The following is a 57,671-nucleotide window of genomic DNA, read 5'->3' on the forward strand; positions in this document are numbered from 1 at the left end:
CCCGTACCCAAGCGGAACATAAAATCAGACCCGAAACCCGCAGCAGCCGTTCGGTCGCATCGCGATCGATGCCCAAAACCCAAACATCGAACCAATGCACCCCCGTTTGAAACGGTTCGAGCGTTGGACTAACTAGGCTTTGCAAAAATGCGAGGAGAAACCCAAATCCAAATCCCTCAAACGCGGCTGAACCAAGTGCAAACAAAATAGCAGCAATCGCGATGTTGGGAAAGTGACGAAATTCTCGGATAAAAAACTCATTTTCTTGCCAAAACCGAGTCGCCCCAAACCATTGTCTTGCGCCTCGTCTGAGATAATGCGGAACCCAAGGCATTCAGGATAAGCCTCATAAAAGATCTAACATGGGTCAGAAAACTTGCGATACAGTGCAAACAGCCTCTAAAAAGCTCCGAATCCAGACAATACCTTCGGAAGTGTCCGCAATAAGATTTGAATATCACCGCGAAATGACCAATTGTGCAGATAGTCTAAGTCCTGTTGGCTCACGGTTTCTAGATCTAATTGAGTCGATCGCCCACTCACTTGCCAAGCTCCAGTCATTCCAGGGAGAGCATTCAAACGCAATTGCATATCAGCACTGAGCCGCACTGCATCATAAAGCGCCCAAGGTCTTGGTCCAACTAAACTCATCTCACCCCGGAGTACATTGATCAACTGAGGTAACTCATCAAGGCTATAGCGTCTCAGCCATTTCCCGATCGCGGTAATTCTCGGATCGTCTTCTCGCTTGTGCAGACAGTGAATCGATTGATCTGCCATGACTCGATGGTGCTGCTGATCTGCATTCATCGTCATGGTACGGAATTTCAGCACTCGAAATAACTTGCCTCGCTTTCCGACTCGCCACTGGCTAAAGAAAATCGAGCCGGGAGAGGTCAGCGCGATCGCGAGTGCAATGACAAGCAAGATCGGACTGAGCACTATCAGACCCACTCCTGCTAATATCCAATCTGCAACGCGCTTACAACCCCAACGCCAGCCTCTGTGTTTGTGGGGAAGATACGCAGCACTCGGAAGTCGCAAATACAGGGCTTTGCCAGAAGATTCACAGGCTTCTGCCCAAGATTTAAGAGCAGGCTCTCCCAGGTCGAGATCAGCTCGCACAAGTTGTACGGTTGATCGCTTGAGGCATTCTGAAAGCCAGTTTGGATCACGAAGTGGGCGAATTGAGGAAGCGCGCTGAGTGCGATCGCTGCTCTGTCCAGCTTTTGATACAGGAGGCTGCAAGACTAAAAGTTGCTGTTGCCGCCAGTACAGAGAACACCGCAGGGTTTCTAGCTCTGACTTTTCCCAAGTCGAGCTTTGCGTTTCTTGCAAAAATAGCGGATCAAAAGTTGTCATGAGCCATCCGGTAAACTCGCGATATGCAGATCAAATCTTTGAAAGCCAATCTAGTATCAATTCGATTAATCTCTCAGAAACGTTCAGAATTTCTCTGCCATTTCCTCTACTACTCAGATAATTAATCACATTATATCTTAGTAGGTTTTGGGAGAGTTTTATCTACTTTAGGGATGATTCATTATGTTTTCTGATTCCTAAAAATTACCAGTCTAAATTCATCTTATTTATGCAGATTTCTCTCAGCAACTTTTGAATTTGCTCTATCAGCTTATTAGTGATTTTCTATACCTGAATTGACTAAAATGCTTTTTCCGATTGGCTTCTCAGAGATGAATTGATGCATTAATTACATTTTTATCTCTGTATTTATTGATTGTTCTGAATGCCATTTATTCAGAACAAATTAACTGATTTCGGGCTATGACCAAAGGCATATTCCAATTGGACTGTCACAAAATCAAGATTAAAAAAAGAACATTGAGCACTTCAAAAAATACTCAATGTTCTTAGTTTTTTACGTCTCATTAGACTGAAGCTGTGCTCGATCGATAATAGTAACTATTGCCACTTTCTGCACAATTTGCGACGACCCCTACAAGATTGAGACGATTTAACATTCCGACAGCTTGTGCAATTTCAGATTTCTGAACATGCCCCATGCGCCCGACCAGCAGTACTCCGTCACTACAAGAAGAGGCAAGGAGTGCATCGACAATGCCGAGAACAGGCGGCGCATCTAAGATCACTAAATCGTAATGTTGCTCAAACAGAGTCATTAAGTCACGCATCCGCTTAGAACTCAGTAACTTGACGGAATCTGAAGGCGATGATCCCGCCGTGAGCACTGAAATCGGCAAATCACTATAAGTACTTGCAGGCTGAATCGCACCTTGAGTGATTGCGCGATCGCTTGTCAATAAAGTGGATAATCCATGATCGTTCGGCAACTGCAACTGTTTATGCAATCCGGGGCGACGCAAATCTGCATCGATCAGCAATACTCGCTGATGCAAACGTGCTGCACTAATCGCTAAACCCAATGCCACCGTTGACTTTCCTTCACCCGCTAACGCTGAAGTAACCACCAAAGACTTGAGCGGATCGCCATCAGTCATCAATTGCAGATTCTTGTAAATTAAATCTAATGATTCTCTAAACGGTGCCCAATGCAGAACTTGCAGCATTGAAGAATTCTCTTCAAACGCATTGCGACTAAAGGCAAAATTGGGGGTCGTCGGCATCAGTTCAGACATAGGTAGCTCTGGAACCATGCCAATTAATGGAATCGAAGCTTCTTTGGTGAGATCCTCAGAAGTCCGAATCGACTTATCAGCTGACTCGCGTAAGAAGGCTGCGACACAGCCGAGCATCAAGCCCCCCGCCGCGCCAATCAGTAGATTTCTCATCCAGCTTGGACCGACTTGCCTGCCCAACTTCGGTTGTTCGACCATTTGCCAATCAAAACCACCTCGCGCGATCTCCAAGCTCAAGTCCTGGCGCGCTTTTTGTAATTCATCCAAGGTGTCGCGATTCAAGGTCACAAGCGGCTGCAAGCGATTGTATTCAGCAAGCAAGGATGGGAATCGCTGAAGCTGTCCTCGAAGCTGCTGCTCGGTTCGCGCCAGTTCTTGATCGCGCGCTCGGGCGCCAAAAAATTCAACCTGAGCATCGGTTAAGTCACTGGCGAACTTCAAATCGTTCTCGCCTAACTGCCCGGTTGCAAACAGGCTTTCACTCGATGCTGCGCCTGCTTCTGAACCTAAAATTCGTTGGGCTTCTTGTTGCAGCAAAGACACTTGTCGCTGTCGCTGTTCGGCAAGTTGCTGTACTTGTGGAGTATTGCTAGTAAACTTGGTTTGCATCTGAGCTAATTCCACTTCAGTCTTCTGAATCTCAGCCAGAAGTGCTTGATACTGCTTCGATTGACTCAGTCGGGCAGCAACGGTTGCTTGTCCGGGCGATCGCTGTAACTGCTGCTGTAATGCAATAAATTTCGCCCGTGAACTCGCAAGCAGACCTCGATTTTCTTGCTGATTTTGCTGGAGTTCTTTCAACGAATCAACGAGCGACTTTGCTTGCACTTCGGGATCAACTAAATTCGAGGTGCTGCGGAATCGTTCGAGATTTGACTCTGCTTGGTTGACTTTGGCTTGAACCTCTGGAATCTGGCGATCGATGAAAGACAACCCCTTGGTCAATCGATTGCGCTGCTGTTCAAGGTTGTAGTCTTGATAAACCTTCTCTAAAGCTTTGAGAACTTCGCGCGTCTTAATGCGATCGTGGTCGATGTAAGTGACTTCAACCAAATTTGTCGTCACACGCTCATTTCCGCGTAGTTCCTGAACTTGGGCAATGTTGAGACGTTTTCGTAACCGATCGACATCAATATCGCTGTACCGAGGTTTCAACTGATCGACTGCGCGCTGTAAAAGTTGACCGCTCCGCATCAAGTTCACTTGAGTTGCGGCATCGGTTTCCACGTTGGGATCTGCAAAAGAAGGACGAGTATCATTAGGCGATCGCCGCTCGCGATAGTTCGACTCCACCATCAATTGCATCGTGCTGCGGTACGTCGGCGGTAAGACGGCAGTCACGCCTGCTGCCAATGCTAAAGTTCCAGCTAATGCACCGAGAAACCAAAGTTTTCGCCGGAGCAGTACGCCAAACAGCTGTCCATACCCCGGATCAGGTTCTTGAGCGTGCGGAGAAGCATTGAAGAGGGTGATATTGCTTTGCGCCACGATTACGGTACTCCATTAAATTCAAAAACTCAGGAAACTCCAAACTCTAGAAAAACCGCTCAGATCCGACTTACCCAGTGCCACAGACGTCTAAGATGAGTTGATCGACCGATTGAAAGAAAACATCTTCTGAGAACCGACTCACAGCATGGTCTCGGATCGTTTGATAGTTCCATTCCATCGATCGAGCTTGCAAAAGCGCTCGATGCAACGCGTGAGGAGTCTGTGAATTGAAAAAGACTCCGGTGATCCCAGGGATTTGGGTATCGAGCACACCGCCCTCCCCGTAAGCAATGACGGGAGTTCCACTCGCATTGGCTTCGACGGGAACGAGTCCGTAGTCTTCCAATGCCATGACAATCACCGATCGAGATTTAGATAAAAGCCGCCTGCGTTCTGCATCACTGACATGCCCCAAAAATTGAACATTCTGCATTGCACGTGCTTCTAGCGTATCGCGTTCAGGTCCATCTCCCGTAATCAATAAATTCCACCCCAACCAGTTAAAAGCTTCAACGACAACATCTAGGCGTTTGTAGCTGACTAATCGTGCCGAAGCGAGGTAAAAGTCTTCTTTCTGACTAGAAAACGCAAACTTTTGTGTATCGATCGGGCAATTGATCACTTGCGCTGGCTTCTGATAGATTTGCTCGATGCGCTGTGCCACAGTTCGAGAGTTGGCAATGTAAACATCCGGCTCTTGTGCATAGGTCAAGTCGGTCTTGCGCATTGCCCGAAAGATTTGTTCAATGACGGGCATAAAGCGGCGATAAGCGGTGTATTCGCGGAGATAGGTCTTCGTGTCCCAGAGAAATCGCGTGATGTTATGACAAAAACAAATGTGCTTTGCATCGGGGCGCTTTCTGACACCTTTTGCAAAGCTGGTTGTGCTGCTGATAATTAAGTCATATTCGCGCAGATCGAGTGCTCGAAATGCAGAGTAATAAAGGGGGGCAAGCAGTTTGAAGTAGCGAGAGGCTTGGGGGATTTTTTGCAAATAGGTGGTGAAAACTTCGCGATCGCCAAAGTCGATCGACGCTTCCGGCTCATATAGCGATGTAAAGATATCTGCATCCGGATAGCGCTTGCACAGCATCTCAAAGACCCGCTCTGCACCACCTTTTTGCGTTAGATAGTCATGAACTAGGGCTACTTTCATTACACGCCAGATAAGACAACAAGCAATCTGAGGAGCCAGCGCATTCAGAAGTTCAAAGTGTTGATCGTGGAACAATATTGCCAAGCGGAGACGAGCGAACATCTCTACTTAGCATGAATGCGCGATCGTCACGAAATGAACTAGCACGGCAAAGTTACGGGCTGAAGCCAACTGTAAATTTATCATGAAGCTTGATTCATCCTTCCTGTGATAGAGATCACTTTTCGTCAAAACCTAGGTCTAAAGTCATGGTTGCGTTAATCTTCTTCCAGCAAATCATCTCTAAGATCGCCGGGTTCATTCAACATTTCCGGCGTGACAGCGGGGTTTTCAACGAGTTCTCTGGGATCGGCATCTGTGCCACCTCGGTAAACGAGATCATCGGGATTGACAATCTTCTGTTTCTTTGGAGGGGTGTCGTTCGTTGGACTGGGCAGACGTTCAGTGGGTTCGGTCATGTTCGATGACGGGGATGAAGAACCTCCGCATCGTATAAAGTTCGAGTCGGTTTCATCCCCTATCAAAAGAGCGACTTATTCCTTGATTCCACTCGGTTCTAACCATCCGGGGACATAGTGACTCGAGCGTCGGAGTTCTTGGTCGATCGCTTTATAGGTGGGATCTTTTTCCTGTACAAGTGCCCAGAATCGCGGCGAGTGATTGAGATGGATGGTGTGACATAGCTCATGCACAAAGACATATCGCACAAGTGCCGGGGGCAAAAATAATAGTTTGTAGTTCAAGCTGATGTTGTATTGTTGCGAGCAGCTTGCCCAAAGAGTTTTTTGTCCGCGAATCGAGGCTTTGTGAAACGGAAGTTCTAGCTCTTGGCTGACTGACCAGAGCCAGGGCACGAGCCGCTGATACGCTTTATGAGCGAGCCACTGTTGGAGTAGTGCTTTGCAGAGGTCTTCGTTGTGAGTACTGCCGCGCAAGATCAGGCGGGATTTGCCCTTTTCAGTCAGAGTGACCCGCGAGAAGCCAGTTGGCTGATAGTCAATCTCCCAAGTTTGGTCGATCGCTCTGAGGATCATTTGCTCTGGCAAAGGCGGGCAGGGGTCGATCGACAATTGCTGCCGTTGGGCTTCGAGCCGTCCAATCGTGCGCTCGATCCAACTTTGTTTGGTATGCAAAATTTCCGGGATACGGCTTTGGTCAAATCCGCGAGGAATGATGACTTCTAAGCCGCCCTGCACCGTCATTTTTAGGCTGACGTGTTTTGCTTTAATGCTTTCTCGAACTCGATACTTGGGGAGTTCCACAAGCTGACCAGTAATCAGTCTTGACTCAACCATTGGTAGGCGTGATAGCGATTCCGAATCTGTCACTTATCTTACTGGATTCTCACGGATTTGAATCAGTAAGTTGGCGGGTTTTATTCGTAGGTCGATCGATTCGAGACCGCAAGATTCAAGAACTTAGTAAATTGTGGCTCAAAGAGCAGTTTGATCGTTCCAGTGGGTCCGTTGCGATGTTTAGTAATCAGCACTTCTGCAATGCCGCGATCGGGGGTGTCTGGGTTGTAATATTCGTCGCGGTAAAGCATCATCACAAGGTCGGCATCTTGCTCGATCGAACCACTTTCGCGCAGATCTGACATCATTGGGCGTTTATCAGCGCGAGCTTCTACACTTCTACTTAATTGCGAGAGCGCAATGACGGGCACGTTCAACTCACGAGCAAGACCTTTTAAGGCGCGTGTAATTCGAGACAGTTCTTGAACGCGATTTTCACTGCCATTCCCTTCCATCAGTTGCAGGTAGTCAATGAGAATCATTCCGAGTGCGCCGCCTTGCTCAGCTTGCAGTTTACGAGCGCGCGATCGCATTTCGACAACGCTGATATTTGGGGTATCGTCAATGAAAATTCTTAAATTGGAAAGTTGCCCGATCGCATTGCTCAAAGGCTCCCAATCGTGTTGAGCAATTCTTCCCGATCTCAATCTTCCACTCTCAATTCTTGCCTCACTTGCGAGTAAGCGCTGCACGATCTGCTCTTTCGACATTTCTAAGCTAAAGACAGCGACAGGAAGCTTGTATTGAGCCGCAATATTCCGCCCTAAACCGAGACAAAAGGCAGTGTTATGCACACAGATGTCATTTGCGACAAAGTTATGGGTTGTTGGAATCGTCAAATCGTAGACTTGCTTTTCGCCAACTGATTCAATTGAGACAATCTCATCCCAATAAACATCACTGTCGGCAAGTTCTTGAAGTTGAGGATGCTGAAGCGCAGTCGCTAAAGTCATGAGGCGATCGCGCGTCGGGGCGCGTTTTCCAACATGAATATTGGAAGATCCTGCGATTCCTGCCCGTTGTGCAAGCTGGCTCCAAGGTTCGCCCTGCCGCGCGACTTCAAGCTGTTGCCAAACTTCGATCGGAATTAAGTCACGATTTGTTTGGTATTTCCGAACCGCGATCGCAGCTTCAACCTGAAGTAATGCCGCTTCTTTGCCAAAAATGCCGATCTCTGTGATGAATGTTTGAATCGATCGAGCATCGGTAATATCAAGTTGCCAAGCTAACCGCCGCTCGCCCTGATATTTCACCCTTCTCAATTTCAGTCTTGCAATAATGCCAAATCGCAGCAGTAAGTGTTGAATCTGGCGAGCTAATTTCTCGCTGACTGTTGCGTAGCCGAGTTGAGACTGCCCGCTCGCTAAAACACTTGCCCAACCGTCTGTTGCAAAAAGCCGATTCAGGAAAAGTGCAATGTGCGATCGCGTTAATTGGAAAATTGGCTCTGGGATCGTTTTTTCGTGTGCTGATTTGCCGTAAAGATTCAGTGTTCTCAGCCAGCTCGTGAGGGCATTACTTCCATGACCGCCACCTGATGCTGAAGCAATTCGGAAAGACGGGGTTCGTGTGCCATTAGAATCGGTTTGCTGAACGCGTAGATCACCAAATTCAGATACCGCTTCAACGAAATCAGCTTGAATCAATGGATTGATGTTGGTAAACTCTGGCGAACCTTTCGTCAGACACCCATCTCCAATTAAGTAGCCCAACAGCTTAATTTCACAAGCTCGAAGGGTTTGTGTCCCAAAAACGTCAATGATGCGTGGAACTGCTATGCGATCGCCCACTTTCACATGAGCTAAAGGCAACCATCCATCTAAAGTCAAATAGGGGTGACTTAGCGTTGTTTCGACGGTTCTACCTAAGCGAGTTGTGACTCGGAAAACAGGCTTAATTCCGTCATCGACAAAGGCAGAAGGTTCAGTGATCGAAAACTTCCAATTGTCATTGAGGGTGAGTAATTGGGCTTGGCGATTTTGATAGATTTCTGCGATCGTTGAGATAGAGCCATCTGCTAACACTAATTCTGCGTCGTGAGCAAGGCATTTTCCCATTGACGGGCGACCTGCAACGATGATCAAATCCGATCGCTGAAATCCTTGGGTTTTGCCATCGAGATCATAGAAACCAGAAGCGAGTCCTGGTAACGCCATGCCTGCCGATCGTTCTTCAATTTCTGAGAATGTCTTTGTCAAAATATCCGAAGTCGGAACTAACCCTTGATTCGGTCTGACTTGGGTAATGCTAAACACCTTTTGTTCAGCTTCATCGAGAATTTTTTCTAACTCTTTCGAGGTTTCATGCCCTAAATGTGAAATCTGATGTCCAGCACTGATCAGCCGCCGCCGCAAATATTTATCAATCACTAACTGTGCATATTGATCGATATTGACGGCACTCACGGTGCGATCGACGAGTTGCACCAGTTTTGACTGCCCGCCCACTTTGTCTAAAAATTCTCGATCGATTAGCCAAGTCGTCACACTCATCAAATCGGTCGGCGATCCCTGCTGATGCAGTGCGACACATGCTCGATAAATCTCCTGATGCGCACTACTGTAAAACATCTCGGTTTTCAGAATATCCAGCACGCGCGTAATCGCTTCAGGATCAAGCAAAATTCCGCCTAAAATTGACTCTTCAGCTTCTAAATTTTGGGGCGGAATCCGATCGTTTGCAGGTTGAAAACTAAACTCTTGAACCATGATGCGGGGGCGGGTAGAAGGAGCGCGAATGTATTGAGGGGTTGAATCCAATCAAAAACTGCGGATTCAACCCCCCAATATACAGGCATTTCTAATCTTAGCAAGTTTTTAGTATTTAAGTACTAGCTTGCAACAACTCGAATCACGACTGCAGAAGTCACGTCGGGGTGCAATTTCACGTGAGCGGTGTATTCTCCAATCTTGTGAATTTCCGGCAGTGTAATCGTGCGGCGATCGACCTCTTGATTGGTCTTTGCTTGGATTGCATCTGCGACATCTTGGTTCGTTACGGTTCCGAAGATCGCATCGTTTTCACCGACTTGTTTCGCAATATCAAATCCGCCAGCAGCTTCGATCGCTGCCGAGATTTTGAGCGCTTGCTGTTTCAATTCAGCCAAACGTTGTTCTTCCAACTCACGACGACGTGCGACCTGCTTGAGAATTCCAGGGTTGACGTTCGTTGCTTTTCCTTGGGGTACGAGATAGTTTCTTGCATATCCCGGCGCGACTTCGACTAAGTCTCCCATCCGTCCTAATTTGCTTACGTCCTGCGTCAGGACGAGCTGAATCCGCTTCGCCATAATAATTTGTTCTCAGTTTTCAACTGTTTCCGCACAAATATTCCATTGTACCGGAGAGCAGGCAAATTGGATCATACAGCTTTTGGGGGCGGCAGCAGATGAGCAATTTTTTTGACGAGTTGCGCGATCGCAGATCTGTCGATGCAGGTGACATGATCTCCCGGCAAAATATGTACCGTTAATTTGTCTTCTGCCAGCATTCGCCAACTGACCCAACGATCGGGCGGATCAAGCTCATCTTCCGACAGAAATAATTGCACGGGAAATGCACTGGGGCGGGGACGGTAGCGCTGAGCGATGCGATCATACTGGGGATAGCGCGGGTCAATGCTTTGTGTCACCGTTTCCAGTATCCCAAACAGAATTCTTCTCAAGACTAATTTGATGCTCCAACTCGCTTTTTTGAAGAAAAGCCAAGCTCGATCGACAAAATTTAGCGATCGTATCTCTATCCCATAAGCATTCCAGCGTGTCAGGAGTTCAAGCAGCAACTGCAATTGGGGAAAGTTGTGGAGCACAGACAACCACTTGGGCAGCGTCACTAAATTGCCAGGTCCAATCAAGCCGAGTAGGGCAACTGATTGCCCTTGAGCATGAAGTTGTTGAGCAATTTCATAGGCGACGATCGCGCCCATCGAGTAGCCCAAAAGGTAATAGGGACCTTCGGGTTGTAATGTCTGCATTTCTCGAATCGCATGGCTTGCCATCTGTTCGAGTGTTGTTTTTCGAGTCATGGCTATTTCTTGAATGCCATAAATGGGCACGCGCGGATCGAGATGTGCCCGTAAGCCCTCACATACTCGAAAGGTTCCCAGTGCTCCTGGAATGCAAAATAATGGCGATCGCTCGGGTTCTCCTGCCTGAAATCGAATCAAATCGGTTGACAAATCAGGAGGTTCACCTGCGATCGCGGTTGCTAATTGTCGAATCGTCGGTGCTTGATAGAGCAGTGACATTGATACGGATTTGCCTACAACCTGCTCGATTTTTGCTGCCAACCGCAGCATCAAGAGCGAATGTCCGCCTAGATCAAAGAAGTCATCATCTAATCCAATCGGTTCAACCTGCAACGCCTCTTGCCAAATTTGAGCCAGTTGACGCTCTAGTTTCGTTTCTGGTAGAGCAATCTCTCTGGTCGGCACTGACGGTGCAATTTTTAGCAGTGCTTTGCGATCGACTTTCCCGTTTGGGGTCATTGGAAAAGTTTCTAATTCCACAAACGCACTCGGAATCATGTAGCTCGGAAGTCTTTGCTTTAAAAACTGCTGCAATTGCGTAGGTTCAACACAGGCTTGAGGAATCACATAAGCGATGAGTTGCTGATTTTGGGCAAGCACGATCGCAGTGGTGATTGCAGGATGTTGCGTGAGTTGAAATTCGACTTCTCCTAGCTCAATCCGAAATCCTCGAATCTTGATCTGATCATCATTTCTGCCTAAATATTCAAGCTTGCCGTCTTCGCGGTATCGAACTAAGTCGCCTGTTCGATACAGTCGAGTTTTTGGAAGTCCGGGAAACTGATGTTCGATGAATCTTTCTCTGGTCTGTTCAGGACGACGCAGATAGCCACGCCCAACGCCCAATCCTCCAATCCACAGTTCTCCAGTGACTCCGATGGGAACGGGCTGCATCTGCGCATCTAAAACATAAGTTTGAGTATTCGCGATCGCACTGCCGATCGAGAGTTCCGCTTGATCAAATCCGGATCGAATCGGATCGTAAAGCGTCGCAATCACCGTTGCTTCAGTCGGACCATAGGTATTGATCCAGCGGGGATGCTGCCCAACTTTTTCTAGCCAAGTCAGATACGTCGATCGTGAGGCTTTCTCTCCACCGACAACGACTAATCGAACGGTAGACGTTAAGTGCAAATTCAGTTCTGCCAGCGCATAGACAATTTGATGCCACAGTGCGGTCGGTAGATTGAGGACTGTAATTTGATAGGTTTCAATGAATTGTAGAAACTGCTGAGTGGAGAGCAGACAATCAGGAGACCTTAGAACTAACCTTGCACCGCACATTAAGGTGGGAAAGATTTCTTCGATCGCAATATCAAAACTCAACGCAGAAGCTTGTAAAACGCGATCGCTTGCTTGCAATTCATATTCCTGGATCACCGCAAAATGATGATTCACCATACTCTGATGCTCAATCATGACGCCTTTCGGTCTTCCGGTTGAGCCTGATGTGTAAATGACATACGCTAAATCGCTAGGCTTAACGTTGCTATAAATTGCTGCTGAACTGAACGATCGAATTTCGTCCTGTGCAATCTCGACATCAATGACAGGCGAATCGATTTCAGTCATTGAATTTTGCTGCGTTAAGAGCAGTGTCACCTGAGCATCTGAAATCAGTAAGGCTAAACGCTCTTTCGGATAGGTTGGATCAAGCGGAACAAACGCCCCGCCTGCTTTGAGAATGGCGAGAATTCCCACAATAAAGTCAATCGATCGCGGCATACAAATGCCAACTAAACTTTCAGACTGAACCCCTTTTGCTTGTAAGTAACGGGCAAGCTGATTCGATCGCTGTTCGAGTTCCTGATAAGTTATCTGTTCTTGATCAAACTCGATCGCGATCGCATTCGGTGTCTTTGCAGCCTGAACTGAGATGAATTCATGCACACAACCTGATGGAAAAGACTGTGCGGTTGCATTCCACTCTACAAGCAGCCGATGCCGTTCCTGAACGGGCAAGATTGCAAGGTGAGAAATCCGTTCTTGGGGATTGTGAATGATGCTTTCGAGCAATGTCTCAAACTGCTGAGCCATGCGCGCGATCGTGCTGTCCTCAAACCGATTGGCATTGTATTGCCAAACAACATTAAAGCGATCGCCTGCCTCGACCACTTGCAAATCGAGATCAAAGGTTGCTCCACCTTGATGCTCTAGTAAATACGGTTCGAGATTCAACCCCTCACCGAGTTGATTCAACCAACGATGCTTCTGCCAAGTAAACGTCACCGAGAACAACTCTTCCCGCTGCTGTTTGACGAGCTCTTGAAACGGCATATCCTGATGAGCTTGTACCTCGGTGACACGTTGATGAACCTGCTGCAAAAGCCTGTCAAATGATAGTTCTCCTTGTATGGGCACTCTCAAAGGAAGCATATTTGAGAAGTACCCGATCATCTCGCGAAATTGCTCCTCGCCCCAACGTCCTGCCATCGCAGTCCCGATCGTTAAATCAGTTAGCTCTGTATAGCGATAAAGCAGCACTAGAAAAGCAGTCAATACAACTCGATAGAGGCTATACCCTTGAGCCTGAGCCAGAGATTTCAGGGCTTGAACGAGTTGCTGAGGCATCGGAAACGACTGAATGCCGCTTTGCTCAGTCTGTAGAATACGGGGCTTACTCGGCAGATCAAGTTGAGGTCGATCGCCTGCAAGTTGATGTTGCCAGAAGTCAAGTAAGTCTTTTGCGTGATCGCTTCTCAGCAGTTCCGTCTGCCACTGAACATAGTCAGCATAATCAAACTGTTGCTTCTGCAAAGGTTGCGCATGATAAAGTTGCTGCCATTCCTGAATCAACAGATCAAATGTCCACATGTCTCCTGCAATGTGGTGCATCGTGATCACTTGAATCTGTTCTTGCGGGCTGCATTCAAACAGGCTGACTCGAATCGCGGGTTCTGTTTCGAGTCGAAAGGGTTTTGTAGTTTCAGCTAAGATCTGGCGCTTTAAGGTGGACGCTCTCCAGTCAGAAGCCTGGATGTACCGTAGAGGAATTCTGCCTGGAGCAATGATACGTAGGGGTTGCCCTTTAAGGTCGAGGTAGCGCGATCGCAAAATTGCATGTGCCTCAAAAAGCTGCTGCCAAGCCTGTTGCCAAGCATTGAAATCAAACTCGCCTCGAATGCGAACGGTTTGATAAATGTTGTAAGCACTGCTTTCAGGAGCGAGTTGGTACAGAAACCAGAGTCCTTGTTGCTGCTGCGAGAGCGGATACCCAGATGAAACTTGGGTCGATGAATCGGCTACAGTCAAACTTTGCATATCTTATGTGGGCAGGTCAATTCAAGGATGATTTCCAGGCTGCACTGCACACTGCACTCCCACAAATCTATAAAAATGCACAAACTAAACTGCCCCTCATCCAAAAGATTGAGAGCCTTCTTTCTGAATGTGAATTGTTCAAAGACTTATGTATGCCTTAGCTGCGAATGCTTGCCCCTGGTAGATTGGCATACCCTAGTGATGTGAAACCTCAATCTGTTGATAGCGAAACACAAGAGGTGAGGAATTGAGTTACCAAAATCTTAACAAAATTGTTATTTCTTCGTCCATAGTATTATGAAAGTATCGGTTTCTACTAGATTCAGTCTTCGTGCGGTTGAGTTTTTGACTCAGTGAAACCGATTAAGCCCATCAGGTTACCATCTGGGCGAATCCCTCAACCTCTTTGATGGAAAGGGGAATCGCCAGTGGCGTCTTAATCCATTACGAATTGCTTATAGGGTTGCAAGTCTAGACTCAATGCGTTGCAATATACTGCTGGGTGAGAAATGTGATTCGTTGAGCAAGAAATTTCAGAAGTTTGAAAAGATTGTTGTTGAAATCGCTAAGAAAGATGTTATTGTAATTGAGCGCTGAAACGCGCGGGCATAGTTTAGTGGTAAAACACCTGCCTTCCAAGCAGGATATCCGGGTTCGATTCCCGGTGCCCGCTTTTGAAAATTAGGGGTTCCTTAGTGACTAAGGAATCTCTTTTGCGTTTAAATTATTTCTCGTCACGTTTTGTAATGATAATCATTCTAATTTTCTGTGTTAGAATCGCCTAGCTCTTAGCGAAAGGAGAAAATAGATGTCGCTAGATGTGAGTGCAGAATTGGTGCGGCAGGCAGAAATGGATACGATCAACGAATCTGCCTTTGTTGAAACCATCCGTCAATCATTGCCCTATGCCTGGGGAATCGTTGAAAAACTGGTCAATGAGATCGAAGTAGAAAACTTAGGCTGGTCAAATCATGCGATCGCGCCGCCCAACGAGCAGGCGCGAGGACAATTGTTACGCATGGTCGGAGGGGATGCAATTCGGGGCGCAGTCGAATCGCATTTCAATATCAAGCTTGCCTTTCAAAACTGTCACAACTTGGCTGTGTTTCGCCGCGATCGCGATACAGCGACTGCCTATGCAGAATTCACCTCAATTCGCAGTCAGATTTTGAATCAAACTCCTGAACTGAAGGATTGCTAAACCACATGCTAAACCTGAAAAAGCAAGGAATGCCCGTCACGATGATTACGGAATTCCTAGGCAGCAGTAAAACAACTTTGCTAAATCAAAATTTCAGGCATTCCTAGACGAGCAGCAAATTCAGCAAAACCTGACACAATGCTGCTATGAATTGCAGATTGCAACGTGACTAATTGCGCTGATTGTCTTCCATTACGAATCCTGCACCACTGCCTGGAACGCGCCAGTCTTCATTCTCTCCACCGACAATCACTCGATCGAGGGTGACGAAATCCTTGCCCAGTTGGCGGAGGGAATTGAGCAAAATGTCTATCGCGATCGCATCACTAGTTCCGAGATCAAACCAGCAGCGTCCCCAATTGCCCTCATATTCAAAATCGCTCATATTGTGCATGACTGCCATCATGCTGTTATCTGCAATACTTTCGTCGTAGGGCATATAGCTGACTTCTAGCCCGACATCTTGGACTTGCAGATTTTCCGCATTAAAACCGCCCAGTTTTCCGAGGAAAAACCAGGAACTAAACGTCTCTTCTACATACTGCTTCTCCATTTCAGAAGGCACAGTATTAAACTCAATCCAGATCCAGACGTTAAACGGATCAAATTCTCGAAACTCAACACGCATAAAAGATTCAGAATTCAGGCAGGGTAAAAGTTGAACTGCCTGAATGCCAAAATTCATTCTAGCGTCCGCTCAGGCGTTGTTGAACTCGGTTGAATTCTCGCTGAATCTGGTTTGCCGTGGCTGGCGGAAGCTGAGCCTTTTTATTCAAGGCTTTCTGGAATAAAGGCACGCTTTCATTTAAGCGCTCCTGCCGCACAAAAATTTGCGCTTTCAGATAGCTCAATTCAGGATTATCCGGAGCCGCTGCGATCGCACGATCGATCGCCTGCATTGCCTTATCAAACTGCTTGAGATCTCGATATCCCACTGCTAAACCGCGATCGGCAACATAACGCGGTTGGGCAGTTTGTTCGAGTCGAGCGATCGCATCTTTTGGACTGGATAACGGCAAACTCAAATTCGTTGCTAGTGCCAAATCGATCATGCCTTTGACCAGATTTAACTCAGGATCTTTGGCATCAATGCGTTCTGCTGCGTCTAAATACCCAAATGCCTGCTGAAGACTACCCAAAATTCTCGGAACACCGTTGACTGTGCCTTCTGTTGCAGCAATATAACCGCCATCTAGAATTGTGCCTGCTGCCATGTAGAGATTGCCTCGCAGCGGGTCAGATTTCAGTAATGCCTGTGCAACGGTGCGAGTTTGATCTGCATTTGCCTTAAATTCACTGAGCAAAGCTTGTTTACGTCCCGCATTCGATTCGCCTTGAAAATTCATGTACGCAATCATCGCTTTCATTGCGAAAGCAAGCGGCTCATTTGCATCTGCCTGACTGAGAATTTTCTGTGCTTCGGTGTAATTGCCTTTCTCAAACATTGCCCGAAACGCCGATTCTGTTTGCGTGCTAATGGCGCGGGGATTGGTTGTTCTAAACGGATCTTTCGCGAGCGACGGACTCGCTAACATTCCCATCATTAATGCTGCTGCACTTAGACTTTGAGCCAGCCGACTCGATACCCACTTCACCATAACCATATGTTTGATTTCTCGATGCAATCAGAGCTTTAACTGACGATCTTATGCGATCGCAAGTTCCACAGGTAGCATTCCACAACTGCGTAGTTTAGGCGCTTGTCCTTTCACTGATTTGCCACAATAGAGACAGCCATCCGGAAAACCCTGAACTTGGGTAAACTATGCGGAGAGCCTTGCCCCTTAACTGTCTGAATTCATGCTTTATCTGCGCGACTTGTCTTATCATCCGACGGCTACTCCCGAACCGATTTTGAAATCGATCAATCTAGAAGTTGCGCCTCAGCAATGCAGTTTGATTGTTGGTCCAAGCGGTTCTGGAAAAAGTACGCTGCTAGAGATTTTGGCAGGATTGGCAGAGCATACGAGCGGAGAAATTGTCTGGCGAGAACAAGAATTAAATTTTTTGAATATGCAACAACTCTGTGGACTGGTGTTTCAGTTTCCAGAGCGCCATTTTTGCGGCGGCACGATTTTAGAAGAATTGCGGTTGGGACATCCGGAATTGAGTTCCGATCGCATTCACGAAGCTCTGCAAGAAGTCAGTTTAGATCATCTTCCCCTTTCGACGGCTCCTCATGCGTTGAGCGGTGGACAACAGCGCAGGCTTGCCTTGGCGGTACAACTGATTCGTCAGCCGAGTATTTTGTTACTCGACGAACCGACTGCGGGACTCGATTGGTCGATTCGGCGACAGTTGGTGCGATTATTAGCAAAGCTCAAAACGCATTGGAGTTTGCTTGTGGTTTCGCATGATGCTGGCGATATGTTAGAAATTGCCGATCGCTGTTGGACGTTGAAGCACGGGGAACTGAAAGAAGTTTCGCCGCAGGATCTCGTTGATCAGAAATTGGAGCGGGTGGGATGTTAGTTGCAACGCTGCCCGAGTTTGATGAACTGTGGCAATCGACTCTGAATTGGTGTCCGAGTGAGCAGGAGCGATCGCAGTTCCAAGCCTTTTATGAATTAATTCTTCAGGGCAATCAACAACAGAACCTGACTCGAATCACAGAGCCGTCTGACTTTTGGGAAAAGCATCTTTGGGATTCGCTAAGAGGTGTTTTTCCGAAAGTGACTCAATCGCGGTTAAGCGCGATCGATATTGGTACAGGAGCCGGATTTCCAGGCATTCCGATGGCGATCGCTCGTCCGAGTTGGAATGTTACCTTGCTTGATTCCACCCGCAAAAAGATCAATTTTCTCCAGGATGCGACTCGATCCTTGGGATTAACCAATGTGCGATTGCTCAGCGATCGCGTTGAACAAATTGGACAATCTGCTGGACATCGGGAAGCTTACCAACTCGCAACCATTCGCGCAGTGGCAGCCGCTCCTGTCTGTGCAGAATATGCGTTGCCTCTGTTAAAAGTCGGTGGCTTGGCAGTGCTTTATCGAGGTCAATGGACAGAAGAAGAAGCGATCGCGCTCGATCAGGCGGTGCAGCAATTGGGTGGAGCAGTGGAAGAGTGTGATCGCTTTGAAACACCTTTGACTCAAGGCGTTCGACATTGTCTATATATTCGCAAAACCGAGCCAACTCCGAGAGAATTTCCAAGAGCGATCGGGATTCCGACTCAAACACCGCTCTAACGCAAGACCTGAAGAATATGATCAAGCGTTATCTCCGAAGCCTCCTGTGATAACGCTTGAATTGCAGCAGCTTTGGCGATGGCTTGAATCTCTCCGCCCGTCAAACGATGCTGCTTTGCTAAAGTTTGCCAATCGAATTCTGACAGCGGCGTTTCTGCCGGAAATGCTTGTTTCCACAATTGCACACGAGCCATCGCATCAGGTTTCGGCAATTCGATCGTGAATTGAAAGCGCGATCGCAATGCAATTGGCACCGCGATCCGATGCCTGACACTAAAGCAGGTAAAAGTTCGACGAGAATTGATTAATTCAATTACTTTCTCGATTGGAGCAGAGCGCTTCAGCCAACGCTCAGCCGATTTAATTAATAACACCATCGGTGGTTCAGCGATTAAATCCTCAATCAGCGCAGCAGGGTGATCCACGATCGCTAAATCAATTTCAGTGAGTGGCATTTCTAATTGCTGAGCGATCCACTGTACCGAGAGCGTTTTACCCGTTCCAGGTGCACCAATGAATAAAGCATTGACACCCGGCAATTGTCGAAATCCCCAAGCCTTTAACTGCGGCGTGAACTGAATTTGATTACAGATTTGCTGCAACTGTTCTAAAACTGGATCGGGAAGCACTAAATCGATCGGCGTGCGAGGCACGGATCGCGCAAAGACATCAGAGACTTGAGGCTCTAATAACTCTTCTAATTCCATAAAATCTGCTGCGTCTGACAGCAAGTAATTGACGCACGCTTCTGAGAGCTTCAGCGATCGCATTAAAAAAAGTTGATCGGGTTCTTCGACCGTCATCAATCCTGATTGCATCAGCCGACTGGAACTGAGAAAGCTCGATCGCGCAATTCGCCACTCGGCATCCGTTCGACAGAGCAGACGCAACACTAAATCGATCGTTGGTCGTTCGGGAGTATCTTCTCCTGTCTGCAAATACCCATACATTTGCGCGTATCGACGATGCACTTCCGGCGCGAGCGCGATCAAAATCGCATTCTTTTCAAACACATTGAGTTCTAAGCGATCGCATAATATCGGTAAAGCTAACCCGATTCCTTTTTGCCAACTCGCTTGAATTCTCGCGTCTAATTGTTGTTGATAGCTTGCAGTGGGTGCAGATTTGCGTCGGTCTGCTGGAGAGTCAGAAGCAATCACTTCCTCAAAATTTACAACTCCTTTCCACCAATGACTCGTGACGCGATCTGCTTTTGTCTGCGAGATGCGCTCAATCGTTTTTGTGTCTTTGCGTTGTCGTGCGACTGCGGTTAAAAGCAATCGTTCTAGCCAATTTAATTCAACTTTGAGATACGCCCAATTATCAAGAAAAGGTTCAGCACGCATGAAACATCACAGCCATCGAGTGCCGTGATCGTACTCTACTTCACTTGAGGCGATGCAAAAATTCGATCGCGAGTCCATCCGCATCAGAAATAAATGCCACTTCGTAAACGCGATCACCAATCATTTGCTGAGTCGGCTCCAAGAGCACATTCAATGCTTGATCTTGCGCGGCTAACTTTTCTGTTAACGCCTCAATCCACTGCGGCAGATCATCTGCCAGTTCAGTCACTTCAAATGACAGATGATAATATCCCGTGTAATGCTCGTCATGAAACGCATCAGGCGCAGGTTTCGGCTCTGGAATTTGCAGTAGCTCAATCCGTCCACCCAAACCTTCCATCCAACACGCCAACGTGAAGCCGGTCTGGAACCGTTCAGCAACAGTGAATCCAAGCTGCTCATAAAACGCGATCGCGCGAAAAATGTCAGCCGTTCTAATCGAAACGTGATGCATGAGACAAAGTGTTACTCATGATGTTACTCATGAGACAAAGTGTTATTCAAACAGGCGGAAATAAGGATACCGGACAGGTGCGCCAGGTTCTTTTTCCAAATCAAAGTTAATCACGTCCCAACAGGGATCATCTTTTGGATCAGGACTAAATTCGACTGGAAGCCCATAGAGTCGAGGTTTTGGCGAATCAGCTTGTCCCCGCCAAGGTGTACTGCGTTCTAGATAGGTGCTAATCAATTCTTTGTATCGCTGAGCAATAATCACGCGAGTCGCGCGATAGCCCTGCGTATAGAGTCGATCGAGCGCTTCGTGAATCTCAAACCGGATGCCATCGGGATGCGTATGCTGGCGATACCATTCTTCGTTCCAAAGTCGCCAATGCCGCCCGGACTGCAAATGGATTAACTCACCCGTCTTCGGATTTGCTTCAAATGCGCCATGTCGCGGACACAGGTAGGTATCAGTCAGTGTCAGAGCCGGAATCGTTTGGCGGCAGTGGGGACACTGAATTTCAGGGCCGAAAATTGGATATTGAAAACTGGGATTAATCATGAAGTACGGGCACTCAAATCATTTCGTATTTGCGAGGCGCGATCGTGAAATTATTATAACTGGCGTTGATTGCACGTTGTTTGCACGTTTATAGAATCATTATCACCGTGAATTCGCTGGAAATGTCATTTCTTTTTACCCCAAATTTCTGGAATCCCCCCGATCTGTCGCTTGCTGCGTTTGTGGCTCCCAATGCGACGGTGTTGGGCAATGTCGAAATCGCTACAGGCGTAAGCATTTGGTATAACGCAGTTGTGCGTGCGGATATCGAACGGATCAGCCTGGGCGAAAGTACAAATATTCAAGATGGCGCGATTTTGCATGGTGATCCCGGTCAGATCACGCTTTTAGAAGAGTTTGTCACTGTTGGACATCGGGCAGTGATTCACAGTGCCCACATTGAGCGAGGCTGTTTGATCGGCATTGGCGCGATCGTACTTGATGGCGTTCGAGTTGGAGCAGGAAGCATTATCGGAGCGGGATCAGTTGTAACCAAGGATATTCCACCGCGATCGCTTGTAGTAGGCGTGCCCGGAAAACCGATTCGGGAACTGAGCGATCAAGAAGTCGAACACCTAATCGAACATGCTCAGAAGTACGAAAAACTCGCCTATGTTCACGCAAATCGGGGCACAGATCTCGGTTTTTATGAACAAATGTAAATTACCTGAGAGAACTGCTTTGAAAGCTGGACTAAATGCGCTAAAAATTTACATATAACAATATTGAAACATTTGATTACGCGAGAGCAATACTATGGACCTTCGCATCCTGATCGTGTTATTTCCGATTATCTTGGCTGGCGGTTGGGCAGTAACGCGGATTCTTCCGTATGCTTTACAACAAGTGAAAGGTTTCTTGGCTAAGTAGACTGAATTTTTGCCCACAGTTTGCAGCCGACCCTTCTTTTACTAGGAGGGTCGGTTTTGTTATGCGTTCCTTGCTAAGCTTATCGATCGATGAAATCAACGGTGATTGAATGCTCGACGAACAAGCGAAGAAAGCAATGCTCCTGAAAATTCCACATGGACTCTATGTCTGTGGCGTGAAAGATGGAGACGAAGTGAATGGGTTTACCGCAAGTTGGGTGATGCAAGGTTCGTTCAAGCCCCCTTTAGTGGTGAATTGCGTCAAAAGTGATTCTGGCTCAAATCAAATGATCCGCAATAGCGGTGTGTTTGCGTTGAGCTTCCTAGAAGCCGGGCAGAAAGATCTCGCGCAGAAGTTTTTCAAGCCACAGCGCCGAGTGGGCAACAAATTTGAAGATGTGGAATTTTATCTCGGCGAAACGGGGTGCCCGATTATTTCTGACTCTCTCGGCTATGTGGAATGCCGGGTTGTCGGAACCGTTGATCATGGAGATCACACCGTTTTTGTGGGCGAAGTGATCGCAGCAGGGGTGCATCGAGAGGGAGCGGCTTTGAATTTGGCGGATACGGGTTGGCAATATGGCGGTTGATTGAGGTGGGGAGTGGGGAGTAGGGAGTAAAGAGAGTTGTATTGCTTTTTTGGGCACTTGCAGAAGAACTTCCCCACTCTCCACCTAGATCGGACTTCCGTACCTCTCAGAATCGTCGCAAACTGAAACACTTAAGTAGATAATGAAGTGTCTACTTTGCCAATTTGGCACGAAATTCTCGACATGATAGACCTGAACTTTCCGGATCAACTTAGCCCGCAAACATTTCTGGTGCTGCTCGTTTTAGTAGCTTTGGAATGTGTGCTTTCGGCTGATAATGCGATCGCACTTGCAGCCTTGACTCAGGGATTGCAAAATCTCAAGTTGGAGCGTCAAGCTTTAAACATTGGCTTGGTCTTTGCCTATGTTTTGCGGATGTCGCTGATTTTGGCTGCGTCTTGGGTGATTGGCTACTGGCAGTTTGAGTTGGCGGGAGCGCTCTATCTGTTGTGGTTGGTATTTCAGTATTTCACGTCTCAAGAAGATGAGGAACACGCGCATCATGGGCCGCGGTTTACTTCACTTTGGCAGGCGATTCCGTTGATTGCGTTGACGGATTTAGCCTTTTCGCTTGACAGTGTGACTACTGCGATCGCGGTTTCTCAAGAGACTTGGCTGATTCTGCTCGGTGGCACGATCGGGATTGTGGCACTGCGATTTATGGCAGGCTTGTTTATTGGTTGGCTGGAAGAATTCACGCATTTGGAAGATGCAGGCTATATCACAGTTTCGTTTGTGGGCATTCGCTTGCTTCTGCGGGTGGTGAACGATCAGCTTGTCCCACCGGAATGGTTGATGATTACACTCGTCGCGCTCGTCTTTGCTTGGGGATTTTCCAAACGGAATCCGGATGTTGTTGAATCGCTACCTGAACCTGAAAAAGTAGAAGCGAAAGTAGAAGCCATTTCGGAAACTGAATAGCCTGCACGAGTCCGCACGAGTTGAAACCCCGTGATCGTCGGACAAAGTCTCTGAAGAGACTGTCTTTCTGAGCCATTGGCTAGGTTCGGGAGTCCCTTGAGGGAGTTCGCACAGTTAGTACCGGGTTTTGAATCCGGTGCGGGACAGAAACGCAGTCAAGATGATATTCAAGCGTTTTGTCTGTTAACCAGATCTCACAACTCCGGGCTTGGCCAAGCCCGGAGTTTTTGATTTAGGGAATGTAGCTTTGAATCACTCTGGCTGCACCTCGATACTGAGCGAAGTAAGTCTGGCTCACTCGATCGCCCTCTGCCGAAAGCACATCAATTCCAATTCCATTACGCCCCTGATCTTTACCAGAACTGTGAATATAGCGCTGCTCACCCAAGTAAAGCCCAACATGCGTCGCTTTCTCAGGCGTTCCAAAGAAGACTAAATCTCCTGGAATTAAATCTGTAACCGGGTGCAGAAATGCTTCTTGTTGATAGGCATCTCTGGGTAAGCGAATGCCAACCGAAGCAAAAGCAGCTTGCATTAATCCTGAACAATCGTAATTTGGAGCAACAGTTCCACCCCAAAGATACTCATTGGGTACAGCCATTGCTGCTTGAGTAAAGGCAATCACTTCAGGAATACAATCTCGGATTTCCTCTTCTGTCCAAACGGGGGCGTGATAAGGCGTTGCAACGGCTTCTAAAAATTGTAAATCATTCGGATCGAGCCACCCTGGATACTCATCCTCACAGGTCATGACTTTGAGCGGTGATTCCGACAAAATTTGCAGGTAACGACCTTGAGCCGATTGGGTTGCCAGACGCGTTAAATCTGGTGAATCGTAGAGATTGAGATTCGCGATCGTGCGATATTGCATAAGACGAAAATTTCACTGACTATGACTTTCTTCCACAAAGACGAACGGTTAGAAACATTGGGCGATCGCGTATTGCAAGCGACTTGGGCAGCATTTCCGACGCTTGCTCCCAACCAGATCGCAATCACCTGGATTGTGTATGACTCGCCTGTGTTCGTCAATACTGGCGGTGCAATTCGTCCTGAAGAATTTTGGCAGCGCTCTCCTAGAGGATTTGCCTATCGGGGCGTTGAGAATATTTATCCGGCAAGCGTCGTCAAATTATTCTACTTAGTCGCAGCCCATGAATGGTTAGAACGAGGCATGATCCCATCGTCTGCGGAACTCGATCGAGCCATGCGCGATATGATCGTCGATTCCAGCAATGATGCGACCGGATTAGTCGTCGATGTGCTGAGTGGGACGACAGGCGGTCCTGAATTACCTGCTGCACCCTTTGAAACCTGGAAATATCAGCGCAATATTGTTAATCGCTATTTGCAATCGCTGAATTGGTCGGAGTTCACGACGATTAATGTGAATCAGAAGACGTGGTGTGATGGTCCTTATGGACGAGAAAGAGCCTTTTACGGCGAGAATTTTGAGAATCGGAATATGTTAACGACGATCGCGTCTGCACGGTTGTTGCATAGTATTGTGGGCGGTGTTGCTGTCACAGCAGAACGATCGCAACAAATGATGGAGTTGATGAAGCGATCGCTCAATCCTGCTGATCTCGAAGCTGATCCGGAAAATCAAGTCGTTGGATTTATTGGTGGCGGTGTGCCTCAAAATGCTGGAGTGTGGTCAAAAGCAGGCTTGATGAGCCGAGTGCGTCATGATGCTGCTTATGTAGAAGTTCCAAGCTTGCAGCCTTATTTATTGGTCGTCTTTACCGAAGGCACAGCCCATAGCAATAATGAAGAGATTGTGCCGTTTGTGGCTCGCCAAGTGACAGAAGCCATGCAAGAGATTTAGAGACAGTCTTGCCCGTAAAAGGTCGCTTTACCGTCGTCTGTGGATCGTTCGCAAGATACGCCTTGATTGCGCCAGAGTTGGAACTGATGCCACAGTTGAGGCGTAGTTTGCATCCCGAAAATCAGACAGCCAACGGCGACGGAAACCCCCATCATCATTTGATTGAGTCGAATCATGCGCAGGATTAAGAAAACACTCAGAACATCGTAACTGAGCGATCGAGCATCCTGACATCGTTAATTTCACGTGTTACTTAGTAGGCTGTCGGGCAGACAGGTCTAATTTGGCTCGGAGTTCATCTTTAATTCGATTCAGAATCGAATCTTCGTCTAATGAGGAGAGGATTTTCGTCACGACCGCTTTCGGACTTTCTGCCCCCCATGAGGCATCATTCGCGAGGTAAACCTTGGCAATTTGACCGATCGCATAAGTCGAAACGCCTGCAACTGCTCCTTGCGTCACTGCAACCGAGAGATAAGGCGCGAGAGATAATCCGCCTGTTGCGGGAGCCGATAAGCCTAGTAGACTTTTCAGCGAACTGAGTCCTAGATTGGCTAAAAGCTCGCTTGCTGTAATGCCACCCATCGCGATCGCAATTCGTTGCAGCAGTTTAATCGCGCCTTGCTGCGTCATGCTAATCCCATAGAGTTTTGACAAACTCATAATCATCGCCACATCGATCGCGGCACTGCTAATTAAATCGAGAACCATGACTGGATTAACTGCCGTGGCGATCGCTTTCGTCATGACGCCATTCCAGATCGTGCGATTTGCCGTCTGCTCACGAATGTCGAGTTTTCGTTGGAGTAAGCGATCGTTGATCTGATCGGCAAATAACATCGAATTTAAGGCAACCAGAGATTTCCCCTCTCGATGCAAGACTTCTAGAATTTTGAGTTTGAGATCTTGAACCTGCGGATCAAGTCGGATCATCTGTGCCGACATCCGACCATCAGGACGTTTCACCGCACGAGCGACCATGGGAGAAGCCGCAGCCATGACAATCTCATCCGGTGAAAGCAATTCTTTGACGCGCTCATCTCGGATTTTTTGATAAATACTCATACGATCGGCATCGGGATACTGATCGATCTTGTTAAACACCAAAATCATGGGCTTCCCGAAATTTCGTAGTTCAGAAAGCGCCTGAAATTCAACCTTCGTAATATCGCCTGACACAATAAACAGCAAAAGATCGGCTTGCTGAGCCGCCTGACGCGCTAGCGCCTCTCTCGCTTCACCCTGCACTTCATCGATGCCGGGTGTGTCAATCAGTTCGATCTGAGAGCGATTTACGCTTGGAAGCGTCACGCGCAGAATCTCTTGATCACTGCCCGCGATCGCTTCACTTTCAATACTCCAATTCGCGGACTGCTGCGATCGAGTCACACCATGAATCGCGCCCGTTTCAAAAATCTGTTGCCCCAGTAGAGCATTCAGGAGCGAGGACTTGCCACGCCCGACCATACCAAAAGCTGCGATTTGAACGACGAGTCGATCAAGCTTTTCGAGCATCGTCTCTAGTCCGTGAATTTCTGACTCCAAACCCGATCGCTCTTGGGCGGTTAAATCTAGATTCTCAACTAACTCGCGTAGCGTTGCTTGAGCCTGTCGATAATTTAACTCGGTCTGGATCTGATCAAAGCCTGAAATCGCTTCGTCTAGTTCCTGATCCAAAGATTTGCCCGTATCGGAAATGGAGTCAGTCATAAATTCACAGAGAAGTATCCTCACTTCTCTCCATCCTAGCAACGCCGTTTAGAAACGAACTTTGCCCATTAAAAATCGATTCTCAAAAACAAGAATCGACCCCGGTCTTTAGCGGTAACGGCGATTACGGCGAGCCACGATCGCTTTGCGCTTGCGCTTTTCGAGCGGAGTTTCAAAATGACGGTGAGATCTGAGATCTGCTAAGATCCCTGCCTTTGAGACTTGGCGCTTAAAGCGGCGCAACGCTGAATCAATGCCTTCGTTTTCTCCTAAAACCACTTGGGTCATGCTGTTCCTCCAGTAGAATAATTCTTGAAAGTGATGGTTCTTTTTTGAACGGACTCAGACGAAAAATGACTGTCCACACCAGAGTATGCACAGCATCCGACAGAATGAGTTACCTACCATTGAGCAGGTTAACACAAATTCTCGTCTTCAGCGCACGAGTTGATGAACAAGACATAAATTTAAATCGCTGAAGTTCGTACTCAGTGCCAATTGTAAGTTTTCCATTGCCGCGACCAGCCATTGAACGCGATCGCGGCTGTAGCCTTCATAGTGATGGAATAACACTGAAAATCGCTTTTCTAGATAAGGTTTGACGCGCTGACAGAGTAAAACAATTTGCAGCAGCAGACGAGTTGTTGCAGTTGCGCCCAGATTGGAGAGCAGATCGATGAAGACAAAATGCTGCGGTTGCTGAAGACTGTCAATGACGAGGAAATTCAGCAATTGGCTACAAGTCCGCGTCATCAGAAAATCGCTCAGCGGCTGGTTTTCACTTTCTGAATAGGTCTGTTTGAGAAACTGCCCAAGTTGTTGATTGAAGTGACGATTTCCATAAGCTGGATTGACTGCATCAGTCAGATAGTGGTAAAGGTCAGCTTTGAAATGCTTGTAGGATTTGGCTTGCTGACAGTGCACGGAAAACCGCTTCGCAACGTCTTTACAGGTATAGTTTCCGTCAATTTTCCCCGTGAATTGATGTAACGCTGAACTGAGCGATCGATCATCTAATAAAGTCGGATTTTCGACGGGATGAATCACGCGGTTGCTCGATGCTCGACGCACTTGGTACGTGACATATTTGGATAAATCTAGTTCAAACTGCTTCTGGCGTTCGGCTTGAAGCTGGCGAATCGAGGCTTTTTGGACGTTTGGGGTTCCTTCAGTGACAAGACAATGCTCGTAGAGATATGGGTAACGGCGAATTAGGGTTCCGAAAGGTTGCGATTCAGCAGGAGTCAGTTCGGGGAGAAGAACGCTCGATAGCCGTTTCAGGGTCAGGTATTGCTCGGTATGCTGGAAAGCCTGAGTGATTTGTCGTTGTCGATTGATTAAGCGCGATCGCGAAAAATCTCCTGCAATCGGGCGGCTCGGTTTAGACTCGAACAAGCTGATCAGTTCCGCCACTTTTTCGTACTGATGCGGGCGAGATTGCCACCGATTGATCAAAATGTGACAGCAGCGATTGAGAACGAAGCGGAAATTTTGCGCTGCGCTTGGAGATTGGATTAAGAGATCGACGGTTTTTTGAAGTTCTGGATCAGGATATCCGGTGCCTTCGATAAATAAGAGCCGAAATCTTTCAATCAGGCGATGCGGCGGCTCAGTTTGAACAAGGTGTAAAAGATGATGATAAAGTCGTTCTTCTTCTTGCGAAATGCTGCGACCGTGATAGATTGACCCAGTATTCATAACTTCCGTAGCCCTCAACCCCAGTTTTCAGGAACAAAATGCGTCATGTGATTTTTCAGTAAACTCGACCGGGGCAAGGTCAAAGTATGGTTTATGGTAACGAAATCCGTGAAAGCTCAGTGTAATTTGAGTCACTTCACACGGATTTCATACAGAAATACGGTGTGTGCTTCACATATTTTTTACTACCAGACTTATTGGTTTCTTTCCGGGTTTCTAGATTGTGATCCGGATCAACCTGGTTAATTTATACAGGCTTAAAAAAGAGTGGATGAGATTGTTCAAGAGATGAATTTGTTCTGTGACAGATTTTGTTCTGCTACAACGCATTCAATCGATCCGCCCAATCGAATGCGTTGTGCCATCACACCTAAACTATGACCGGATGGAAGTAGAATGCTAATCCCAGCACTAAATACGCTGCCAGTAATAACGTGCCTTCGAGCCAATTTGATCGTCCATCCGAACTAATCGAGTTCGTAATTAGAACCGCAACGGCAACGGCAACTAATTCAAAAGGATTAAAGTCCAAATCCATCGGCTGACCCATAAACCAGCCTGCAATCACTAGCACTGGAGCCACAAATAGCGCAATCTGCAAACTTGAACCCACGGCAACTGAAACCGACAGATCCATTTTGTCTTTCATTGCGACTGTAACTGCTGTGGCATGTTCTGCGGCATTTCCCACGATCGGGAGCAAGATGACCCCAGTAAAGAGCGCGGTTAATCCCAATTTTGCGGTGGCTTCTTCCAAGCTATCGACCAGCAGTTCAGACTCGATCGCAACTAAGACGGTACAGACCAAAAGCACGATCGACCACAACACAAGATTGGGCTTTTCGTGCGGTTCTTTATGAGTGAGATTTGACTCAGCGGATTCTTCGTTCTCTGCAACGCCGACATCATAGAGATAAGTATGAGTCTTCATGGAAAAGAGCAAGGTCAGAGCATAGACCGTGATCAGCACGATCGCGACTGCGATCGACAGTTTTTGTAAAACATCTCCTGAAATCCCGGCAGACGTAATATTCATCGCAGTAGGAAGCAGCATCGCGATCACAGCCAAATTCATCGAAGACGCATTCACGCGAGCGACAATCGGTTGAAACTCTTGCTCTTTGTAACGGAGTCCGCCGAGCAACATCGATAAACCCATGACCAGCAGCAGATTCCCGATAATTGAGCCTGTGAGGCTGGCTTTGACCACATCGATCAGCCCTGCATTCAGGGCAACGAGCGCAATAATCAATTCGGTAGCATTGCCAAATGTGGCATTCATCAAGCCACCTAACGTGGGACCGACCACAACAGCGATTTCTTCTGTTGCTGTCCCCATCCAGGCTGCGAGTGGCAAAATTGCAGCAGCAGCAGTGGCGAAAACGATCAGCGATCCCCATTCGAGGTAGTGGGCTGCGATCGAAACCGGGATCATCACCAGTAGCACTGTAAAAATGATGTTTTTGACTGACATTCGGGTTCCAGAATGAGAAATTTCTCTCAATAGGATACTCACGATTCTTCTTCTTTGATCGAGGAATTGAGGGTGGGGAGTGGGGAGATGGGGAGTAGGGAGATGGGGAGAGGTAACGAAGCGTTGAGATTCGTCGCGAAGATGTTAACTCCCGTGCGGGGATCTTAAAAAATTGTGAAATGGAGTGCAAAATGCGGTTGAATCGATACAGATGATTGCAGAATGATGGGTCGCAGCCATTCGATTTGTCGTTCCGCTGTCACATCAGCGTTATCACAATCTAGCTCTGAGCACCCATTTTGGTCAGAATAGACGTTGGTGATGAGTTAGATTGTGTTTTTTTTAGGCTTGTTATTGTTGAAGCAGGGAAATTTGCGATCGAGCGCATTCCTGAATCTCTATGCAAGGCTGCCTCCACCTCACTAAGTTTTCTAAGTTTGACCCGTTCTGTTTACGCCCTTGTTCGGATGCAGCGTAAACGCACTTTTAATGTGGAAATTGATTCAATGACTTCATTTGATGTTTCAACTCGTTTGTCTGATGGATCGACGGATCCCCTAGAAACTGCAATTGGGGTTTACGTCACGGTTCACGGTCACTTTTACCAGCCCCCCCGCGAGAATCCTTATCTTGATGCGATCGAGCGGCAACCCAGTGCTGCACCGTTTCACGATTGGAATGAGCGGATTCACTACGAATGCTATCGCCCCAATGCATTTGCCAGAGTGCTAAACGAGTCTGGTGAGTTACTGGGGATCGTCAATAATTTTGAGTATTTGAGCTTTAACATTGGCGCGACGCTGATGAGTTGGATTGAGCGGCATGACGTTGAGGTGTATCAACGGATTGTCGAAGCCGATCGCAAAAGCTGTGAGCGATTGAACGGGCATGGAAATGCGATCGCTCAAGTCTATAACCACATTATTTTGCCCTTGGCAAATGAGCGCGATAAGCGAACTCAGATTCGCTGGGGGAAAGCAGATTTTCGATCGCACTTTGGACGCGATCCCGAAGGCATGTGGTTGGCAGAAACCGCGATCGATTACCCCACCGTCAAAGCCTTAATTGAAGAGGGAATTAAGTTTACGATTCTCGCTCCCTCTCAGGCAGAACGATGTCGAGCGTTCTCCGATGCAGATTGGCAAGAAGTTGGGGGTGGACAGATTGATCCGACCCGTCCTTATCGCTGTTTTCTCAATCCTGGGGATCACAGTTCTCCTTATTTAGATATCTTCTTTTATGACGGTCCCATTTCTCGCGATATGGGATTTGATACCGCGCTGAGTAGTTCGCATCATCTTGCAGGACGCTTAGGACAGGCTGTGCGTGGGGATCATCGTCCGACTCAGTTGATCTCAGTGGCGACCGATGGCGAAACATTTGGACATCACAAAGGCGGAACTGAGAAATGTTTAGCGTATGCGTTTATTGAGGAATTTCCGCGTCGAGATTGGACGGTGACGAATTTCGCACATTATCTCAGTCTCAATCCACCGACTTGGGAAGTGGAATTGAAGCCTGTGACCGCTTGGAGCTGCGCGCATGGCGTCGATCGTTGGCAAGAGAATTGTGGCTGTGGTGGGGGTGGGGAATGGCATCAACACTGGAGACGACCGCTACGAGATTCACTCGATTGGTTGCGGGATCAGTTGATTCGAGTTTACGAAGAAGAAGGCAAAAAGCTGTTTAATGATCCTTGGGCAGCGCGGGATGAATATATTCAAGTGATCCGCGATCGCGGCAACTTATCTAAATTTCTTGCCAAGCATCAGGTTCAGAAATTGGGCAATGGTGAGCGATTAGATGCTGTCCGCTTACTCGAAATGCAGCGACATGCGCTGTTGATGTATACCAGTTGTGGTTGGTTTTTTGAGGAGCTTTCTCGACCAGAAGGAACGCAGATTTTACGTTATGCGGCGCGCGCGTTAGAACTTGCTGGAGATGTGTCTGGAATTCAGCTTGAGAAAGGATTTACCAAGCGGTTGATTTCGGCTCCGAGTAATGTCGATTGTTTCAAAAATGGAGCGGAAGTTTATCGACAGTTAGTGATTCCAGCCCAGATTTCGTTTGAACAAGTGGCGGCACACTATGCGATCAGTTCACTGTTTACGTCTTATGCACGTGAGGAGCGGGTTTACTGCTATACGGCGAATCAGTTAGATTATCAGGCTCAACGGATGGGATCTGTGACTTTAGCGATCGGGCAGTTGCAATTAACTTCAGAAATTACTCGCGAAAGTCGGCATTTCATTTTTGCGGTGCTGCATCTTTGCGGATGGGATTTTTATTGCTGTATTCAGCCGTTTACTGGACGACGAAGCTATACGCAGGTGAAAGAGCAGGTATTTGAAACGCTGGCTCAAGGCAGTGCGGCTCAGACGATTCTGAAGATGAATCAGACATTTGGAGAAGCTGCCTATAGTCTGCAAGATCTTTTTGCAGAGGAGCGGCATCGGATGATGCAGTTGCTCAGCCAGGAGACTCTGACGCGGTTGGATCAGCTTTACACGCAGGTATATCGCGATAACTATGGAGTGCTCATGGCGTTTCATCGCGATGAATTACCTGTGCCACGAGAGTTGCAGGTTGCAGCAGAAATTGCGATCGGGCATCGCTTGTTGCTAACCCTGCGATCGCTCGAACAAGATATGGATGAGTGGAATGCCAGTCTGATGCATTTGGGGCAGTTGGAAGCGATCGCAACTGAGGCGGCGCATTTACGGTGTCAGATGCAGCAACCGGAAGCCCGCGAGATTTTGCAGCGCTTGATTGAGCGATCGTTGTGGATGGTGCTGAATGAGGCTGATCTGAAAACGGTAGAGCCTCAGATTCGGCGGTTAGAACGGTTGGTAGTGCTGAATGGGCAACTCGGCTTAGGGGTGTCGATCGCGAAGAGCCAAGAAGCGTTTTACCAGTGGTTAAATCACAAGCCTGTACTAAGTTCGGCAATGCGGGAATTAGCAGCAAGGTTTGCGATCGTGGTTTAAGTCTCGCGTACTCGTTCACCACAATGAATCTGATAGGGAGATAGGGAGAAATCTAAGTTTGGGTTCTTCCTACTCCCTACTCCCCACTCTTGGTTAAGCAAACCTTACAATTTGCCGATGCGATATCGTTTGAAAAAAGCCCCGCACATCAGTCAGGGACTCGTTTAGCAGAAAGTCGAAGCCAGTTTCTTACAGCAGACAGAGCTTTCTCGATCTCGTGATCTCAAGGTATGATCCTTTTTGAACTTCTCGAATTGTCACAGATGGCTTCGCTTCCAGACTATCGCCCGAAACAACTCTCGCTCGGTCCTTTAGAAGCTGAGATTCTTCGCATCGTTTGGGAACTTGAAACGGTGACTGTGAAGGATGTTCACGATCGCATTTTGACCGATCCTGATCGCGAACTTGCCTACACTTCAGTGACAACCGTTCTCAATCGATTAGTGAAGAAAGGCTGGCTTGCCTGCAATAAACAGAATCGCTCGTTCACTTGGACGGCGATCGTGTCTCAATCTGAGGCAAAAGCGCTGCAAGCGATGGAGCAATTAAATCAGTTTCTAGCCGTAACGAATCCAGATATTGTGGCAGCGTTTGCGGATAGTTTGGATCAAGCGAGTTGCGATCAGCTAGACGCGATCGCACAACGGCTGAAAGCGGCTCGTCAAAAACGGGAGGAACGATAATGCATTTGATGTTGCTACTCGTTGCGCTCAGTTTGGCGATCGCGGTTCGATGGGCTTGGCGCGCTCGAACGGAAAGCTGGAATACCCGCTGGCAGACGACACTAGGTGCATTTCTGTTTCCGCCTTTGTTGTTGATTACAAGTGCGATCGCGATTCTGTGTATGGGACCGCGCGGTCAGATGATGCGCTGGCACGAAGGATGGGGAAGTTATGGAATTGCGATCGGGTTTCTCATGGTAGCCGTTTTTCTCTTTGCTCAGTTAGCTTGGCAAGCTCGGAAATCGTTTCAGCAAGTGAAGCAAATGCCAGAAGAAACGGTTTTAGAAATACCCGTTCGATTACTAGAGCATTCGACACCGTACATTGCTCAGATCGGATTCTGGAATCCTGAGTTAGTTGTGAGTGATAGCTTATTAGAAACGCTAGACGAATCGCATTTGCAAGTCACGCTGACTCATGAACAGGCGCATCGACATTATCGGGATACATTTTGGTTCTTTTGGTTGGGCGGATTGCGTCGGTTAACCGCATGGCTCCCGAATACGGAAGCGCTGTGGCAAGAATTGATTTTGCTGCGAGAGCTACGGGCAGATCGTTGGGCAGCTCGGCAGACGGATGGTTTGTTACTCGCTGAAGCATTGTTCTCTATCGTTTCTGCTTCTCAAATGCAGACTGAACCTTGGATTGCAGCGTTGAGCGGAACACGTCTGGATGAGCGAATCGATGCTTTGCTAGATGAGACAGAGAGTGAGGAACCGCAGAGCTATTTTGTGTGGATGGGATTATCGATCGTGCTTCTGCCGTTGTTTATGATTCCATTCCATTTCTAAGTCATCCTGTTTATTGAGACGTTCAGGCCTTTCTGTAACACTTCGTTGTAGGGGAACAAAATGTCTTGAATGGTTTGGTTTTACGTGGAAGCTGTTACCTTTTTTTGCACAGCAATCCAGTCATCATATCGCTGGGTTGCTGTGGGCGAAGAACCAATCGCATAGTCTGAATATTGAGGCAGGGTTGGTTAACCTGCGCCGCGAGAGCCGCCCTACCTCAACACAAACTCGAAGAGCATCGAAGTGCTCATTTTTAATTTCACGGATCACGCAACAGGTCTATTGAATTCAGTACTTTTTCGATCGTATCGGGTGCAACTTGATCTGTGACAATAACCGTCCCGATTTGGCGCGGCAAGACGAATCGAACTTTTCCGTCTTTTACTTTCTTATCTGCCTGTAAAGTCGGCACAATTTCTGAACGATCGAATCCTCCTGGAATCTGAGTGGGCAATCCTGCTTTTTCGATTAAAGCTTTCTGACGATCGCATTCTGCTCGATCCCACAATCCCATTTCTACCGCAATCAATCCGGCTGCCATCATTCCGATCGCAACTCCTTCACCGTGATTGATCACTTTGTAATTCGTCAGACTTTCGATCGCATGTCCAATTGTATGCCCATAGTTAAGAATTTCTCGTAATCCTGATTCTTTCTCATCTTTGCTAACGACATGTGCTTTTGCTTTCGCCGATCGCACTAACATTTCTCGAACCAGTTCATCTCCAACGGCACGGATTTGATCTAATCGTTTTGCCTGTTCCAGCATTTCAAACAATTCTGCATCCCAGATGATGCCGTATTTGATGACTTCCGCGATCGCCGCTCGAAATTCCCGGGCAGGCAGTGTTTTCAGCACTTCTGGATCGATTAACACCAATCTTGGCTGATGAAATGCGCCAATTAGATTCTTTCCTCTAGGATGATTCACACCCGTTTTGCCGCCAATTGCCGCATCTACCATTGCGAGTAACGATGTAGGCACTTGTACGACATTAATTCCTCTTAGCCAAGTCGCTGCTGCAAATCCAGTCATATCTCCGATCACGCCACCGCCGAGGGCAATCATCACCGATGATCGCTCTAATCGATTTTCCAGAGCTGCGTCATAAATCTTTTGCAAGGTGGCGGGTGTTTTATACCGTTCTCCTGCGGGCAATAAGCAAGAACTGACGGTAAAACCTGCTTGTGTCAGGGAATCTGTCACCGTTTGCCCGTACTGCTTAAAAATTGCTGCATTCGAGACAATCAGCGCTTTTTTACCCAGTTTGGAAAGCGGCTGGATACGATCTCCGAGTTCAGCAATCGATGCGATCGCGATGTCATAAGAATTTTGCGGCAGCGAGACAGGAATCACAGAAGACATAAAACCCTTCTTAAAAAATGGCAGTTTGCTGATCTTACCAAGCGATCGAGGTCTGTAGATTAAGATCAACAGAAGTGATCTTCTTTTGCCCTACTTCAGCCAAGACGCTAGGAAGCGTTCAGTGTGATAAAGCGCTAATTGATTGCTAATACCATTGAAAACTGCATCAAAAGCATGTTCTGCCCAGGGTATTTCAATGAATACGGCAATGTTGCCATTTTGGTTTAACTTTTCATACATCGCACGTCCGAATTTTGATTGCACGATGTGATCGCGTCCACCGTAAATGAGTAGAGTCGGGGGGAGATGCGATCGCACAGTTTGATAAGGCGATGCCTGACGATAGAGATCCGAGAATTCTTGGGGTGTACCACCGAGAAAATTTCGTAAAACAGTTCGGCTGTCAATTGGATCAGGAAATGGAGGATTGTTGTAACCATCGGTCAGATCGACGGGACTATAGTAATTGACAACGGCGCGGAACGGAAAAGCATCGAGTGCAAAAGCCGTTAACATTGCTAAATGTCCGCCTGCAGAACGTCCCATGATTGCCATACGATCGAGATTCACTTCGTATTCGTCGGCATGCTGTTGAATGAATTTTAATGCAGTTTTAATATCTTCAATTTGAGTGGGAAATTTATATTCTGGAGCGTGACGATAATCGATTGCTAAAACTGTATATCCTTGTGCTGCAATATATTGACTGAACTGTTCATTAGAATTTGGACTTCCTGATCGCCAGGCTCCTCCGTAAATCACGACGATCGCCGGATTCTCTCCGGTTCTATTCGGACGATAAACATTCATCGTCAGTTGCACATTGTCGGGATTCGCAACTGGAATATCGAGTGTGCGACGGACTTGAGATCGAGGAATTCCTTGAAATGCATCTAAAACATTGAACGGTGACGATCGAAAATTGGGTAAAGATGGAATCTTGCTTAGCTTTGATTGCATTGCAATTTCGGCGCGTTCTGCTGTGGTGGGAAATTGCAATGCAGGCAGCAAGCTTAAGCCCAAAGCGAACAGCATTCCGATAAAAATGGGCAGAGATTTGAGGCGGACAAATGCCAGGAAAGCTGCGATCGCATTCGTCACAATTAACCAGTGACTAATCTCTGGTGCGCCAACACTTAATGGTAATAGCGAAAAAATTGGAGCAGGAATGACAACCCAAATCGAAATAAAAAAACTAAGAAAACTAAACAGAATAATCAATACTTGGGCAATCATTATCGATAACTATCCTCGTAACGCTTCAAATATCACTTGAGCAAATTTACTCCAGGTCGGCGTGATTTGGAGTTCTGCGGCTCGCTTGGCAAAATTTGCTAAATTGCGATGATCGGCAAACCAGAACGGAGTCGGAAAAATTCGGAACGGTGCATATAAGACAGATTTTTGGGGCTGATCAAGAAAATAACCATTATGAACAAAGCCTTGACCCGATTGAATATCATCTGAAGTATTGCCGGGATACGCACCCCAAGCAAAATCAGGCAATGCATAGACCACACCTGTCCAAACATTGACTCCGATCGCACCATAGTTCAACTCTGCGATCGCGGAATCGACCTTTGTTTTCGTCAAAATCACACAAGACAAGTTGCCCCAGACTTGTTCATTCACAAATGGAACGGCTCGATCGAGAAATTCGGTTGCAGTTGTCGCGTCTAAACTTACTTCTGCTAGCACTCCACAAAAGGCTTCTGTCTTCAAAGCATAGTTATCTTGGACATTCGGAATCAATGTCCAAGGGACAATTTCCTCGGTTCGAGTGCCGAAAATTTCAGCTTGAGGATAGCGATCGAGAAATGCTTGATATCGTTGCTGTGCGCCTGGATAGTAAGCTTTCCGGCTCGGAATTTTCGCAAATTCTTGGCGGAGCAGTGTGAGGAAGCGATCGCGCAATTTCCATCCCTTCGCGGTTACTAACAATTTCGCAGCTACACAATTGAAACTGGCATTATGAGCCACCATGCTCGCAACATGACGCGCTTGAAATTTGAGATCTGATTCAGACCACTCTCCTGGAACAATTAGCACAGGCGTGACACAGCCTAGCTCAGAGGTGATTGGTTTGGGTTGAGGGAGAGATTGCACGATCGCGTAGTACGTATGATGCGATCCAGTGATATGAATGGAATCAATTTTGGGATGCTGACAGAGATAGTTTCCAATATCGGAACCACCATAGACAATTTGTAGAAATCCATCTGAAATGAATGGCTCAAACGCTTGCTCTAAAAATTTCCCGACATACTCATTGACAGGATTCATTTTGAGCAGAACGACTTGATTCTCTGCAAATAGCTTATAGAGTAAATCCATTGGAGGAGTCGAGCCAACATTTCCGGCTCCTAAGACCAGAGAAATGCCTGGTTCAAAGTTCCTCACTTGCGGGGAATTTAGAGAACTGCTTTCCGTCCAAACTTCTCCCCGAAATCCTAGCCAAAGTAATCGATCGAGCAAATTATCCGGAAAGACTTTGGCAATTCCCTGCCCAATCTTCGCCTTTCGTCCTTCCAACGTTCTGATCAACGCCCGCAACGTCATTAACGTTGTCACCGATCCCGTCAGCCATTCTTCTCCGACTGAATCTGTCCCCTTCGCCTCGCAAGCTGAGATCGTCCAATCCTCTGCGACTGCCATCACGCCTGTCATACAGCGCTTCAAATAATCGATTCGGGCTTGAGTTCCGACGTTTAGCCAAGCGGATTTCTGGGATTCGAGTCTCGCAATTGCAGCGTCAATTTCAGAGGAAAACATATCGCAGGTCAAAATCGTAATGACTATGATATAGTTGTAACTGTTTCGTAATCTTTACTACGAATTGCTACTCTTGCAAGGAGAAAAAATCCCATGACCCAAGAAGGATGCTTGCGCGTTGGTCAAACGGCTCCTGATTTTGCAGCGACTGCTGTGATCGACCAGGAATTCAAAGACATCAAATTGTCCGACTATCGCGGCAAATATGTGGTGCTGTTTTTCTACCCGCTCGATTTTACCTTTGTTTGCCCGACTGAAATTACTGCATTCAGCGATCGCTACGAAGAATTCAAATCGATCAACACTGAAATCCTTGGCGTATCGGTCGATAGCCCCTTCTCACACTTGGCTTGGATTCAAACCGATCGTAAATCAGGCGGAGTTGGCGATTTGACCTATCCGTTGGTTTCGGACATCAAGAAAGAAATCAGCACTGCTTACAACGTGCTCGATCCGAATGAAGGAATTGCACTGCGCGGCTTGTTCATCATCGACAAAGATGGTGTAATCCAGCACTCCACGATTAACAACCTTTCGTTCGGTCGCAGCGTGGATGAAACTCTCCGGACTCTGCAAGCGATTCAATACGTTCAATCGCATCCGGATGAAGTGTGCCCCGCAGGTTGGAAGCCTGGTGATCAAACCATGAATCCTGATCCTGTGAAGTCGAAAGAGTACTTCGCAGCAATCTAAGGATTGATTAATCCGTTCATAATAGAGGGTGAAATTCACCCTCTTTTTTACTGCACTTTTTACTGCACAATTCTAAACAATGTTGACATCTACTGATTTCAGTGGTCTAATCAATCCGCGATTTTTCCAGAATTTCATGCCGATTCCGGCGACAAATTCGCTTGCTTTGGGACAGGCGGCTCCAGAGTTTGATCTGCCAGATATTAAAAATGCTCGTCGCGTGAAATTGTCGGATTATCGCAACGATCGACCTGTGCTTTTAGCTTTCACAAGGATTTTTACAGAGAAGCAATATTGTCCGTTTTGCTTTCCGCATATTAAGGCGTTGAATGAGCAGTATCAGGAGTTTAGCGATCGGCAAGTCGAAATTCTCATGATCACCAGTACCGACGAGCAGCAAAGTAAAAAAGTCGTTGAAGACTTGGGATTACAGTTCCCTTTGCTCAGCGATTCTAGTTGTAAAACGTTTCGTCGATACCAGACTGGACAAGCCTTGGGTGCGCCTTTACCTGCTCAATTTTTAATCGATCGTCAAGGCATTCTCAGATACAAACATCTCTTTTCGTTTCTCGATCACAATGCCAGCGTTGAGACGTTGTTAAGCGCGATCGATCAATTGAGTTGAGTTCATCGTTGAGAATTGGGTTTCGACTGCACTCAGAATTCGGAATCTCTGTAGGCAGTCGAAACCGCCACTCTTAAAGCTTCACGGCTTTGATGGCGCTACGGGGATCATAGCTGCGATTATCCCGAATCTTTTCGTATGCCTCACGCTCGATCGCGCTTAATTCTTTCGGAGGTGCGATCGTAATTTTCACCATTTGATCGCCACGATCGCCTTTTTGATTCTTCCAGCCTTTGCCGCGTAAGCGTAAGGATTGCCCCGATCGCACGCCTGCTGGAACGTTCACCACAACATTTCCATCTGGAGTCGGAACATCGATCTGTGCGCCCAAAACTGCTTCGTCAGGCGAGATCGGCACTTCGCAAACGAGATTGCCATCGGCATCGAATTGGAAAAACGAATGCGGCAACATTTCCACGGTGAGATAGAGATCGCCGCGCTGACTTGTATAGAATCGGCTGAAACGTCCTTTACCACGGACTCTTACTTTACTGCCTGCTTTTGCTCCGGCTGGAATTCGGACGTTAATCTCTTCATTGTTCACGCTGAGCCGCTTTTCAGTTCCGTTAAACGCTTCTGCAAAGGTCAGCTTAATCGAAGCTTCGATATCCAGATTTTCGCCAGTTGAGGCGCGTTCGTCGGTACTAAAACCGCCTGGAGCACGATATCCTGCATTGCGGAAAGGATCGCCCGTCCGTCCGTAGGGCGATTTTCCTAGCAAATCGTTGATAAATTCCTCGAAATTGTCATATCGTCCGAATTCGACATCATCGAAACCGCCTGTATTGAACGGCGATCGCGAGGTGGAAGTCGATCGAGATGCACCCGCTTGATCCGCTTGCCGCCAGTATTGTCCAAACTGGTCGTATTTTTTGCGCTTATCGGGATCAGAGAGAACTTCGTTCGCTTCGTTGACTTCTTTAAATTTTGCCTCGGCTGCTTTATCGCCGGGGTTTACGTCAGGGTGATATTGGCGCGCGAGTTTACGAAACGCTTTCTTAATGTCATCAGCGCTTGCGGATTTGCTCACCCCTAAAATTTGGTAATAATCTTTGAAGTTTGTTGCAGCCACTCGCTCATCCCCTCGTAAAAAATAGCGTCGATATTCTATTTGGCATCTTAAGAATGCCCGATTTCCTGTATCTATAGGCTAACAAACTTGCTCCTCTCACTCAGAAAAATTTGATGCGAATTTCCGAACGAATTGAGTAGGGGTGTTTCGCTATCGTCTTTTCCAGAGTGAGGGAGAGCCTGATCAAACTTCAACTATCTTTGTTTTACACCTGTGATCATTCGCGCAAATTTGCTTTCGCGTTTCGTCTCAACATGCCAATTTTAATGCGTCGCAATGCTGATCCGGTAAATCGTCGATCGTATTCTGCTTCAGAAATCTCAGCTAATTCTTTCAAAGTCGGAGCAATATTCCACGATCGCGGTTGAAAGTCTTGTACATCTGTCTCCTGAGCAAACCGCTGATTCCAAGGACAAACATCCTGACAGATATCGCAACCTGCGACCCATCCTTTGAGATCTATTTCTGGCAAATTCTCAGCCCGATTCTCGATCGTATGGTACGCAATGCAGCGATTTGCATCAATTACGAATGGTTCTGTGATTGCATCGGTAGGGCAAGCGTCAATGCAACGAGTACAGGTTCCACAATGTTGAGTATGAGGTTGATCGATCGCTAAATCTAAATTGGTGACAACACCACCGAGAAACACCCAAGACCCATAATCGCGAGTAATCAGATTGCCATTTTTCGCAATCCAGCCGAGTCCTGCTTGCTGTGCCCAAAATTTATCTTGAACGGGAGCAGTATCGGCGAAATAACGAGTTTGCGCTCCATTTTGTTCGAGCCAGATCGAGAAGGCTTTCAGTTTTTTGTGCAAAATTCGGTGATAGTCTCGTCCCCAACCATAGCGAGAAATTTTTGCATATTCCTTGCCTGCGGGTCGTTGCTGCGCAGTGTGATAGTTCAAAGCAACACAGATCATCGATCGCGCATCTGGAACGAGTTCGCGAATATTCTGACGTTTCGGATTTGCCATCCACGCCATGTCCGCTTGAAATCCGCGATCGAGCCAATTCTGCAAAGCCTGAATCGCAGAACTTTGAGCCGGATCAGTCACCGATGCAATTCCAACTTTGTGAAATCCTAGCTCGATCGCTTTTTGCTTAATTTCTTCCGTAAGCGTCATGACATCTCTTGCGCAGCTTCTCTATTCTAGTTTGACTGAAACGAGGGAAATTCTATGGAGATTGAAGGCATTTCACACCCCACGATCTTGCGATACTTTGCAACGCTAAATGCAGGCGAATTCAAGGCAACAAGCGAATTATTTGATCCAGAAGGAGCGATGCAAGCGCCGTTTGAATCGCCGATCGTGGGAAGAAGTGCGATCGCGGATTATCTGCAACGAGAAGCCGTAGGATTACAAGCCTTTCCACGGGAAGGAATCGCGGTTCCTGAAACAACCGACTATCAAATTACTGGAAAAGTTCAAATGCCAATGTTTTCAGTTAATGTCACGTGGTTTTTCACGCTCAATGACAATCAAGAGATTACGTTTACTCGCATCAAACTGAATGCGACTCCTCAAGAGCTGATGAAATTGCGCGGTTAGAATGAAGACTGTGCGTTTAATCTGACTCAATGAAGCTAACCACACGCGGACATTACAGCGTGAAAGCCCTTTTAGATCTCTGTTTTCAGCCGGAGTATGGCCCTGCTTCGGTGAAAGCAATTAGCGATCGACAAGATCTCCCTGCTCCCTATTTAGAAAAGCTCTTGATTGAGATGCGACGTGCAGAATTAGTCGTTTCAATTCGCGGCGCACATGGAGGCTATCAACTGGCGCGGCATCCTTCCCAGATTTCGCTGGGAGAGATTCTAGCAGCAGTGGGTGAAAGCATTGATCCTTTGCCGCATCACACACCCGATGAGGGTCAGGCGGAAGATTGGGTGGCATTTAGTGTGTGGAATCGCTTGCATCAGAAATTGCAGCAGGCTTTGCATAGCATTTCGCTAGAGGATCTCTATTACGATGCGCGCAGTTGGCAGGCTTCACAAGGAGAAGGGGCGAGTTTTGTAGTGTGAAGGATTCACTGCGATGAGAGACAGAAGCATCGAAGACCGCCAAGAAAGAGACAGTACAACCGAAACGTTTCTAGCTGTTGTTTCGATCTTAATTGTCGTCTCGAGCTTCGTTGTCATTCATATGTCCTAATACAACTAGGTAGGGCTATATCGGTCTGCCACCTTCTCTCAACACACAAGGAAGTCTATTGATAGCGCGCCCATTGATTCTTACTTGGACTGATTCCGTTCAACTGGATGCTTGGATAGGTCTAGAGTGACGCGGGAAATAGGTGCAGCTGTCGTCATAATGCGGGTGCGGCTCTGGGACTTCCAGTGTTGATATCGAAGCAGCGGGAAAGATGCAACCTGTTTTGCCAACGCCCAGAAGAAGACATAGCTTGCCAACAATCGCTCAAATGCTCCAAAGCGAGCTTCCCGTAGTTGCTCTAGCGTCAATTGTCGATCAACAGTGCTATCGTCTGTTTCCCTCAAAGGCAGCGGGTCACTGGACAGAACAATGGCATCCTGAAAGCCTTGATGTGCGATCGCGCTGTTGTGCCCCAATGCAATGATTTCCGCGCCAGTATTTAGATGTTGGACTCCAGTAGCTTGCTTCCCTGTCATGAGCACTGCATTTTCATCCTCTTTTTGCAGCAAGCTCCGCCGACCATCAGGCACTCCTAAGAAAATTAGGGTTCCTCTGACGACTCGATGACCGAAATGATGCAGCATGTGATCCTGGGGATTGGCACCATGCACATCTAAAGATGCAATACCGTAACTGAGCGAAAAGAGCTTACTCACATAGACTTTCAGGAGTTGATGAATCCAGGGCACATCTCCAATTACTAGGGTGCGTTTTCCAGTGCGTGCTAAGAGAGGTCTGTGCTGAATGTAGCGTAGTCCCAAACTCCAAAGCCAAGGACCAAAGATGTAGATTAGGATGTCTGCTAAGGTAAGTAACGGGAGCAATACCGCAGGCAATGGAAGATTGGCAAGACTAAACAGAACGCGAAATAGAGTTTGTACTAGCGGCGCGTTTAATCCTACAGTAATGAGAATATAGAGCGCATGAATTCCCCAAGCGAATGGCGTTTCGAGAATATGCCACGCCCATTTTCGGCTACTGTGAATGAGTTGCTGATAGTCGGAAGATCGGTTTAGGTCACCCTTTGTCGTGATTCCAACGATGGATTCGGCGCGATGGATAAACTCATCTTTGGTTTGCTCCAGCATCAATAGCTCAGTAGTCGTCAGCGTCATCCCAAAGCAGCCCTGATGTGCTGGAAAACGCTCTCGAAGCCGTTTTGCTAGATACAACAAGAGTTCCGTTAAGGTAGCTTGAGCCGCAGCGACAGCAACCGTCGTCGGTTCTGCGGTGCGTCGTCCACTCCCATTGATCAAAATCCGTCGAGTGAAACTAGATTCTTGATAGTAATACTGGGAAATTGCAGTTCCCATCAAGCTACACATTTCTCCCGTCAGGATGAAGAGTTCACCAATATGACCTTGGCGACGCAGTTCTTCTAGGGCATTCGTGGCTTGTAGAGTGGGGAAGGTCTGCCCGGACTGACTAATTGCAAGCACGATCGTAGTTTTGCCCAGATGCAGTCCTTTCCAACCATACTGCAAGCGCTGGAGTAACTGATTGGCAGAAATAGTTTTAACGGTCAATGCTGGAAATAGCGAGATTAAATCTTCAGCAAAGCGCTCTCCCAGCCAAAGACTACTTTCAACGCCTGTAATCATTAAATTAAGGCAGGGCAGATCGGTGACTGGTTCTAGTTTGAAATTCACGGTTGCCCGTTGTCTATGATCCCAGTTTTTCGCCTGCTCAATTAGGAGTTCAGCAAAATAGTCTGCTGTTTGACGATTGAATGAAGTTGGATCACGCCAGGATAGCTCGATCGATTTTAGAACCTTGGGAATCTCCTGAATGTCTCGCTGAACCGGATCTGTTGCTTGTTCTTCGGGCGGCAGAATGTAGGAGTTACCTTGCAGAGGAATCCAGCGTTCTTCGAGTTCTGAACTTCGCAGTTCACGGTCTTCGAGCATGGAGTACACCGTAATGTGATCCACGCCAACCCAGGCAATTTCTCCAGCTTTTTGGTCGAGATCCAAGCGGTAGGATCGGGGAATATGAGACAGGACTGCATCAACCGCCGCAGGTTCTGAGGCATAGACCATATAGTTGTCTTGGACATTGAATCCGGTTGCGATCGGTTGTCCCCAAGCACTGACGACGAGCGTTGCTTCACTCAGTGTCGATGCCGTGACGAGACCAAAGCTGCCCTTAGCTCTCGATAGAAAGAGTTTCGTGGCTTGATACAGGTTGTTGTGGAAGAAAACGTGAACTGCGGTTTTGATCCAGGCAGATTGCTTCGCTGTAGACCATTGGCGGATCGAACTATGCTGGCTTAGGGTTTGTAGCAGTTCTTGTTCAAGCTGATTGACATGTTTTCTGGATAGCTCAACTATTGAGTTGGCATAGGGAAGCAGCAGTTTGTCCTTGTGTTTGAGAAAGACCTGTTCCGCGATCGCGCTCCAATCGCTAATCTGTTCCTCTGTTGGGGCTGTATTTGGAGCGGATGCCGAGGGCTGTTTCCCGCCAAATGCGTCTTCAAGCGATTCAGCAACTGCAAGCTGGTACGCGAGGCGAAGCGAAGCATCCCACATGCCTTGCGTGATGAGTAAATCCATCATTCCAGCGATTTTAGGAGAGTCTCCCCGCGTGGCATTCGGTGTATGGAGTACCCGTTGGAGCCAGAGTCCCAGGTGAGCATTTTCAATCGATTCATCAAAGATCGTCCAAGCGTCGAAGTCGCCATTGTGGGTGATGCGATGGTTCACGAGTTGACGATCGCAGATCCATTGTCCATTCTCAACGCGCCACACGTTCGCAAATCGCGCTGGCATCCACTCATGCCAATGGGTTTCCAAGATAGCTGGAGGGCTGCTAGTCGCATAACGATAGTGCCAGATGCCGACAATGGCTTCGTCTAATGGCTTCGCGCCTTTCTTGGTCGCTTGGCAGCGTGTTGTGGCAAAGGTATGTTCCAGAGACTGCGTCAGATTGCGTCGCTTGAGATTGACGACTTTTTTGCCCACAAAGATCACTCGACCGTCACGATCGCGGGCGAAGACAACGCCTCCCCCGGCTTGTTCGCCCCGAATCTCAGTTTCTCGCCCCATGGTCTGACAGATTTCGACCACTCGTTCAGGAAGCAAATCGGAGCCATCTTGCGGCAATCGCTTGCCTAAAAAACCAAAATTTCCACACATGATTTGCTATTTAGAGGTTGAGCTTTTGAGGCAGTCTTCAATTTTGCTGAGCAGGCGGGGCAACTCAATCGGTTTCGTATCATAGTCATCGCAACCGGAGGCTAAGGCTTTTTCGCGATCGCCTGTCATGGCATGGGCAGTCAAGGCAATGATCGGAATGTGGCGAGTTTCAGCATTTGCTTTCAGATGTTGCGTCGCTTCCCATCCGTCCATTACTGGTAAACTGATGTCCATTAAAATCACCTGCGGCTGTTCGGAGAGCGCTTTCGAGACTCCTTCTGCGCCATCGGTGGCAATCACAACTTCATAGCCATGTCGCTGTAAACGGCGACAGAGCATATCGCAGTTTAAGTCGTTGTCTTCTACGAGGAGAACTTTTAGAGGTTTCAATTCAATGGGTTCAGCATTGGACGAGATCTGTCGAAAATAGTCGGTCTGAACAATTTCTGTGGCTTGATGCGATCGCTTGATTTGCTCTAGCTCAACCTGTAATGCTTCGAGTTGCTGATTTAGATCTGCTTCGAGTCGCTTATATTCTCTGAACTCTTCCACAATGCCTTCGTAGTGAGCTAACTGATGCCGCATTTGAGTTTGTTCTAAACAAGCTGCAACTTTCGCACGGAGGAGGGCAGTCGGGAAGGGTTTCGTCAAGTAGTCGGTTGCTCCTAGGGCGATCGCTTGGGAAATCTGCGCCATCTCATCGGGAGCTGCAATCATTAAGACGGGAGTGTGTTGCCACGCTTCATGCGATTTAAGCTGTTCCAACACGTTCAAGTTTGTCTGGCTATCCAGTACGATCAAGTCAAACGAGCTTGCCAAACCTAGCTCTACGGTTGTCGCAATTTTGACGGAGTAGCCTTGACGTTCGAGTTGTCGATATACTGGACTGCCCGCATGAGCAATCACTAACACTCGGCTATTTTCAATCGATGGATCAATTGCTTTACGCTGTTTCCGTGGGAAATTGAGTGGATCAAAACGATCGCGCTCCTCGCTAGATTCGAGATAACGAGCCATCAAACTATCTAGATTGTTCACGAGACTGAGCAGATCCTGAGCTGAAGTGTGAATTTGCTCCAGGTCTGGCAGTAAATCAGAAAGCGACTCTTCTAAAAGCAACTCACAGTAGCCCATGATAGTACTCAAGGGGGTGAGCAATTCTCGGCGCAACGCTGGAGCTAGAAGATCGGCTGTCCAATCTTGCTGCTGAACTTCTAAGAGTGCTGGATTTAGGATCGCTTGGATCAGTTTTAGTAACTGTAAACCTGAGAGATGGATTTTCTGGAGATCGCTCGCGAACGCTGAATTCTGCTGATCGACGAGTGCATCGAGGAGCATATCACTGTAGCCAACGATGGTATAGATCGGTTGCTCTAGATCATACCGCAAGCGAGTCCATGCGATCGCTTGTCCAGGCACATCAGGAACCGGATCTAGTGGTTTTGGTAACGGTACTTCTGAAGGCTGAAGCAGCGTATCAATCTTTCCGAGCAGTCGCGTAAAATCAACGGGTTTTGTATCATACTCATCGCAACCCGCAGCTAAGGCTTTTTCACGATCTCCAACGATCGCATTTGCGGTTAACGCAATTACTGGAGTCTTTTGAGTTTGGGGATTTGCTTTAATTTGTCGAGTTGCTTCCCATCCATCGAGCACGGGCAAATTTAGATCCATTAACACGATGTCTGGTCGTTCAGTTTGAGCCTTCGCAACGCCTTCCGCGCCATCGATTGCAACAACTACATCAAATCCTTTTCGTTCTAGCCGCCGACGCAGCATATCCCGATTGGTCTCGTTGTCTTCAACTAAAAGAATTCTGGTCATAATGCGTTCCTAAAATGATTTACCTTATAAATTGCTGACCAATCTGATCAATGACTTGTGTAAATGGATGATCGGGATAGCAGACTGAGAAAATTTCACTACTCGATAGATGCATTAACTCTTCGCAAAAGGGCAGGATTCCGGCGACTGGCACTTCGTAAGACGCTTCTAACTGTTGCCGATAGGATTCAACATCAAAGCCCGGAAGCGCCCGATTCACAATCAGCGAGATTGCCTCGACCGATAACATGCGGGCGAGTTCTACAATCACTGCTGTGCCTTGATAGTCCTGGTAATCGGGACGGAGAACGAGAAGCAGCAAACCGGACGCCGCGATCGCTTGTAGCGTTCCAGGATCGATTCCAGGATGACTATCAATCAGCAGAACATCTAACTTAAGATCCCGACTAATCTCCGAGAAACCATCCAGCAACTTCTCGTCGTGGTAGCCTTCCCGCAGAATACGAGTAATGTCGCTCGCTTTCACACTTGCTGGAATCAGATAGATGGCTCCACTCGGCGAGGGTAAGGCGTGGCTAACATCATAGGCAGCTTCATACAGAGCACAACGACCCGATAAATAGTCATTCAACGTGAGCGTCACCGTTTCTTCGTCCAATCCAAACAGCAGATGAATGCCAGGGGATTGTAAGTCTGAATCGATGATCCCCACTCGCTTGCCCTGTTTTGCCAAACTGACTGCAAGATTACTGGTGAGATTCGACTTACCTGTGCCGCCCCGAAAAGAGTGGACAATGATAGTCTGGGTCGTGCGATCGCTCTGGGTTTCAATTGCTGCGAGATCAACGCGGTGAATTCGATCGGTCACACTCGTTCGATCGTCAACACTCGATTGATCGCCATTCGTAGCAAAGCGAGATAGCGAAGGATAAAGCGACCCGCGATATAGGTTCTCTGTATCTCGACTGCCTTTTCCGCGTTTTTGGATTTGGCGAAAATGATTCGTCGCCGCGAGTTCATCGGCGATCTCAGATCGCTGCTCTTTGTGAATCGCTGCTTGTAAGAAATTCACCTGTTGCTCTAGCGATCGCTCCCGTGACTGCACTTCCTGAGCCATGCGCTGGAAGACTCGCACCAGTTGACCAAACTCGTCACTGCGTTGATTGAGGTCATCAAGGCTCTTCGGATTAAAGGTTTTTGCTTCGATTTCTGCGGCGGCTGTGGTTAAGCGATCGACCTGCTGTAAGTAGAGAATTTCTTGATCCCGCAGGCGCTTCTTCTCTAAACACGCGCCAATTCTCGCCTTCAGCAAGGTAGGGTCAAACGGCTTCTGCAAGTAGTCCTCTGCACCTAGTTCAATACACTTTACAGCGCCATCGATCTCGTCTAACGCAGAGATCATAATCACAGGAATATGTCGCCAGCTTTCATGTTGCTTCAGTTTCTCTAGCAGTTCCAGCCCGTTCATTCCAGGCATGATCACATCCAGCAAAATCAGATCGCAAGGCATTGCTTTCAGTAGCCGGAGTGCTTGTTGAGCAGAGGTCGCAGTCGTGACGGTATAGCCATGCCGCTTCAGTTGTCGCGCGAGTAGTTCAGGATTGGAGTCATCGATCGCTAAAATTGTTCCGCTTTGCACTTGCTTCTCAGGCGACTCCTGACTCAGTGTTTCAAGAGTTGTTGTGGCACTCCGTATGAAAGTAACTGCTGCTGGACTTTCCAGTAACAGAGGTTGTGCCTCCTGCGTGTTGAGAATTTGCAACTGCTGCTGTGCCAAGCTCACAATGTCATTGACTAGCGTGAGTAACTGTTGGGCAGAGGTGTTGAGACTATCTAAATCCGGAATCAACGAGGCTGGGGCATCCTCTAGCAACATCTCGCAGTAGCCGACAATAGCACTCAACGGGGTGAGCAGTTCTACCCGAAGCGTTGCTCCAAAGCTATCTAACCCGCCCTCAATCTGGCTCATTTCCAACTTGGCGGGATCTAGAATCGTACTGACTAAGGTCAACAACTGCTGACTACAGGCATGAATCTTTTGTAAATCGCTTATTAAGTTAGTCTGCTGCTGAATTTGGATTTCTTCTAGCAGGAGTTCACTGTACCCAATCATGGCGTTGATCGGTGTACAGAGTTCGTGACGGAGGTAAACGAGAAGCCGATGCTGAATTTGGCGATTGCCCATGACGAATGCCCGGAATTTAGATGTTTTTAACTTGAAGTAAGCTGCGAATCTCGTCGAGCAGAACTTGTCGGTTATTCTCGCCTTTTGAATAAATCTGCTGCGTCTGTTCGCCCAACCATTGCCGCTCCTCTAGGGTCAAGTCCTTAGCCGTGAGCACAATTACGGGTAGAGATCGCCATTGAGGATGCTGTCGAAGTTCCCGAATAAACGTAAACCCATCCATTTCCGGCATCATTAGATCAAGTAGGATCACGCCCGGTTGCTCGGTCTGCATCACTTCTAGCGCCTTCCGCCCATTCTCAGCTTCCAAAACGCGCCAGCCTGCTTTGGTGACTTGACGGGTAATCATCTCCCGATTCTCGGTGTTGTCTTCCACCACTAAAACCGAACAAGAAGAGGACTGCGTGCGGTAGGGCTGCAAGAGCGTGAGTAAGCGATCGTAATCTACAGGTTTCAACAAATAATCGACTGCACCCAATGCTGATCCCAATGCTTGATCATCCTCGATCGTCACGATCATCACAGGAATTCTTGACAATTCGGGATCAGACTTGAGCAGGCTCAGAACTTCCCAGCCATTCATGTGTGGCATCCGAATATCCAGCAGAATCACATCGGGCATTTGTTGCTTGGCAAGACGCACACCTTCTTGTCCTCCCAGAGCTGCCATGACGTGATAGCCTTCTCGACCGAGAAAGCGTTGCATCAGATCGTGAACGGCGGGATCATCATCAATCACGAGAATCGTGCTTCCAGTACCGTTGACCTCACGCTTGACATTCATAGTAGAGGAGGTCTGTAGCGTGGGTCGGTCTGATTCAGGACTTTGTAATTGTTCTGGCAATCGCATTGTAAAGGTGGTGCCTCTACCCGTTTCACTCTCAGCCTGAATCTCTCCTCCTAGCAGTTTGCAGAATTGCTGAGTAATCACAAGTCCCAATCCTGTGCCCCCATACTTGCGTGTAGTGGATGCGTCCGCTTGAGTAAATGCCTGAAATAGGTTTGCCTGCTGTTCTGGGGTCATGCCAATGCCTGTATCACTTACCGAGAAGGTGATCCAGTCTGGTTCTCTACGTTCTACCGTAAGTGTCACTGTGCCATTTTCAGTAAACTTGCTCGCATTACTAAGCAGGTTAAATAAACTCTGCCGTAGTTTGGTGACATCCGATCGCATCGAACCAATGTCGTCTGGACAATTCACCACCAGCGTATTGTGATTCTTAGTCAGTAGTGGATGTAAGGTATCGGTGATCTCTTGCATCAGAGGCGCGATTGCAAACGTTTCCAAGAAAAGCTCGACTTTACCCGCTTCTACTTTTGAGAGATCGAGAATGTTGTTAATCAATCCCAAAAGATGCTTCCCTGCGCCATGAATCTTCTGCACATCAGGGATCAGACTTGGCACCTTGAGATCGGTGATTTCTTCCACCAAAATCTCGCTGTAGCCAATGATGGCGTTCAATGGTGTTCGCAGTTCATGGCTCATATTCGCCAGAAACTTGCTCTTCGTAGCATTGGCTTCCTCTGCCTGCGCTTTCGCCTGTTGAGCCATTTTCATGCTCTCTGCTAGTTGTGCGGTTCGTTGCTCCACCGCCTGGCTCAAGGTTTGCTCACGGGTTGCGACTTCCCGTGCCATGTGCTGAAACGCCCGTGCTAGTTGTCCCGGTTCATCGGCTCGACGCGCCACCTTGACAATCCTAGGAGAGTTAAATTCGCTGACCTGCTCAGCGGTCATGGTGTCTGTCGTAAGACTGTGAGCGATCGTCGTGAGTTGATCAAGGGGATGGATTACTCTGCGCTTCAGCAGTCGATTAATGACCAGCACAACAACCGCAAAAATCGAGGCAAAAATGCCCATGGTCAACCCTAGATACTGTTGCCCTCGCTGAAACACCTGATCTGAGGGGACATAAATCGTCTGAGCCGCAACAATCTCATTGAGTTGCCAGCCAAAACCTCCTTGATCCCCAAAGCTAGCAAGCTGACTCTTAGGTGCTTTGTCCGGCGTCGAATGGCACTGCAAACAACTTTCCTTTTTGACCGATAGGGGACGTGCCGTGAAGAATAGGTTAACGCCATCCATAGTGCGATAGCCAGACAGTTTTTTCATATCCGGCTGCTGGCGGAACTGCTCTACGAGCTTGGCTTCAAACTCATCAGCTTTGTCTCTGGGATTGGTGGGATTGAGTGTTGCTTCTCGGTAGATGTAATCTCGATGCTCCGGCTGACTGCGGAAATTCTCAAATACTGTCAGCGCGGAGTAAGCAGGTACCGTTTCGCTGATAAACTTCGGCGAGATCTCTAACTGTTTTTGCAGCAGGGGTGCAACGTTCTCGCTAGTATAAGTTCTGACAGCATTCATCGTTTGCGTCAGTAGTTCAGCTTTGGTAGAGACTTCATCCTCAGCTTTGCGTTGCATTGCCTGTGACAATGTAACTCCACTCAGAATGATTCCACCTAGAAAAATGAGCGTAAGCAGCAGCGTAAACTGAGTCCCCAACCGAAGCTTTCTAAGCATTTCCACTCCTTGAGTCAGATCTTGCTAGAGCACCATTGCGACTAAGCGTAAACTATTTCGTTCTATGGACAGTAACGGGCTAACTTGCTGCGGAAAATGGGTTTCAGATGAAGGTAGAAAGATGTATCAAGATCCCTACGAATATAGGAAATGCTTAAGTGATTGTCAAATTTACTATTAACGGAATGTTAAACAAGAAGATTAATGGTTACAACGATTACAATTTCGACCACAATTTCGACAACATTCTAAAATTACGTACCCTAATACATTTGATATAAAGTATTGGCTGCTTTTTGGCGCAATTTTAATCGACGATGCTGCTAAATCCAATTGAAGTAGCTCACGACTAACCGAGTTGTCACCTTTGTCTGTTCCCAAACCTTGCCAAACTTATTCTGCCGTCGATGCCAGCGTCCGGTCTGTTGTCGAACAATCCCATTCGTGCGCTCTACTAGTTGTGTTTTGTCTTTGCCGACGTGATGCGGAACTTCAGGTGGCAAGACCCGCTCATATCCGCCCCGTCATTGCTATGAAATTGTTTGCACTCTGTTTTCCCTTCAGTGTGGAACACTCACTGCTCAATCATTGCATCGGTGCGTTTGCCCACTCGTGCTGTGAGAATCAGACCGCTGCTGTTGGCTAAGCTCAGCCCAATCCAGCAATCTCCTGCTTCTTGCTCCTGGGTCAAGCACTGCTTTTGTTTTTTGAGGCAATCGAAGCTACATTACCTTTGCCCTATAATCAAACTCGCCAATCATCAGAGCATTGAGAAGCGCGATCGTACAAGAATATTGATCGTTGTTCTCGCCATAATTCACATATCGCCATTGTGGAAGAAATGACGATGCAAGCTTCTACTGAGCAACTTTTAGACGCGATCGCGCAACTGCCCGCACAAGAACTAGAGGCATTTGTTGTTCAGGTCTTGAAGCTTCGCGCCCAACGGCAAGCGCCTCATCTATCTTCTTCAGAATCCGAGTTACTTTCAAAAATCAACCATAGCCTTTCCAGCGATCGACAAGCTCGATTTGATCAGCTTGTTGCTAAACGGCAAGACCTCACGATCACTGAATCAGAACTTGCTGAACTCATCGAGATCACAGAGCAAGCCGAGCTTTTGAACACTGAACGTATGGCAGCACTCGCAGAATTAGCAACTGTAAGAAATCAATCGCGCACTCAAGTCATGCGAAATTTAGGAATTCACCCACCTGCCTGTATGTCGCGCTCTTCATAGCTCAGCCATCGATCGTGATCTCAAAAAATCGGCGATGTTAAACTAAAAGCAAACATCGATCGCGCAATGGATATCACCCTCACTCCAGAACAAGCCCAAATCATTCAGCAAAAGCTTCAAAGCGGACGTTACAAAACGCTTGATGATCTGCTTGCTCAAGCCTTTCAACTCCTAGACGACTGGGAAGAACACAGCCTTATAGAAGATCCTGCTTGGATTGACTCCGCCCGTCAGAAAGTAGATGCCGCCATTCAATCATTAGAGCAAAACGGCGGTACAGATGGAGAAACCGTCGTGAACCGACTCCTTGAGAAATTCCAGCAGGCGCGACAGAACCAACAATGAGTCGATACATTATTTCTGACGAAGCCATTCAGGATCTTGATGATATCTCTGACTATTTCTTACAAACCAATCTAGAAGCAGGTGAGCAGTTTCTCAGAGCATTCAACGCAAAATGTCAGCAGCTAGCCAGCTTCCCAAAAATGGGTCGCAGTTATGGACATATTCGCCCTGACCTCCGTGGACTAGCATTACGGGGTTTTGTGATCCTTTATCGAGTCAACGAAATAGAAGATCAGCTCGAAATTCTAAGAGTCATCAGCGGGCGACGAGATCTAGAAGCTTTATTCTGAACGCTTCAGCTTTGAGAATAATGTCGATTCGATCACTGAATCTCAATTGAGGAAGCAATCGTGAATCTATAAAACACGATCGCATCTCCTCAACCGCGGCTAAAAATCAACGCCACGCTTCAAGTCAACGCCTTTCTCTGCATAATGCTTGTGACAGACCATCTCAGAGTGAACCGTTGCTAAATCGAAATAAGCAGGTGGATTCTTACACCGTCCGGTGATCACGATTTCCGTATCGCGAGGTTTCCGCAGCAATGCCTGCACGATCGGTTCTTCCGGCAAAAGCTCTAAATCGACCGTCGGATTCAATTCATCCAAAATAATCGTTTTGTACAAGCCCGAAGCAATTGCAGCTCTCGCAATTTCCCAAGCCCGCTCCGCTTCAACATAATCTAGCTCTTGCTGCTGACCCCGCCAAACGATCGCATCTCTTCCCGATCGCTGATGATCGACCAAGTTCGGATAGCTCTGACGCAATGCGTTAATCGCTGCATCTTCGGTGTAGCCAGTGCCACCCTTCAGCCATTGCATGATCAAAACCCGATGGGATTTATCCTGACTGATCCCTTTTCCGATCGCTTGCAGAGCTTTACCTAATGCACTCGTCGATTTCCCTTTTCCTGCCCCGGTGTAAATCTCAATGCCTGCAATTCCCTCTTCTTTTGCAGAGTGATAATGCGGCTTCATTTCAGAATGTAAGTTCGCAATATCAACTAATGCTTGTGGAGCCGCACGTCCCGTGACAATCACTTCCATGTGATCCGGTTTTAACGTCAGTGTTCTCACCACTTCATCCACGGGTAAAAGCCCCAGATCGAGAACCGGATTGAGTTCGTCCATCACCACGACAGAATAAAGCCCAGATGCGATCGCACCTTTCGCCACATCCCATCCTCGCTGAGCTTCTTGGCGATCGAACTTCGTAATCTCATCTGCCCCAAAAAATTCGCCCCGCCCCGTCCGAACTTGGTCAATCAAATGCGGAAAAGCACGTTGCAGCGCTGCGATCGAAGCATCTTCGTCATACGTTCGCCCCGGCCCTTTGAGAAATCGCAGCAATAAGACCCGCGTCGGTGAGAGATTTTGAATTCCGAGTCCAATCGATCGCAAAACCACACCCAAGGCTGCTTGAGACTTGCCTTTTCCTGCGCCGTCGTACACATGAATTTGCCCAGTCATGCGTTCCGATCGTGTTTGGGCTGTGCGAATTCCAACACCCGCTCTAGTCATATCTTAAATCGCCGCTTCTAAATGCAGATTTACTTTAGCAGGTTTCTTCCAAACGGATCCGCGATCGCAGATTTGATTGATTCTATAAATTAAACCAATGCAAGTTAGCTTGAAATATAAGCTTATCTCAAGTTTAATCAAGTTCATGACTCATTCTTAAGGAGCCACCGCTATGCAGGATTCGATCAAGCCATCGTACTCATCGTTGACTGAGACCGAAGAACGGTGGTCAATCAATTCAAGCCGCGCTTACTTGGTTAAAACGTTAGAAACGGTTCAAGATTTGATTGTTGTTTCGCTCTGTATTGGATTGTTCTGTGTAATGGTGATCCAATTGCGGGCAATGTTCTTCTCACTCTTGCCGCCCTTAAATTTTCATGGTGTCACCGCAGACATCTTGTTTTTGCTGATTCTGGTTGAATTGTTCCGGTTGTTGATCATTTACTTGCAGGAACAGCGTGTCTCGATCGGCGTTGCGGTCGAAGTTGCGATCGTTTCAGTGCTCAGAGAATTTATTGTCCGAGGTGTATTAGAGGTGCAGTGGACGCAGATCCTAGCAGGCTGCGCATTTCTAGTCGTCATGGCACTGCTGTTAGTCGTTCGGGTTTGGCTGCCCCCCACCTTTGAAGGGATTGACCCTGAAAAACAGCTTTCGATGCGCAAGCGGAAAGAAGCGCATTAATCCTTGCCGGATTTCGATTGGTCGCCCAAAGTAAAACCTCCGAGATTTTTACAACCTCGGAGGTTTTTGTCAAAGTCAGAATTTATTTACCGCCGGAGATCTGTGCCGCGACTTCTGCCGCAAAGTCAGACTCTTCCTTCTCAATGCCTTCGCCGAGGACAAAGCGCACAAAGCGACGAATCTGGATGTTCTCACCCAATTGAGCAACGTTCTGCTTCACCAATTCCTCAACCGTGATGTTCGGATCTTTGATGTAAGGAGTCGGCAATAAGCACATTTCATTCAAGCGCTTATCAATCCGACCTTGAACGATCTTCTCTTTAATATTGTCAGGCTTACCCGCGAGGTCGTCTTTGCCCATTTCGATCGACTTTTCACGCGCCACGATATCCGCTGGAATATCCTCGACACGGACATACTCAACGTTCGTACTCGCGGCGATCTGCATCGCAATGCTGCGAACTAAGTCTTGGAATGCTTCGTTTCTAGCCACGAAGTCGGTTTGGCAGTTCACTTCTACCAACACCCCGATCCGACCGCCGATATGGATATAGCTTCCGACCAAGCCTTCAGCCGCAGTTTTGCCAGCCTTCTTATCTGCCGAAGCAATCCCTTTCTTCCGCAGCCATTCGATCGACTTTTCCATATCGCCGCCATTTTCGGTCAGCGCTTTTTTACAATCCATCATCCCTGCGCCAGTCTTTTCGCGCAGTTCTTTCACCGCTTTTGCTGAAATGTCTGCCATTTGCCTGAGTTCCCAATTTCTTCTCTGATATTGTCCGACGAATTGGGGGAGTGGGGAGTAGGGAGAAAATCCCTCCCCCATTCCCCGATTCCCCTACTATTCTGCGGCAGCTTCCTCTTCAGTAGCTTCCGTTTCATCGTAGTCGTACTCTTCTTCTGCGCCTTCGTAGTCGTACTCTTCTTCGGCTTCGAGTTGACCATGACGACCTTCGTAAATGGCATCAGCCAAACGTCCTACAATCAACTTGATCGATCGAATTGCGTCATCGTTAGCAGGAATGGGCACGTCAACGGTGTCAGGATCGCAGTTGGTATCGAGCAACGCGACGATCGGAATATTCAACTTGACGCATTCTTGAATCGCGTTGTATTCCCGACGCTGATCCACCATGATGATCACATCTGGCAGTTTGCGCATCAGTTTGATACCGCCGAGGTATTTCTGAAGCCGTTCGAGTTCACGACGCAGCACAGAAGCTTCTTTCTTCGGCAACAGATCCAATCCGCCTGTTTCTTCGCGACGTTCGAGTTCTTTTAAGCGCTCGACACGAGTTTTGATCGTTGACCAGTTGGTGAGCATTCCGCCCAACCAACGTTGGTTCACATAGTAAGCGCCACAACGCGAAGCTTCTTGAGCAATAATTCCAGCAG

51 protein-coding genes, 1 tRNA gene and 1 pseudogene (2 of these 53 cut by a window edge) are annotated in these 57,671 nt (G+C 47.6%); 20 read left to right on the top strand and 33 right to left on the bottom strand.

Features of this window, described 5'->3' with window-relative positions:
- From hepA to OU814_RS00605, 9 genes are all read right to left on the bottom strand, one after another.
- Nucleotides 1-334 carry the start of a heterocyst formation ABC transporter subunit HepA gene (gene hepA, locus OU814_RS00565; protein ID WP_268179673.1) on the bottom strand. 1,532 nt of this gene lie to the left of the window's left edge, so only the first 334 of its 1,866 coding nucleotides appear in the window; the start codon lies at nt 332-334; its stop codon lies off the left edge, out of view.
- 65 nt (nt 335-399) lie between these two features.
- Nucleotides 400-1,362, bottom strand: coding sequence for a heterocyst development glycosyltransferase HepC (gene hepC / locus OU814_RS00570; RefSeq protein ID WP_268179675.1), 963 nt, complete (start codon nt 1,360-1,362; stop codon nt 400-402).
- A gap of 527 nt (nt 1,363-1,889) precedes the next feature.
- Entirely contained in the window at nt 1,890-4,106 is a 2,217-nt protein-coding gene (locus OU814_RS00575; RefSeq protein WP_017291058.1) for a GumC family protein, read from the bottom strand.
- Nucleotides 4,107-4,176: 70 nt separating this feature from the next.
- A complete protein-coding gene (locus tag OU814_RS00580; protein ID WP_026149000.1) occupies nt 4,177-5,265 on the bottom strand; it encodes a glycosyltransferase in 1,089 nt (362 codons plus the stop codon).
- Nucleotides 5,266-5,522: 257 nt separating this feature from the next.
- Complete coding sequence (locus OU814_RS00585) at nt 5,523-5,723, bottom strand: hypothetical protein (protein ID WP_017291056.1); 201 nt, start codon at nt 5,721-5,723, stop codon at nt 5,523-5,525.
- A 75-nt stretch (nt 5,724-5,798) separates the two neighbouring features.
- Nucleotides 5,799-6,560: a M48 family metallopeptidase gene (locus OU814_RS00590; protein ID WP_017291055.1), complete on the bottom strand. Its 762-nt coding sequence runs from the start codon at nt 6,558-6,560 to the stop codon at nt 5,799-5,801.
- A gap of 80 nt (nt 6,561-6,640) precedes the next feature.
- Entirely contained in the window at nt 6,641-9,319 is a 2,679-nt protein-coding gene (dnaB, locus tag OU814_RS00595) for a replicative DNA helicase (protein WP_316428911.1), read from the bottom strand.
- A 71-nt stretch (nt 9,320-9,390) separates the two neighbouring features.
- Nucleotides 9,391-9,849: a 50S ribosomal protein L9 gene (gene rplI / locus OU814_RS00600; RefSeq protein WP_017291053.1), complete on the bottom strand. Its 459-nt coding sequence runs from the start codon at nt 9,847-9,849 to the stop codon at nt 9,391-9,393.
- A 71-nt stretch (nt 9,850-9,920) separates the two neighbouring features.
- A complete protein-coding gene (locus tag OU814_RS00605) occupies nt 9,921-13,847 on the bottom strand; it encodes a non-ribosomal peptide synthetase (RefSeq protein ID WP_268179681.1) in 3,927 nt (1,308 codons plus the stop codon).
- Nucleotides 13,848-14,449: 602 nt separating this feature from the next.
- Between OU814_RS00605 and OU814_RS00610 the strand changes: the two genes are divergently transcribed.
- Together OU814_RS00610 and OU814_RS00615 are read left to right on the top strand one after the other, a co-directional pair.
- Nucleotides 14,450-14,520: transfer RNA gene (locus tag OU814_RS00610), tRNA-Gly, on the top strand.
- A 135-nt stretch (nt 14,521-14,655) separates the two neighbouring features.
- Nucleotides 14,656-15,048: an SCO5389 family protein gene (locus OU814_RS00615; RefSeq protein WP_268179683.1), complete on the top strand. Its 393-nt coding sequence runs from the start codon at nt 14,656-14,658 to the stop codon at nt 15,046-15,048.
- Nucleotides 15,049-15,217: 169 nt separating this feature from the next.
- On the opposite strand, the gene OU814_RS00620 is transcribed toward OU814_RS00615, so the two are convergent.
- Nucleotides 15,218-15,733 carry a DUF3531 family protein gene (locus OU814_RS00620; RefSeq protein ID WP_326498265.1) on the bottom strand — a complete coding sequence of 172 codons (516 nt, stop codon included), beginning with the start codon at nt 15,731-15,733 and terminating at the stop codon, nt 15,218-15,220.
- Between the two features lies 1 nt (nt 15,734).
- Nucleotides 15,735-16,646 (bottom strand): Sll0314/Alr1548 family TPR repeat-containing protein, encoded by a 912-nt coding sequence (locus tag OU814_RS00625; RefSeq protein ID WP_017291049.1) that lies wholly within the window; start codon nt 16,644-16,646, stop codon nt 15,735-15,737.
- A 202-nt stretch (nt 16,647-16,848) separates the two neighbouring features.
- Here OU814_RS00625 and OU814_RS00630 point away from each other — a divergent pair, with 202 nt between their 5' ends.
- Both OU814_RS00630 and rsmG read left to right on the top strand, forming a co-directional pair.
- The gene (locus OU814_RS00630; protein WP_017291048.1) at nt 16,849-17,520 is read left to right on the top strand and encodes an ABC transporter ATP-binding protein; all 672 of its coding nucleotides are present in this window, start codon (nt 16,849-16,851) and stop codon (nt 17,518-17,520) included.
- A complete protein-coding gene (gene rsmG, locus OU814_RS00635; RefSeq protein ID WP_268179687.1) occupies nt 17,514-18,239 on the top strand; it encodes a 16S rRNA (guanine(527)-N(7))-methyltransferase RsmG in 726 nt (241 codons plus the stop codon). Before OU814_RS00630 ends, rsmG begins: the two co-directional genes overlap by 7 nt.
- Here rsmG and OU814_RS00640 read toward each other — a convergent pair.
- The 3 genes from OU814_RS00640 to OU814_RS00650 are packed head-to-tail and all read right to left on the bottom strand — an operon-like array spanning nt 18,236 to nt 20,591.
- Nucleotides 18,236-19,585, bottom strand: coding sequence for an AAA family ATPase (locus OU814_RS00640; protein WP_268179689.1), 1,350 nt, complete (start codon nt 19,583-19,585; stop codon nt 18,236-18,238). The two genes, rsmG and OU814_RS00640, sit on opposite strands and share 4 nt — an antisense overlap.
- 40 nt (nt 19,586-19,625) lie before the next feature.
- Nucleotides 19,626-20,039: a VOC family protein gene (locus OU814_RS00645; protein WP_268179691.1), complete on the bottom strand. Its 414-nt coding sequence runs from the start codon at nt 20,037-20,039 to the stop codon at nt 19,626-19,628.
- Between the two features lie 42 nt (nt 20,040-20,081).
- Entirely contained in the window at nt 20,082-20,591 is a 510-nt protein-coding gene (locus OU814_RS00650; RefSeq protein WP_017291044.1) for a TIGR02652 family protein, read from the bottom strand.
- A 122-nt stretch (nt 20,592-20,713) separates the two neighbouring features.
- Here OU814_RS00650 and OU814_RS00655 point away from each other — a divergent pair, with 122 nt between their 5' ends.
- From OU814_RS00655 to OU814_RS00670, 4 genes are all read left to right on the top strand, one after another.
- Nucleotides 20,714-21,253, top strand: a complete 540-nt coding sequence (locus tag OU814_RS00655; protein ID WP_268179693.1) for a gamma carbonic anhydrase family protein — start codon at nt 20,714-20,716, stop codon at nt 21,251-21,253.
- A 94-nt stretch (nt 21,254-21,347) separates the two neighbouring features.
- Nucleotides 21,348-21,461, top strand: a complete 114-nt coding sequence (locus OU814_RS00660) for a photosystem II protein Y (RefSeq protein ID WP_017291042.1) — start codon at nt 21,348-21,350, stop codon at nt 21,459-21,461.
- A gap of 109 nt (nt 21,462-21,570) precedes the next feature.
- Entirely contained in the window at nt 21,571-22,050 is a 480-nt protein-coding gene (locus OU814_RS00665; protein ID WP_190649601.1) for a flavin reductase family protein, read from the top strand.
- Nucleotides 22,051-22,197: 147 nt separating this feature from the next.
- Complete coding sequence (locus tag OU814_RS00670) at nt 22,198-22,971, top strand: TerC family protein (RefSeq protein WP_017291040.1); 774 nt, start codon at nt 22,198-22,200, stop codon at nt 22,969-22,971.
- A gap of 232 nt (nt 22,972-23,203) precedes the next feature.
- On the opposite strand, the gene OU814_RS00675 is transcribed toward OU814_RS00670, so the two are convergent.
- Entirely contained in the window at nt 23,204-23,842 is a 639-nt protein-coding gene (locus OU814_RS00675; protein WP_268179696.1) for a C40 family peptidase, read from the bottom strand.
- A 21-nt stretch (nt 23,843-23,863) separates the two neighbouring features.
- Here OU814_RS00675 and OU814_RS00680 point away from each other — a divergent pair, with 21 nt between their 5' ends.
- Nucleotides 23,864-24,799: a serine hydrolase gene (locus tag OU814_RS00680; protein WP_268179698.1), complete on the top strand. Its 936-nt coding sequence runs from the start codon at nt 23,864-23,866 to the stop codon at nt 24,797-24,799.
- On the opposite strand, the gene OU814_RS00685 is transcribed toward OU814_RS00680, so the two are convergent.
- From OU814_RS00685 to cax, 5 genes are all read right to left on the bottom strand, one after another.
- Nucleotides 24,796-24,975 carry a hypothetical protein gene (locus OU814_RS00685; RefSeq protein WP_190649595.1) on the bottom strand — a complete coding sequence of 60 codons (180 nt, stop codon included), beginning with the start codon at nt 24,973-24,975 and terminating at the stop codon, nt 24,796-24,798. The two genes, OU814_RS00680 and OU814_RS00685, sit on opposite strands and share 4 nt — an antisense overlap.
- A gap of 73 nt (nt 24,976-25,048) precedes the next feature.
- A complete protein-coding gene (locus OU814_RS00690) occupies nt 25,049-26,509 on the bottom strand; it encodes a GTP-binding protein (protein ID WP_268179701.1) in 1,461 nt (486 codons plus the stop codon).
- A gap of 108 nt (nt 26,510-26,617) precedes the next feature.
- The gene (gene rpsU, locus OU814_RS00695; RefSeq protein WP_017291035.1) at nt 26,618-26,797 is read right to left on the bottom strand and encodes a 30S ribosomal protein S21; all 180 of its coding nucleotides are present in this window, start codon (nt 26,795-26,797) and stop codon (nt 26,618-26,620) included.
- A 147-nt stretch (nt 26,798-26,944) separates the two neighbouring features.
- A complete protein-coding gene (locus OU814_RS00700) occupies nt 26,945-28,207 on the bottom strand; it encodes a hypothetical protein (RefSeq protein WP_017291034.1) in 1,263 nt (420 codons plus the stop codon).
- A gap of 370 nt (nt 28,208-28,577) precedes the next feature.
- Nucleotides 28,578-29,681, bottom strand: a complete 1,104-nt coding sequence (gene cax / locus OU814_RS00705; RefSeq protein ID WP_190649591.1) for a calcium/proton exchanger — start codon at nt 29,679-29,681, stop codon at nt 28,578-28,580.
- A gap of 506 nt (nt 29,682-30,187) precedes the next feature.
- On the opposite strand from cax, the gene OU814_RS00710 reads away from it, so the two are divergent.
- From OU814_RS00710 to OU814_RS00720, 3 genes are all read left to right on the top strand, one after another.
- Complete coding sequence (locus OU814_RS00710) at nt 30,188-32,668, top strand: DUF3536 domain-containing protein (protein ID WP_268179707.1); 2,481 nt, start codon at nt 30,188-30,190, stop codon at nt 32,666-32,668.
- A gap of 263 nt (nt 32,669-32,931) precedes the next feature.
- Nucleotides 32,932-33,351 carry a BlaI/MecI/CopY family transcriptional regulator gene (locus OU814_RS00715; RefSeq protein ID WP_026148998.1) on the top strand — a complete coding sequence of 140 codons (420 nt, stop codon included), beginning with the start codon at nt 32,932-32,934 and terminating at the stop codon, nt 33,349-33,351.
- A complete protein-coding gene (locus OU814_RS00720; RefSeq protein WP_190649587.1) occupies nt 33,351-34,181 on the top strand; it encodes a M56 family metallopeptidase in 831 nt (276 codons plus the stop codon). The genes OU814_RS00715 and OU814_RS00720 overlap by 1 nt, the downstream gene beginning before the upstream one ends.
- 259 nt (nt 34,182-34,440) lie before the next feature.
- Here the strand turns inward: OU814_RS00720 and aroB are convergent, their stop codons facing one another.
- From aroB to OU814_RS00735, 3 genes are all read right to left on the bottom strand, one after another.
- Nucleotides 34,441-35,547, bottom strand: coding sequence for a 3-dehydroquinate synthase (gene aroB / locus OU814_RS00725; RefSeq protein ID WP_017291029.1), 1,107 nt, complete (start codon nt 35,545-35,547; stop codon nt 34,441-34,443).
- 90 nt (nt 35,548-35,637) lie between these two features.
- Complete coding sequence (locus OU814_RS00730; protein WP_268179711.1) at nt 35,638-36,783, bottom strand: alpha/beta hydrolase; 1,146 nt, start codon at nt 36,781-36,783, stop codon at nt 35,638-35,640.
- 9 nt (nt 36,784-36,792) lie between these two features.
- Nucleotides 36,793-38,319: an aldehyde dehydrogenase family protein gene (locus tag OU814_RS00735; RefSeq protein WP_268179712.1), complete on the bottom strand. Its 1,527-nt coding sequence runs from the start codon at nt 38,317-38,319 to the stop codon at nt 36,793-36,795.
- Nucleotides 38,320-38,412: 93 nt separating this feature from the next.
- On the opposite strand from OU814_RS00735, the gene OU814_RS00740 reads away from it, so the two are divergent.
- Together OU814_RS00740 and OU814_RS00745 are read left to right on the top strand one after the other, a co-directional pair.
- The gene (locus OU814_RS00740; protein WP_017291026.1) at nt 38,413-39,012 is read left to right on the top strand and encodes a peroxiredoxin; all 600 of its coding nucleotides are present in this window, start codon (nt 38,413-38,415) and stop codon (nt 39,010-39,012) included.
- A gap of 79 nt (nt 39,013-39,091) precedes the next feature.
- On the top strand, nt 39,092-39,637 hold the full coding sequence (locus tag OU814_RS00745) for a peroxiredoxin family protein (RefSeq protein ID WP_268179714.1): 546 nt from the start codon (nt 39,092-39,094) through the stop codon (nt 39,635-39,637).
- A gap of 73 nt (nt 39,638-39,710) precedes the next feature.
- Here the strand turns inward: OU814_RS00745 and OU814_RS00750 are convergent, their stop codons facing one another.
- Together OU814_RS00750 and queG are read right to left on the bottom strand one after the other, a co-directional pair.
- Nucleotides 39,711-40,709 (bottom strand): DnaJ C-terminal domain-containing protein, encoded by a 999-nt coding sequence (locus OU814_RS00750; RefSeq protein WP_017291024.1) that lies wholly within the window; start codon nt 40,707-40,709, stop codon nt 39,711-39,713.
- 217 nt (nt 40,710-40,926) lie between these two features.
- On the bottom strand, nt 40,927-41,838 hold the full coding sequence (gene queG, locus OU814_RS00755) for a tRNA epoxyqueuosine(34) reductase QueG (RefSeq protein ID WP_268179716.1): 912 nt from the start codon (nt 41,836-41,838) through the stop codon (nt 40,927-40,929).
- 54 nt (nt 41,839-41,892) lie between these two features.
- Here queG and OU814_RS00760 point away from each other — a divergent pair, with 54 nt between their 5' ends.
- The gene (locus OU814_RS00760; RefSeq protein WP_268179718.1) at nt 41,893-42,264 is read left to right on the top strand and encodes a ketosteroid isomerase family protein; all 372 of its coding nucleotides are present in this window, start codon (nt 41,893-41,895) and stop codon (nt 42,262-42,264) included.
- A gap of 29 nt (nt 42,265-42,293) precedes the next feature.
- Entirely contained in the window at nt 42,294-42,737 is a 444-nt protein-coding gene (locus OU814_RS00765) for an Rrf2 family transcriptional regulator (RefSeq protein WP_017291021.1), read from the top strand.
- 210 nt (nt 42,738-42,947) lie between these two features.
- Here OU814_RS00765 and OU814_RS00770 read toward each other — a convergent pair whose 3' ends face one another.
- The 5 genes and pseudogenes from OU814_RS00770 to OU814_RS00790 all read right to left on the bottom strand — a co-directional run.
- Nucleotides 42,948-46,001 (bottom strand): hypothetical protein, encoded by a 3,054-nt coding sequence (locus OU814_RS00770; RefSeq protein ID WP_268179720.1) that lies wholly within the window; start codon nt 45,999-46,001, stop codon nt 42,948-42,950.
- 6 nt (nt 46,002-46,007) lie between these two features.
- Nucleotides 46,008-47,825 carry a response regulator gene (locus OU814_RS00775; RefSeq protein ID WP_268179722.1) on the bottom strand — a complete coding sequence of 606 codons (1,818 nt, stop codon included), beginning with the start codon at nt 47,823-47,825 and terminating at the stop codon, nt 46,008-46,010.
- A gap of 19 nt (nt 47,826-47,844) precedes the next feature.
- Nucleotides 47,845-49,971, bottom strand: coding sequence for a response regulator (locus OU814_RS00780; protein WP_268179725.1), 2,127 nt, complete (start codon nt 49,969-49,971; stop codon nt 47,845-47,847).
- Nucleotides 49,972-49,987: 16 nt separating this feature from the next.
- Nucleotides 49,988-52,489 (bottom strand): response regulator, encoded by a 2,502-nt coding sequence (locus tag OU814_RS00785; protein ID WP_268179727.1) that lies wholly within the window; start codon nt 52,487-52,489, stop codon nt 49,988-49,990.
- Between the two features lie 326 nt (nt 52,490-52,815).
- A pseudogene (locus tag OU814_RS00790) lies at nt 52,816-53,201 on the bottom strand (IS1 family transposase); the annotation flags it as partial.
- Nucleotides 53,202-53,336: 135 nt separating this feature from the next.
- Between OU814_RS00790 and OU814_RS00795 the strand changes: the two are divergent.
- From OU814_RS00795 to OU814_RS00805, 3 genes are all read left to right on the top strand, one after another.
- The gene (locus tag OU814_RS00795; protein WP_268179729.1) at nt 53,337-53,729 is read left to right on the top strand and encodes a hypothetical protein; all 393 of its coding nucleotides are present in this window, start codon (nt 53,337-53,339) and stop codon (nt 53,727-53,729) included.
- A 66-nt stretch (nt 53,730-53,795) separates the two neighbouring features.
- The gene (locus tag OU814_RS00800; RefSeq protein WP_190649567.1) at nt 53,796-54,074 is read left to right on the top strand and encodes a ribbon-helix-helix domain-containing protein; all 279 of its coding nucleotides are present in this window, start codon (nt 53,796-53,798) and stop codon (nt 54,072-54,074) included.
- Nucleotides 54,071-54,364 carry a type II toxin-antitoxin system RelE/ParE family toxin gene (locus tag OU814_RS00805; protein ID WP_017291014.1) on the top strand — a complete coding sequence of 98 codons (294 nt, stop codon included), beginning with the start codon at nt 54,071-54,073 and terminating at the stop codon, nt 54,362-54,364. Before OU814_RS00800 ends, OU814_RS00805 begins: the two co-directional genes overlap by 4 nt.
- A gap of 99 nt (nt 54,365-54,463) precedes the next feature.
- Here the strand turns inward: OU814_RS00805 and OU814_RS00810 are convergent, their stop codons facing one another.
- Nucleotides 54,464-55,594 (bottom strand): cob(I)yrinic acid a,c-diamide adenosyltransferase, encoded by a 1,131-nt coding sequence (locus tag OU814_RS00810; protein ID WP_017291013.1) that lies wholly within the window; start codon nt 55,592-55,594, stop codon nt 54,464-54,466.
- 172 nt (nt 55,595-55,766) lie between these two features.
- On the opposite strand from OU814_RS00810, the gene OU814_RS00815 reads away from it, so the two are divergent.
- Complete coding sequence (locus tag OU814_RS00815) at nt 55,767-56,276, top strand: phosphate-starvation-inducible PsiE family protein (protein ID WP_268179733.1); 510 nt, start codon at nt 55,767-55,769, stop codon at nt 56,274-56,276.
- An 82-nt stretch (nt 56,277-56,358) separates the two neighbouring features.
- Here the strand turns inward: OU814_RS00815 and tsf are convergent, their stop codons facing one another.
- Entirely contained in the window at nt 56,359-57,021 is a 663-nt protein-coding gene (gene tsf, locus OU814_RS00820; protein WP_017291010.1) for a translation elongation factor Ts, read from the bottom strand.
- A 96-nt stretch (nt 57,022-57,117) separates the two neighbouring features.
- Nucleotides 57,118-57,671, bottom strand: the 3' portion of a protein-coding gene (gene rpsB, locus OU814_RS00825; protein WP_190649560.1) for a 30S ribosomal protein S2. Its footprint extends 226 nt past the window's final position; the window shows 554 of its 780 coding nt (coding positions 227-780); the start codon falls outside the window, past its right edge; its stop codon occupies nt 57,118-57,120.

This window comes from Leptolyngbya sp. GGD (assembly GCF_026735145.1).
GTDB classification, from domain to species: domain Bacteria; phylum Cyanobacteriota; class Cyanobacteriia; order Leptolyngbyales; family Leptolyngbyaceae; genus Leptolyngbya; species Leptolyngbya boryana.

Bases quoted from the DNA above. Each gene is read 5' to 3' on its own strand.
- hepC (WP_268179675.1), bottom strand. From the start codon at position 1,362: ATGACAACTTTTGATCCGCTATTTTTGCAAGAAACGCAAAGCTCGACT.
- OU814_RS00580 (WP_026149000.1), bottom strand. From the start codon at position 5,265: ATGAAAGTAGCCCTAGTTCATGACTATCTAACGCAAAAAGGTGGTGCA.
- OU814_RS00585 (WP_017291056.1), bottom strand. From the start codon at position 5,723: ATGACCGAACCCACTGAACGTCTGCCCAGTCCAACGAACGACACCCCT.
- OU814_RS00590 (WP_017291055.1), bottom strand. From the start codon at position 6,560: ATGGTTGAGTCAAGACTGATTACTGGTCAGCTTGTGGAACTCCCCAAG.
- rplI (WP_017291053.1), bottom strand. From the start codon at position 9,849: ATGGCGAAGCGGATTCAGCTCGTCCTGACGCAGGACGTAAGCAAATTA.
- OU814_RS00605 (WP_268179681.1), bottom strand. From the start codon at position 13,847: ATGCAAAGTTTGACTGTAGCCGATTCATCGACCCAAGTTTCATCTGGG.
- OU814_RS00615 (WP_268179683.1), top strand. From the start codon at position 14,656: ATGTCGCTAGATGTGAGTGCAGAATTGGTGCGGCAGGCAGAAATGGAT.
- OU814_RS00620 (WP_326498265.1), bottom strand. From the start codon at position 15,733: ATGAATTTTGGCATTCAGGCAGTTCAACTTTTACCCTGCCTGAATTCT.
- OU814_RS00625 (WP_017291049.1), bottom strand. From the start codon at position 16,646: ATGGTGAAGTGGGTATCGAGTCGGCTGGCTCAAAGTCTAAGTGCAGCA.
- OU814_RS00630 (WP_017291048.1), top strand. From the start codon at position 16,849: ATGCTTTATCTGCGCGACTTGTCTTATCATCCGACGGCTACTCCCGAA.
- rsmG (WP_268179687.1), top strand. From the start codon at position 17,514: ATGTTAGTTGCAACGCTGCCCGAGTTTGATGAACTGTGGCAATCGACT.
- OU814_RS00640 (WP_268179689.1), bottom strand. From the start codon at position 19,585: ATGCGTGCTGAACCTTTTCTTGATAATTGGGCGTATCTCAAAGTTGAA.
- OU814_RS00645 (WP_268179691.1), bottom strand. From the start codon at position 20,039: ATGCATCACGTTTCGATTAGAACGGCTGACATTTTTCGCGCGATCGCG.
- OU814_RS00650 (WP_017291044.1), bottom strand. From the start codon at position 20,591: ATGATTAATCCCAGTTTTCAATATCCAATTTTCGGCCCTGAAATTCAG.
- OU814_RS00655 (WP_268179693.1), top strand. From the start codon at position 20,714: ATGTCATTTCTTTTTACCCCAAATTTCTGGAATCCCCCCGATCTGTCG.
- OU814_RS00660 (WP_017291042.1), top strand. From the start codon at position 21,348: ATGGACCTTCGCATCCTGATCGTGTTATTTCCGATTATCTTGGCTGGC.
- OU814_RS00665 (WP_190649601.1), top strand. From the start codon at position 21,571: ATGCTCGACGAACAAGCGAAGAAAGCAATGCTCCTGAAAATTCCACAT.
- OU814_RS00675 (WP_268179696.1), bottom strand. From the start codon at position 23,842: ATGCAATATCGCACGATCGCGAATCTCAATCTCTACGATTCACCAGAT.
- OU814_RS00680 (WP_268179698.1), top strand. From the start codon at position 23,864: ATGACTTTCTTCCACAAAGACGAACGGTTAGAAACATTGGGCGATCGC.
- OU814_RS00685 (WP_190649595.1), bottom strand. From the start codon at position 24,975: ATGATTCGACTCAATCAAATGATGATGGGGGTTTCCGTCGCCGTTGGC.
- OU814_RS00690 (WP_268179701.1), bottom strand. From the start codon at position 26,509: ATGACTGACTCCATTTCCGATACGGGCAAATCTTTGGATCAGGAACTA.
- rpsU (WP_017291035.1), bottom strand. From the start codon at position 26,797: ATGACCCAAGTGGTTTTAGGAGAAAACGAAGGCATTGATTCAGCGTTG.
- OU814_RS00700 (WP_017291034.1), bottom strand. From the start codon at position 28,207: ATGAATACTGGGTCAATCTATCACGGTCGCAGCATTTCGCAAGAAGAA.
- cax (WP_190649591.1), bottom strand. From the start codon at position 29,681: ATGTCAGTCAAAAACATCATTTTTACAGTGCTACTGGTGATGATCCCG.
- OU814_RS00710 (WP_268179707.1), top strand. From the start codon at position 30,188: ATGACTTCATTTGATGTTTCAACTCGTTTGTCTGATGGATCGACGGAT.
- OU814_RS00715 (WP_026148998.1), top strand. From the start codon at position 32,932: ATGGCTTCGCTTCCAGACTATCGCCCGAAACAACTCTCGCTCGGTCCT.
- OU814_RS00720 (WP_190649587.1), top strand. From the start codon at position 33,351: ATGCATTTGATGTTGCTACTCGTTGCGCTCAGTTTGGCGATCGCGGTT.
- aroB (WP_017291029.1), bottom strand. From the start codon at position 35,547: ATGTCTTCTGTGATTCCTGTCTCGCTGCCGCAAAATTCTTATGACATC.
- OU814_RS00730 (WP_268179711.1), bottom strand. From the start codon at position 36,783: ATGATTGCCCAAGTATTGATTATTCTGTTTAGTTTTCTTAGTTTTTTT.
- OU814_RS00735 (WP_268179712.1), bottom strand. From the start codon at position 38,319: ATGTTTTCCTCTGAAATTGACGCTGCAATTGCGAGACTCGAATCCCAG.
- OU814_RS00740 (WP_017291026.1), top strand. From the start codon at position 38,413: ATGACCCAAGAAGGATGCTTGCGCGTTGGTCAAACGGCTCCTGATTTT.
- OU814_RS00745 (WP_268179714.1), top strand. From the start codon at position 39,092: ATGTTGACATCTACTGATTTCAGTGGTCTAATCAATCCGCGATTTTTC.
- queG (WP_268179716.1), bottom strand. From the start codon at position 41,838: ATGACGCTTACGGAAGAAATTAAGCAAAAAGCGATCGAGCTAGGATTT.
- OU814_RS00760 (WP_268179718.1), top strand. From the start codon at position 41,893: ATGGAGATTGAAGGCATTTCACACCCCACGATCTTGCGATACTTTGCA.
- OU814_RS00765 (WP_017291021.1), top strand. From the start codon at position 42,294: ATGAAGCTAACCACACGCGGACATTACAGCGTGAAAGCCCTTTTAGAT.
- OU814_RS00770 (WP_268179720.1), bottom strand. From the start codon at position 46,001: ATGTGTGGAAATTTTGGTTTTTTAGGCAAGCGATTGCCGCAAGATGGC.
- OU814_RS00775 (WP_268179722.1), bottom strand. From the start codon at position 47,825: ATGACCAGAATTCTTTTAGTTGAAGACAACGAGACCAATCGGGATATG.
- OU814_RS00780 (WP_268179725.1), bottom strand. From the start codon at position 49,971: ATGGGCAATCGCCAAATTCAGCATCGGCTTCTCGTTTACCTCCGTCAC.
- OU814_RS00785 (WP_268179727.1), bottom strand. From the start codon at position 52,489: ATGCTTAGAAAGCTTCGGTTGGGGACTCAGTTTACGCTGCTGCTTACG.
- OU814_RS00795 (WP_268179729.1), top strand. From the start codon at position 53,337: ATGCAAGCTTCTACTGAGCAACTTTTAGACGCGATCGCGCAACTGCCC.
- OU814_RS00800 (WP_190649567.1), top strand. From the start codon at position 53,796: ATGGATATCACCCTCACTCCAGAACAAGCCCAAATCATTCAGCAAAAG.
- OU814_RS00805 (WP_017291014.1), top strand. From the start codon at position 54,071: ATGAGTCGATACATTATTTCTGACGAAGCCATTCAGGATCTTGATGAT.
- OU814_RS00810 (WP_017291013.1), bottom strand. From the start codon at position 55,594: ATGACTAGAGCGGGTGTTGGAATTCGCACAGCCCAAACACGATCGGAA.
- OU814_RS00815 (WP_268179733.1), top strand. From the start codon at position 55,767: ATGCAGGATTCGATCAAGCCATCGTACTCATCGTTGACTGAGACCGAA.
- tsf (WP_017291010.1), bottom strand. From the start codon at position 57,021: ATGGCAGACATTTCAGCAAAAGCGGTGAAAGAACTGCGCGAAAAGACT.